General features: G+C 62.2%; 54 protein-coding genes (1 of these 54 only partly in view). 21 read left to right on the top strand and 33 right to left on the bottom strand.

What is annotated here, in order from left to right; genetic code table 11:
• From ASD50_RS13765 to ASD50_RS13730, 9 genes are all read right to left on the bottom strand, one after another.
• Positions 1-711, bottom strand: partial view of a tetratricopeptide repeat protein gene (locus ASD50_RS13765; RefSeq protein ID WP_162252023.1) — the 5' portion only. The gene continues 489 nt to the left of window position 1, outside the view; 711 of the gene's 1200 nt are visible here — the first part of the coding sequence; the start codon lies at positions 709-711; the stop codon falls past the left edge of the window.
• 320 nt (positions 712-1031) lie between these two features.
• A complete protein-coding gene (locus tag ASD50_RS13760) occupies positions 1032-1922 on the bottom strand; it encodes a DUF4328 domain-containing protein (protein ID WP_082549659.1) in 891 nt (296 codons plus the stop codon).
• Between the two features lie 1001 nt (positions 1923-2923).
• Complete coding sequence (locus tag ASD50_RS13755) at positions 2924-3403, bottom strand: NUDIX domain-containing protein (protein WP_056242250.1); 480 nt, start codon at positions 3401-3403, stop codon at positions 2924-2926.
• 55 nt (positions 3404-3458) lie between these two features.
• A complete protein-coding gene (locus ASD50_RS24100) occupies positions 3459-3677 on the bottom strand; it encodes a universal stress protein (RefSeq protein WP_274533326.1) in 219 nt (72 codons plus the stop codon).
• Positions 3678-3717: 40 nt separating this feature from the next.
• Entirely contained in the window at positions 3718-3909 is a 192-nt protein-coding gene (locus tag ASD50_RS24095) for a universal stress protein (RefSeq protein ID WP_274533325.1), read from the bottom strand.
• Between the two features lie 55 nt (positions 3910-3964).
• The gene (locus ASD50_RS13745) at positions 3965-4369 is read right to left on the bottom strand and encodes a host attachment family protein (RefSeq protein ID WP_056242247.1); all 405 of its coding nucleotides are present in this window, start codon (positions 4367-4369) and stop codon (positions 3965-3967) included.
• A gap of 232 nt (positions 4370-4601) precedes the next feature.
• Positions 4602-5216 carry a PDZ domain-containing protein gene (locus tag ASD50_RS13740; RefSeq protein WP_082549658.1) on the bottom strand — a complete coding sequence of 205 codons (615 nt, stop codon included), beginning with the start codon at positions 5214-5216 and terminating at the stop codon, positions 4602-4604.
• Between the two features lie 4 nt (positions 5217-5220).
• On the bottom strand, positions 5221-5754 hold the full coding sequence (locus ASD50_RS13735) for a cytochrome b (RefSeq protein WP_244484528.1): 534 nt from the start codon (positions 5752-5754) through the stop codon (positions 5221-5223).
• A 49-nt stretch (positions 5755-5803) separates the two neighbouring features.
• Positions 5804-6181 (bottom strand): PepSY domain-containing protein, encoded by a 378-nt coding sequence (locus ASD50_RS13730; protein ID WP_082549657.1) that lies wholly within the window; start codon positions 6179-6181, stop codon positions 5804-5806.
• A gap of 140 nt (positions 6182-6321) precedes the next feature.
• Between ASD50_RS13730 and ASD50_RS13725 the strand changes: the two genes are divergently transcribed.
• Positions 6322-6984, top strand: a complete 663-nt coding sequence (locus tag ASD50_RS13725; RefSeq protein WP_056242242.1) for a response regulator transcription factor — start codon at positions 6322-6324, stop codon at positions 6982-6984.
• The gene (locus ASD50_RS13720; RefSeq protein ID WP_056242240.1) at positions 6981-8336 is read left to right on the top strand and encodes a sensor histidine kinase; all 1356 of its coding nucleotides are present in this window, start codon (positions 6981-6983) and stop codon (positions 8334-8336) included. The genes ASD50_RS13725 and ASD50_RS13720 overlap by 4 nt, the downstream gene beginning before the upstream one ends.
• A 56-nt stretch (positions 8337-8392) precedes the next feature.
• On the opposite strand, the gene ASD50_RS13715 is transcribed toward ASD50_RS13720, so the two are convergent.
• The 7 genes from ASD50_RS13715 to ASD50_RS13685 form a co-directional block, all read right to left on the bottom strand.
• Positions 8393-9187, bottom strand: coding sequence for an endonuclease/exonuclease/phosphatase family protein (locus ASD50_RS13715; RefSeq protein WP_244484527.1), 795 nt, complete (start codon positions 9185-9187; stop codon positions 8393-8395).
• Between the two features lie 151 nt (positions 9188-9338).
• Positions 9339-10799 carry a phospholipase D-like domain-containing protein gene (locus ASD50_RS13710; protein ID WP_056242235.1) on the bottom strand — a complete coding sequence of 487 codons (1461 nt, stop codon included), beginning with the start codon at positions 10797-10799 and terminating at the stop codon, positions 9339-9341.
• Between the two features lie 82 nt (positions 10800-10881).
• Positions 10882-11424, bottom strand: coding sequence for a Spy/CpxP family protein refolding chaperone (locus tag ASD50_RS13705; protein ID WP_056242232.1), 543 nt, complete (start codon positions 11422-11424; stop codon positions 10882-10884).
• A gap of 204 nt (positions 11425-11628) precedes the next feature.
• Positions 11629-14868, bottom strand: a complete 3240-nt coding sequence (locus tag ASD50_RS13700; protein WP_056242229.1) for an efflux RND transporter permease subunit — start codon at positions 14866-14868, stop codon at positions 11629-11631.
• Entirely contained in the window at positions 14865-15869 is a 1005-nt protein-coding gene (locus ASD50_RS13695) for an efflux RND transporter periplasmic adaptor subunit (RefSeq protein ID WP_056242226.1), read from the bottom strand. Before ASD50_RS13695 ends, ASD50_RS13700 begins: the two co-directional genes overlap by 4 nt.
• Positions 15870-15937: 68 nt before the next feature.
• On the bottom strand, positions 15938-16141 hold the full coding sequence (locus tag ASD50_RS13690) for a DUF2892 domain-containing protein (RefSeq protein ID WP_056242222.1): 204 nt from the start codon (positions 16139-16141) through the stop codon (positions 15938-15940).
• A gap of 28 nt (positions 16142-16169) precedes the next feature.
• A complete protein-coding gene (locus tag ASD50_RS13685; protein WP_056242219.1) occupies positions 16170-17462 on the bottom strand; it encodes an NAD(P)/FAD-dependent oxidoreductase in 1293 nt (430 codons plus the stop codon).
• On the opposite strand from ASD50_RS13685, the gene ASD50_RS13680 reads away from it, so the two are divergent.
• Positions 17461-17910, top strand: a complete 450-nt coding sequence (locus ASD50_RS13680) for an ArsR/SmtB family transcription factor (RefSeq protein ID WP_244484526.1) — start codon at positions 17461-17463, stop codon at positions 17908-17910. The genes ASD50_RS13685 and ASD50_RS13680 overlap by 2 nt on opposite strands.
• A 13-nt stretch (positions 17911-17923) precedes the next feature.
• On the opposite strand, the gene ASD50_RS13675 is transcribed toward ASD50_RS13680, so the two are convergent.
• The 5 genes from ASD50_RS13675 to ASD50_RS13655 all read right to left on the bottom strand — a co-directional run bounded on the left by ASD50_RS13675 (position 17924) and on the right by ASD50_RS13655 (position 25152).
• A complete protein-coding gene (locus ASD50_RS13675) occupies positions 17924-18370 on the bottom strand; it encodes a thioredoxin domain-containing protein (RefSeq protein ID WP_056242214.1) in 447 nt (148 codons plus the stop codon).
• Between the two features lie 132 nt (positions 18371-18502).
• Positions 18503-20026 carry an AAA family ATPase gene (locus tag ASD50_RS13670; RefSeq protein ID WP_056242209.1) on the bottom strand — a complete coding sequence of 508 codons (1524 nt, stop codon included), beginning with the start codon at positions 20024-20026 and terminating at the stop codon, positions 18503-18505.
• Positions 20027-20225: 199 nt separating this feature from the next.
• Positions 20226-21338, bottom strand: coding sequence for an ABC transporter permease (locus tag ASD50_RS13665; RefSeq protein WP_056242207.1), 1113 nt, complete (start codon positions 21336-21338; stop codon positions 20226-20228).
• Entirely contained in the window at positions 21338-24085 is a 2748-nt protein-coding gene (gene rbbA / locus ASD50_RS13660; protein WP_056242203.1) for a ribosome-associated ATPase/putative transporter RbbA, read from the bottom strand. The genes ASD50_RS13665 and rbbA overlap by 1 nt, the downstream gene beginning before the upstream one ends.
• Positions 24082-25152 (bottom strand): HlyD family secretion protein, encoded by a 1071-nt coding sequence (locus ASD50_RS13655; protein WP_056242201.1) that lies wholly within the window; start codon positions 25150-25152, stop codon positions 24082-24084. The genes rbbA and ASD50_RS13655 overlap by 4 nt, the downstream gene beginning before the upstream one ends.
• A 620-nt stretch (positions 25153-25772) precedes the next feature.
• Here ASD50_RS13655 and ASD50_RS13650 point away from each other — a divergent pair.
• The 8 genes from ASD50_RS13650 (at position 25773) to ASD50_RS13615 (ending at position 32104) form a co-directional block, all read left to right on the top strand.
• Complete coding sequence (locus ASD50_RS13650; protein ID WP_056242199.1) at positions 25773-26297, top strand: Hsp20/alpha crystallin family protein; 525 nt, start codon at positions 25773-25775, stop codon at positions 26295-26297.
• 353 nt (positions 26298-26650) lie between these two features.
• Positions 26651-28156 carry a PAS domain S-box protein gene (locus tag ASD50_RS13645; RefSeq protein ID WP_056242195.1) on the top strand — a complete coding sequence of 502 codons (1506 nt, stop codon included), beginning with the start codon at positions 26651-26653 and terminating at the stop codon, positions 28154-28156.
• Entirely contained in the window at positions 28152-28763 is a 612-nt protein-coding gene (gene fixJ / locus ASD50_RS13640) for a response regulator FixJ (RefSeq protein WP_056242559.1), read from the top strand. Before ASD50_RS13645 ends, fixJ begins: the two co-directional genes overlap by 5 nt.
• A gap of 133 nt (positions 28764-28896) precedes the next feature.
• Positions 28897-29238 carry a hypothetical protein gene (locus tag ASD50_RS13635; protein ID WP_156465095.1) on the top strand — a complete coding sequence of 114 codons (342 nt, stop codon included), beginning with the start codon at positions 28897-28899 and terminating at the stop codon, positions 29236-29238.
• A gap of 92 nt (positions 29239-29330) precedes the next feature.
• Positions 29331-29978, top strand: coding sequence for a helix-turn-helix domain-containing protein (locus ASD50_RS13630; protein ID WP_082549655.1), 648 nt, complete (start codon positions 29331-29333; stop codon positions 29976-29978).
• Positions 29979-30495: 517 nt separating this feature from the next.
• Positions 30496-30924 (top strand): DUF2267 domain-containing protein, encoded by a 429-nt coding sequence (locus tag ASD50_RS13625; protein WP_056242189.1) that lies wholly within the window; start codon positions 30496-30498, stop codon positions 30922-30924.
• Positions 30925-30957: 33 nt separating this feature from the next.
• Positions 30958-31644, top strand: coding sequence for a phosphoribosyltransferase (locus tag ASD50_RS13620; protein WP_320410616.1), 687 nt, complete (start codon positions 30958-30960; stop codon positions 31642-31644).
• A gap of 13 nt (positions 31645-31657) precedes the next feature.
• Positions 31658-32104, top strand: coding sequence for a pyridoxamine 5'-phosphate oxidase family protein (locus ASD50_RS13615; protein ID WP_056242181.1), 447 nt, complete (start codon positions 31658-31660; stop codon positions 32102-32104).
• A 95-nt stretch (positions 32105-32199) separates the two neighbouring features.
• Here ASD50_RS13615 and ASD50_RS13610 read toward each other — a convergent pair whose 3' ends face one another.
• The gene (locus tag ASD50_RS13610; RefSeq protein WP_056242556.1) at positions 32200-33039 is read right to left on the bottom strand and encodes a universal stress protein; all 840 of its coding nucleotides are present in this window, start codon (positions 33037-33039) and stop codon (positions 32200-32202) included.
• A 177-nt stretch (positions 33040-33216) separates the two neighbouring features.
• Between ASD50_RS13610 and ASD50_RS13605 the strand changes: the two genes are divergently transcribed.
• Both ASD50_RS13605 and ASD50_RS13600 read left to right on the top strand, forming a co-directional pair.
• Positions 33217-34053 carry a universal stress protein gene (locus ASD50_RS13605; protein WP_056242178.1) on the top strand — a complete coding sequence of 279 codons (837 nt, stop codon included), beginning with the start codon at positions 33217-33219 and terminating at the stop codon, positions 34051-34053.
• Between the two features lie 15 nt (positions 34054-34068).
• Positions 34069-35952, top strand: a complete 1884-nt coding sequence (locus tag ASD50_RS13600) for a heavy metal translocating P-type ATPase (protein WP_056242175.1) — start codon at positions 34069-34071, stop codon at positions 35950-35952.
• Between the two features lie 47 nt (positions 35953-35999).
• On the opposite strand, the gene ASD50_RS13595 is transcribed toward ASD50_RS13600, so the two are convergent.
• The 8 genes from ASD50_RS13595 to arcD form a co-directional block, all read right to left on the bottom strand.
• Positions 36000-36593 (bottom strand): NAD(P)H-dependent oxidoreductase, encoded by a 594-nt coding sequence (locus ASD50_RS13595; RefSeq protein ID WP_056242172.1) that lies wholly within the window; start codon positions 36591-36593, stop codon positions 36000-36002.
• A gap of 61 nt (positions 36594-36654) precedes the next feature.
• Positions 36655-39177, bottom strand: coding sequence for a magnesium-translocating P-type ATPase (mgtA, locus tag ASD50_RS13590; RefSeq protein WP_056242169.1), 2523 nt, complete (start codon positions 39175-39177; stop codon positions 36655-36657).
• Between the two features lie 105 nt (positions 39178-39282).
• A complete protein-coding gene (locus ASD50_RS13585; protein WP_056242166.1) occupies positions 39283-40104 on the bottom strand; it encodes a universal stress protein in 822 nt (273 codons plus the stop codon).
• 258 nt (positions 40105-40362) lie between these two features.
• Entirely contained in the window at positions 40363-40746 is a 384-nt protein-coding gene (locus tag ASD50_RS22550) for a hypothetical protein (protein WP_244484525.1), read from the bottom strand.
• 61 nt (positions 40747-40807) lie between these two features.
• Positions 40808-41725 (bottom strand): carbamate kinase, encoded by a 918-nt coding sequence (gene arcC / locus ASD50_RS13575; protein ID WP_056242160.1) that lies wholly within the window; start codon positions 41723-41725, stop codon positions 40808-40810.
• Between the two features lie 2 nt (positions 41726-41727).
• Entirely contained in the window at positions 41728-42729 is a 1002-nt protein-coding gene (argF, locus tag ASD50_RS13570) for an ornithine carbamoyltransferase (RefSeq protein WP_056242156.1), read from the bottom strand.
• A gap of 16 nt (positions 42730-42745) precedes the next feature.
• Complete coding sequence (locus ASD50_RS13565; RefSeq protein ID WP_056242152.1) at positions 42746-43963, bottom strand: arginine deiminase; 1218 nt, start codon at positions 43961-43963, stop codon at positions 42746-42748.
• Between the two features lie 29 nt (positions 43964-43992).
• Complete coding sequence (gene arcD / locus ASD50_RS13560) at positions 43993-45462, bottom strand: arginine-ornithine antiporter (protein ID WP_056242149.1); 1470 nt, start codon at positions 45460-45462, stop codon at positions 43993-43995.
• A 136-nt stretch (positions 45463-45598) separates the two neighbouring features.
• On the opposite strand from arcD, the gene ASD50_RS13555 reads away from it, so the two are divergent.
• Together ASD50_RS13555 and ASD50_RS13550 are read left to right on the top strand one after the other, a co-directional pair.
• On the top strand, positions 45599-45973 hold the full coding sequence (locus tag ASD50_RS13555) for a c-type cytochrome (protein ID WP_244484524.1): 375 nt from the start codon (positions 45599-45601) through the stop codon (positions 45971-45973).
• Entirely contained in the window at positions 45970-46842 is an 873-nt protein-coding gene (locus tag ASD50_RS13550) for a universal stress protein (protein WP_244484523.1), read from the top strand. The genes ASD50_RS13555 and ASD50_RS13550 overlap by 4 nt, the downstream gene beginning before the upstream one ends.
• 59 nt (positions 46843-46901) lie before the next feature.
• Here ASD50_RS13550 and ASD50_RS13545 read toward each other — a convergent pair whose 3' ends face one another.
• On the bottom strand, positions 46902-49586 hold the full coding sequence (locus ASD50_RS13545) for a bifunctional acetate--CoA ligase family protein/GNAT family N-acetyltransferase (RefSeq protein ID WP_056242551.1): 2685 nt from the start codon (positions 49584-49586) through the stop codon (positions 46902-46904).
• A 653-nt stretch (positions 49587-50239) separates the two neighbouring features.
• Between ASD50_RS13545 and ASD50_RS13540 the strand changes: the two genes are divergently transcribed.
• From ASD50_RS13540 to ASD50_RS13520, 6 genes are all read left to right on the top strand, one after another.
• Positions 50240-51469, top strand: a complete 1230-nt coding sequence (locus ASD50_RS13540; protein ID WP_056242146.1) for a hypothetical protein — start codon at positions 50240-50242, stop codon at positions 51467-51469.
• A 70-nt stretch (positions 51470-51539) separates the two neighbouring features.
• Complete coding sequence (locus ASD50_RS13535; protein ID WP_056242143.1) at positions 51540-52991, top strand: ATP-binding protein; 1452 nt, start codon at positions 51540-51542, stop codon at positions 52989-52991.
• A gap of 205 nt (positions 52992-53196) precedes the next feature.
• Positions 53197-53499: a hypothetical protein gene (locus ASD50_RS13530; protein ID WP_156465094.1), complete on the top strand. Its 303-nt coding sequence runs from the start codon at positions 53197-53199 to the stop codon at positions 53497-53499.
• Positions 53500-53758: 259 nt separating this feature from the next.
• Positions 53759-53905, top strand: a complete 147-nt coding sequence (locus ASD50_RS23155; RefSeq protein WP_156465093.1) for a hypothetical protein — start codon at positions 53759-53761, stop codon at positions 53903-53905.
• 165 nt (positions 53906-54070) lie between these two features.
• Complete coding sequence (locus tag ASD50_RS13525; protein ID WP_056242136.1) at positions 54071-54565, top strand: hypothetical protein; 495 nt, start codon at positions 54071-54073, stop codon at positions 54563-54565.
• Positions 54565-55011, top strand: coding sequence for a hypothetical protein (locus tag ASD50_RS13520; RefSeq protein WP_056242132.1), 447 nt, complete (start codon positions 54565-54567; stop codon positions 55009-55011). Before ASD50_RS13525 ends, ASD50_RS13520 begins: the two co-directional genes overlap by 1 nt.
• 166 nt (positions 55012-55177) lie before the next feature.
• On the opposite strand, the gene istB is transcribed toward ASD50_RS13520, so the two are convergent.
• Entirely contained in the window at positions 55178-55978 is an 801-nt protein-coding gene (gene istB / locus ASD50_RS13515; protein WP_056242128.1) for an IS21-like element ISSme2 family helper ATPase IstB, read from the bottom strand.
• Entirely contained in the window at positions 55978-57267 is a 1290-nt protein-coding gene (gene istA / locus ASD50_RS13510; protein WP_056242124.1) for an IS21 family transposase, read from the bottom strand. Before istA ends, istB begins: the two co-directional genes overlap by 1 nt.
• Between the last annotated feature and the right edge of the window lie 81 nt (positions 57268-57348).

The following is a 57348-nucleotide window of genomic DNA, read 5'->3' as shown; positions in this document are numbered from 1 at the left end:
GGCCATGTATCGAGAATAGGCATTTCCCACTCCGGCACCCTTGTTCGCCCACTCCAGCGCCTTGGTGTAGTCCTGCGCGGTTCCCCTGGCGAAATAGTGGGCTTTCGCAACCTCAGGATAAGCTTCTTTCAGGTCGGCGTTTGCCGCCTTGAGCAGGTATTCCAGTCCTCGCGCTGGCGCATAAATCGCGGTGTTTTCTATCTGGTAGGTGGTGCCGAGGCGAAACGCTCCCATCGCGTTACCCGCGGCATCGGCCTTCTGGAACGCAACTGCGGCCTTGTAGACATTTTCCGACAGACTACGATCCGCGAGATAGTGGTCGCCAATCGTAATCAGCGCGTCAGGGTATTTTTCTCCAGCTTCTTCGAGAAGCGCTATACCCCTGGCGCGTGCAGCAGCATCCGGTCCGTTTTGAAGCAGCAGGGCTCCGGCGCTGAACTTTCCGGAGCTGGACCCGGCTTCGGCGGCCGCTAGCTGGAAGCGCAGGGCTTCGGCTTCGTCGCGCGGCACCCCGAGGCCCTGCTGATACATATGGCCCAAAGTAATGCCAGCGATTTTGTACCCGCCGTCGAAGGACTCTCTGGCGTTGACTACAGCCTTTTGAATTTCATCCGCCGTCGGGGTTCCTGCCAGCAAAGCCCGGGAGTAGCGGAATTTCAGCTTGGCATCGGCGCCGCCTGCCAAAGCACGCTCGCAGGCATCCACCGCCATGGCCTTGTTGATATCTGCAAAGGCTACGCCCGCACCTTCGCCCTCATCGGGGTGGACAGCGAAACGTGTACATTCTGCCACCCATTCCTCATGTGTGGTGCAGGCCGTTCCGGACAAAGCCACTACGCATAGTGCTGACGCCGCAAGCAGCCGACGGGCTGGCTCGGACTGGCCTCTCGTTGAGCGCAGCCTGAGGGCGCTGCGATCCCGAAGTTGGGGAGGTGCATTGCTCTGTAGCGGATAGGATCCGCCTGGCTTTCGGTCCCACATTGATGGCCCTTCGCCTCCCTTATCTCCGTTTTCCAGGTCGATCCCTTTCGTCAGGCTGGGCGAAGCGCTTTTTCTTCGGCTTGGGAGATCGAACTGACCAGCATGGCCGCGACATAGCTTCCAATCGCTTCCAGCGCATAGCTCGCAACATCCCACCACACGTAGGCTTGTGCCTGGGAAAGGGTTTGTGGAGTTTCGGGGAAAATCGCTCCGCTCAATACCGCGGCCAGATTCGAGGCCCAGAACAGCAGCCACCACAACGGCAGCACCAGCGATGTCGAAGCCTGGGCACCGTATCCTCGGTAGAGGTTTCGCATTGCCTCATAGGGTTTCCACAGGAAGGCAACGGGAACGAAGTACCAGTACACGGCACCTGCCGGTGTGATCGTCTGGGGACCGCGGAGGCGGAACAGGTTCTCGGTCGAACGGTATTTCCAGAACAGGAAGACAGCAGCCACGATCAGGAGGCCGATTCCTGCCATTGCGAGCAGGAAGCTGTCGTTTTCAAACGCTTTCGAGGTCGTGTATTTGCCGACGATGCCACCCGGCGCGCGCAGAATCCTTATACCGGTAAAGATCGAGACGGCTGCGTAGAACCATAACAGCCAGCAGAGGGCCTTGCTCAACACCCTGTTGTCGCGCAGGGGATAGACCTTGGCACCTTCGCTTGCGCCAGTCAGGGCGGGCTGCACATTCTCCTGCGCCTCCACGGGGGATTTTGACTCCTGTACCGGCAGGCTAGGCGGTATGACCGGGCCATCCCCCAGAAGCGGCCTCAAGGCGGTCAGGTAAAGCGACGTCCATTCGGCAAGATCGGCCGACCAGACTTTTGTGTGGGCGTCTATGCTGCCCGCTGCCAGAAGCCCTTGCACTTGCTCTCTAGTGAAGGGTCCTTTTTGCTCACCCCCGATGGCACAAAACCACGCTTCGCCTTCGCTCATGTTTCGCCCCAGTCATCCCCGACGGAGCATCTTATTTCCTTTCCTCTGTGGATGTCCTTCAATCAATTCGGATGACTGCATTCCCTGAAAGGATATATCGCAGGCGTGAAAACAGGCTTCTATTGCGAAGCGCGGGTTGTCGTCGGTGTGCTAGCCATTTAGGGCCGACATATCTATGACATGTCTGACCGCCACACCTGCACGCATCTACTTGTTCTAATCGGAGCGTAACAAAGCCGATGCGCTGAACGCGGCCACGGCTCGCAACGGTGCTTTTTGCCATCTGAGTAGTTGACTGGTCACCGGTTCGGTATGCCGGTTATTCGGCGAATTCCCCCGTGAGACCCACGGCGCCAGGTTGTTTTCCGGATCTGGCATCGAAGAGGCCAGCCTGCACATTGTCGAGCTTGGTCAGGGAGTGTTTACAGCTACCAAGTTTGAAGTAATCCATGCTCCCTCATCTATACAGATGAGTTGGGGTTTGTGACGATAAGCCGGACAAGCGGATTGAAACAGATACTGGAAGAGACGCGTGAGCGCTACAATACTATCGGGCGCAATTACTATGTAAATCATCTACATGGATGTCATACACGTCAGTTCCTATTTTTACCTAAGTGACTTATTTGTTTGATGAATGAGGCTTGGCTGGGGAACCTGGATTCGCAGCCAGTAAAACACCACCTCCCAGCTAGATCATTGATCCCGCTGCGAAATTCAGTTTGCCAGAGCGGCCTCGCCACAATTTGTGCATCACCTCTGTGCCCAGATCTGGAGGTGGCGTCAAGTCCCAGTCTCACTGTCCATAGACCTCTCCGAACACGACGCGAGACGATCTTGGGCAAACTTTGCCTAGATCGCCACGCCCCTATGCGACTGGCGCTCGCAGATTCGTATGTCATCTCAAGCACTCTAGTTCCGGACCGGCTTCGCCGACGGATATGCCAGCTTGGCCAGAAGAACGCCGGAGCAATGAGGGTCGAACATATTCTGTCTGATGCTTACCGACCTCGGTCGCACCCACCCGCGGGCCCGGCCACGAGCCTATCGAGAAAACCGACCTGACCAGGAATGATCTTCATGCCGGCCTCCGCCAATTCGAACCAAGCCGCACGGTCGATCTCGAGAAACGACTGCGCCCTTTTGCTACCCGGCGGCCATTCCATTTCGAATACATTGCTGCGCAGCGTCGCCGGGTCGAAATCCGCTTCGGCGGCATATGCGGTGACGATCTTCCCGCTGGGTTGCCTGATCTCGCCGAGCGACTCCAGCGGCACTGACAACGTCCATCCCGACTCCTCGGTGAACTCACGTCGCGCAGCCGATTCTGGATTTTCGCTTTCCTCGTACTCACCCTTCAGGATGGACCAGGCGCCTTGATCGCGTCGGCTCCAGAATGGCCCGCCCGGATGACCGAGAAGGACTTCCAGTCTCGGGCCTTTCCAGCGATATGCGAGGATTCCGGCGCTACGTCGGACCATGTGCTTGCCCGGCCTGCAGGATCGAATGCAACCTTTGGCCCCTGCATACTCGCTTTCAGCGAAACACAATGACAGGAATATCGGCCAGAGTCAGTACTTCCGCGGTATGGCTGCCCAGCATGACCCGGCTCATGCCGGTGCGACCGTGCGAGGCCATCACGGTGGCGTCGCAACCGCATTTGCGGGCAGTGTCGAGAATGCCTGGCGCTGCCCGGCGATCCGGCACGTGGATGGTCTCGATTTCCAGCCGCAGTCGCTCGGTGCTCGCCTTCACGGGGGCGAGGATCGCTTCGGCATCTCGGTATTAGTCTCGTTCATAAGCCGCCATTTCTGCCTCGCCGGGTGTCCACAGGGTCGCACGAATAGGCGAACTGCCCGCCGGGCGCTTCCGTCGCCGTCATCGCTGTGACCCGTGCACCATGCTCTTTGGCGAGCGACAGTCCGTGAATGACGCCAACTTGGGCAAGCTCTGAGCCGTCGGTGGGGATAAGGACGTGCGTGTACATGGGAGTGTCTCCGTACGAACTGCGTCGATGTCGTTTTTTGGGACGGCCGAACGAATCAAGCTCTGGCGAGCGCAGCCTCGATCGTCTCGATGCTGCCGCTGGTGAAATCCTTGGCTAGGTCACCGATCAGATTTTTCCTAGTCCTGTCATGGAAGTGGCTTCGCAATTCCCCCAGCGTCCGTGGATCGGCGATGACAAACAGCGAGACGATTTCCCCGTCCAGCATCAGTCGATTCAAGTATGCTGCCGCGCTCGCCGCGAAGTCGTCTTCCTCCAGTCGCCACCGGTCGGGATTGGCAGACGTGCTGCGATGCCGTGCGCCCGAGCCCTGATTGGCTGGCTGAACGCCAGCCACGGCTTCTTCGACCAACTGGATGCGCGGTTCGACGCCCTTGTTGCGGAACAGGCGCAACTTCTCGCCATCGACGACGGCAACTGTGGTGTCATTTGGCAGTATCATTTTCCCGTCCTGAGGTTTTGTGCGGCCTTTTCGTCCTTTTCCATTTATCGGCCACAGGCCGACACATCATTGATCCTGGTCAAGTCTGGTGAGGTGACCTTGACGCAAAGATTCCCAGCGCCACGGCATCGTCGCCTTTTCCCTCTGAGCGGTTTTTGAACCGTCCGTCGGGATGAGAATTTGCCGTCCGTGTATGCTTGGGCAGAAGCTGCACAGGATCTGTTGCGCGGTATCAACTGTTCCCGCGGCGAACCACGACGAAGTGCATCTGGTCATCTCGGTAGATTCCGAGGAGAAGCAGGCCCGCATGGTCGGCCGCGATGCGTACAGCCTGCTCAGGGCCGCCTATCGGCTTCCGGTCAATTGTCGCGATGACGTCAACTTCCATAAGCCCACTGCTCGCCGCAGCACTATCCGGGTCGACGGATACCACAGCGGCGCCTAGGACCTTGCCGTAGGCGGGTGATCCGGGCGTCACTTTGGCCAGCAAGACCGATTCGAGAAGTCCTCTGCCATGGTAGAGGGCCGGCTCGCTTATTTTCATTGATACGTCCGCGTCACGATCGATCCTTCTCCCGTCTCGAAGGGCGGTGATATGGACCTTCGCGTGCGGCGCGAGGTTGCCGATCAAGCGGCGCAGCTCGTCGGCGTCCGCCACGTCTTCGCCGTTGACGCACAGAATCACGTCGCCAGGCACCAAGCCTGCCGCATCCGCGCCGGAACCGGGAAGCACCTGGCTGACGACGGCGCCCTTCGAGGTGTTGGCGTGGAGCGCCGCCGCGAGTTCCGCAGCCAGGTCCTGTGCGACGACGCCGAGCTGCCCGCGCCGAACCTCTCCATGTGCAATCGGTTCAGCGCAGGCTCATGCGCTGGAGCGTGCCGTCGCGCAGGACGAACTGGTGCCAGATCGCCATCAGCGCGTGCAACCCGGCGAGATAGAGGATCACGGTGCCGGCGTTTTCATGGAGATCGGCGATCAGGCCGGGTGCGCCCTGCACATGGGCGGCGATGGCGGGAAGGTGCAGACCAAAGAAGGAGACCTGCACACCGAGGCGTGAGGCAGCGTACCAGCCTGTCAGCGGCAGGGCGATCAGAAACAGGTAGAGCACTGCATGACCGGCCTTGGCGGCCGCGCCGAGCCAACCGCCCTGCGGCTCCACATCGGGCGTTCCACCCGCGAGCCGCAGGATCAGGCGGGGCACGACCAGCACGAGCACCGCCAGCCCAAGCGAGAAATGCAGCAGCGGCGGATCTTCGGCTACTTGCCGGCCGCCTTCCGAGGTCAGCCACGCGCCGAGCACGGCCAGCGCGGTCACCCAGTGAATGACAATCATGGTTTTCGAATAGCGAGTGGAATTGGTGGGCATGGTCCGTTTTTCCTGCATCTTGTTCACCTTTGGACAGTCATCGTCACGATGGAAAGGAGGCTGCTTGTCATTTCACTTTTGCTTTCGGGGCACCCTTGTTGGTGAAGAGCCCGTTGGAAGGGGACGTGGGCGCAGCCCTTGGCTGGTCGGCGCCGTTTTCGTCATCGTCATTGAGACCGTCGCGCTTCATCTTGACGATCTCCAGCGAGCCGGGATCCACCTTGACCTTGATATCGCGACCGTTTTCGTCAGTACCTTTGATCTGGTAGCAGCCATCGTCGGCTCTGATCCTGCGTATGGTCCAGCCACGAGCCTCGGCCATCTTCTGCACTGCATCGCGCGGCTGCCACTGATTCATCGCAAGGTGGCAATCGTCGTCCGAAACTGCCGCGTCTGATCCTGCAAACACGAGAAACACAGCCGCCGTCAGTGCGCGTTTTCTCATATCGTTTGTCCTTGCTCCACTTGTCACTGTAGGGATGATGGCAGTCTTCGCTGACGAATGGCTGAAGCCGCGGAATGATTTCGTCAGCTTACTGACAGGATTCAGTGGCAATTGTGCAGTGAAGAAGAGGATGGCCCTTCATGAGAATCCTTCTGGTCGAAGACGACGCCATCCTGGGCGCGGCAGTGCGTGATCACATCGTCGCGTCCAGCCATTCGGTCGACTGGGTGACGCGGCTCGACGCGGCCGCGGACCATCACCTCAGCGCAACCTACGACCTCATTCTGTTGGACATGATGCTTCCGGACGGACATGGTATTGGCTTCCTGCGCAACCTGCGCATGAAGGGCTGCGCCACGCCTGTGATCATCCTGACGGCACTCGACCAGATCTCGGACCGTATCTTGGGCCTTAACGCCGGGGCGGATGATTACATGACCAAGCCGTTCGACCTTTCGGAGCTTTCGGCACGGTTGAACGCTGTGGCGCGGCGCTACAGCGGCAATCCGAACCCGCTCGTCGAGATCGGCGCCCTGCAGATCGACCTCGCGGCCAGGACGGTCATGCGCGGCGCCCGGTCGGTCGATCTGACCGCGCGCGAATGGGCGCTGTTAGAGGCATTCGTCCAGCGCCCAGGCCAGGTCATATCCAAGGCGCAGCTTGAGGAGCGGCTCTATGCCTTCGGCGCCGAGGTGGAAAGCAATACGATAGAAGTGCATGTCAGCCGCTTGCGCAAGAAGCTGGGGCATTCGGTCGTCGATACGGTGCGCGGTATCGGCTACCGGCTTGGAAAAGCCGGATGATGCGGCCAAGAAGTCTGCAATGGCGGCTTTCGCTGTGGCTCGGGTTGGGGGTGGCGCTGCTGTGGGCGGTCGCGGCAGCAGTAACGGCGCACAAGCTGCGCCATGAGATGAACGAAGTTTTCGACAGCGCGCTCGAAGAAACGGCGCAGCGCATTCTGCCGTTGGCTGTGCTCGACATCATCGGTCGTGATCATGATGGCGACGATGATGCGGGGCAGCGTGTGGCAACACTGCGCCAGCACGACGAATATTTCACCTATATCGTCCGGGATTCCGAGGGCAAGGTGCTGTTGCGGTCCCACAATGCCGACCTCGCGGTCTTTCCGCCTTTCGCCAGCATGGGCTTTGCCGAAACGGCGACCCACCGCATTTATTTCGATGCTGCTTTACGTGGTACGGTCACGATCGCCGTGGCCGAACCGCTCGCCCATCGGCGTGCGGTGGCCGAGGAGGTTCTGCTGGGGTTGGCACTCCCGCTCGGCCTGGTCATTCCTCTCAGCCTGTTCGGTGTCTGGATCGTCGTACGGGTTTCTATGGCGCCGATCAGGACGTTCCGTTCGGGTATAGAGGCGCGCGGCGGCGGCGATTTGACGACAGTCCCGGCCGATGGCCTGCCATCTGAAATTCGGCCGATCGCAATGGCGGTGAACCACCTGCTGGAGCGACTCAGGCGCACGCTGGAAGCAGAGCGAAGCTTCACGGCCAACTCCGCACACGAACTGCGGACGCCGGTGGCCGCGGCGCTGGCGCAGACGCAGCGGCTGATCGCCGAGGCGCCGAACGAGGCTATCCGCAAAAGGGCGCGACACATCGAGACGGCTTTGCGGCGGCTTTCCAGGTTGTCAGAGAAACTGATGCAGCTTGCAAAGGCCGAAGGAGGCCGGCTTCAGGCAGCCAATCCAGTGGATGTCGCAGCCGTGCTGAAAGTGCTGGTCGACGAAATGGCGATGGACGATCCCAAGCGTATCGAATTGTCCCTGCCTGACGCTATGGTGTTCTCCGGCATCGACGCCGACGCATTCGCGATCCTGGCGCGGAACCTGATCGAGAATGCGTTGAAGCACGGCTCGCGGCAGGAACCGGTGCGCGTCGCTTTGTCGGCGGATGGCGTGCTGCGGGTTCTGAACGCAGGAACCGCAGTTCCTTCGGCCGTGCTTTTCCGCCTGGCAGAGCCTTTCGAGCGAGGCTGCGCGCAGGGGGAGGGCGCCGGCCTCGGGCTCACCATCGCCAACACTATCGCTTCCGGCGTTGGCGGACGGATCGAATTGATCTCTCCGCGAGAAGGGCGCCAAGACGGCTTCGAGGCCAGATTCATGCTCCCAAATGAGCGGAACGGCCAAAATCCATCCTGATCCTGATCATTCTCCGGTTCGTCGCTCGCTACAGGGATCGGAGGGTCGAACCCTTCTCAAGCTGCCTCGAATTCGACCCCGGTGGACGTTCGGCGCGTGGATGCGAGCCTGACATATGCCTTGATCGGCAGGTGATCGGATGCCAGACGTGCCAGCGGCGTGTCGTGGGCCATGATGGGCGAGAGGATGTCCTTGCGGTTTGCGATCATTCGATCGAGTGCCAGGAGAGGCAATCGGGAGGGGAAACTGGGAACGGCCGCCGGCAGTGGACCGAATGCGGCGTCGAATGTGTGGAGCGCGGAACGTCCGTTGAGTCGCCATTCGTTGAGATCGCCCATCAGCAATGCTGGCACCTCGTCACGGGCGTTCATGATTTCCTGTATCAACCGCGCCTGATGGGTGCGAGAACGGCGAAGAAGCCCGAAATGCGCCGCGATGATCGTGACGGCGCCGCCGGCTTCCAGTTCGAGTTCAGCGACGATCGCGCCTCGCGGCTCCAGCCCCGGAAGGGAGATCTGATGAACGTCGCGGACGACGCCACGCCTGAAAAGCAGAACGTTCCCATGCCAGCCATGTGTTAGCATGTTTCCTGATACAGGCACGAGCGCGAGACCAGTTTCGCGCTCGATACGGGCGAGGTCGAGCAAGCCCTCCCGGTTACCGAAGCGCCTGTCGGCCTCCTGCAGGGCTATGACGTCGGCATCTATTTCGTGAATGACCCTGAAGGTTCGCTCAGGGTCGAACCTTCCGTCGGCGCCGACGCATTTGTGGACATTGTAGGACGCCACCAGCATGCCCGGCTCGCCCATGCCCGCCGCGGTCGGCGATTGTCCGGCGCGCTGCCGACGCATTCGAAGCTGTTCGAGGACCCTCGTGGGGCCGAACCTGTGCATAATCGTTTTCGCCTCCTTGTCGATCCTGCGCCTGAATCTCATAGCTTGCCTTTGTATCTGGGTATCGGCGAATTCCACTGCAATCGGTAGATGAAGCACGGCCTGTCCGTCAAAGGTAAGGCGATCCGAGCCACAATAAACGGTCGATCAGACGTTCCAGGAACGGTCTGGCGCGCAAACTTTCCAAAGTTACCTCTACAGCCGAGCCGATCGCGGCCTCGATCTGCCGTTCAATCCTGGCGGCGAAATCGGCGTCCAGCACTTCGAGATCGATTTCGAAGTTAAGCCTCAGCGAGCGCGGATCGAGGTTGGAAGAGCCGACGAAGGCCCAAACGGAATCGACGACAAGCAGCTTGGAATGGTCGAAAGGTCCCTGCGTGCGCCAGACCCGGCAATAGCTCCGAACGACCTGATCGAACTGGGCTGTCATCGCACGGTCGACGAGAAGGAGATTGTTTGCGGACGGCACCACGATGTCGATGTCTATCCCGCGCCGGGCAGCGGTCGTCAGCGCACTGATCAGTTCACGGTCGGGCAGGAAGTAGGGCGACATGATGCGGATGGAGCGGCGCGCGACGGAGAAGGCGCCCATAAGCATCTTGTGGTTGGCTTCGAGGCTCGCATCGGGGCCGGAAGGAAGGGTGCGAATGAAGACGGGGGAACCGGGCTCGCCGAAAGATTCGGAGGCGATACTCCAGGCATCGCCATGCAACCGTTCGCCGCTGGCGAAATACCAGTCCTCCGCCGCAACCGAGAAGATATCTGCGATCACGGGCCCTTCAATGCGGAAATGCGTGTCGTGCGCCATGTCAGCCCCGGCAAATTCCGCGGTGAAGCCTTGCCGGATGTTCATCCCGCCGACGAAGCCGATGGCGCCGTCCACCACAAGGATCTTCCGGTGTGTTCTCAGATTGGCGTAGGGCAGCCGAAGGCCGGTGATGATGCGGCCATTGAACACGCGGGTGGTGACGCCTCCCTCGCTCAGATGACCGACGATGCTGGGAACGGAATAGCGCGCACCGACCGCGTCGATCAGCACGCGCACCGCGACGCCACGCCGTGCTGCATCGATCAAGGCGTCTGCAATACGCAACCCGATCGGATCACGGTCGAAAATGTAGGTCTCCAGGACGACGCTGCGCCGTGCGGCGGAAATTGCCGCGATCATCGTGGCGTAGGCGTCGTCGCCGGTATCCAGCTTGGTGATGGCGTTCGCCGTCGTCAGCGCATGGTGGGTTATCCGGTCGCCTGCGATCTTCAGCGCGGCAAACCGCTTGCCGAAGCAGCTGGCGACGCCGTCGGAGGTTGCATCGAAGCGCGGATGTTCCAGCACCTCGTGACCGGCCGCGGACCGTTCCGCGGCAATCGAGACGCGCCTGATGCGGTTGATGCCGGCAACGGCATAGAGCAGCGCGCCGATCAGCGGCGACAGCAGAATGACGCCGACCCAGCCGATGGCAGCGCGCACTTCGTCTTTCGTCATTGCGGCATGCGCGGCGGCGACCGTTGCGATCAAGGTCGAAGCGACCGCGAGTATATGAGGCCAATGGGTGACGATCTGCGTCCACATGGCGGACAACTTATGCACTCATCGGCGCTGCCGTCCATGTAAGGCTATTCAAAGCCCGCTCTTGCGCTCACGCAGCCTTTCGCTACTGCATCATATACCGACCCTGGCCGCGGCCCATCCCAAGGCCCGTTAACGGAAGAACGACATCGTCAGCGACGGCCTTCTGCTCATCCGTGAGAACGGCGTAAAGCTCATCCACGGCTGCCTTGACGGATTTGATCTGCGCCAGGTGTGCCTCCATCCGCGTGATCCGGAATGCCAACTGTTCGGGCAGGGGCTTGTCGAACAACGCTCCGTCTTCGAATTCTTCGGCTCCCGAGCGCATCATGTCATTATGCGCCTTTACCGACGTTCGAACGACAGCGGCGAACGCATCCCATGCCGCTGTTTGTTCGGACGTTATCTTGAGTTCGGTCTTCATGTAGGCAAGCCGCCCGTCGACGCGTTCGACCACGCCGTCCGAACCCCACCACCATCCCATCATGCCCGGACCCCAATCGTCGCCCATCATGCGATCCCAGCCCCAGTGCGGCCACCAGCCGCGATCGTCGCCGGCGGCAGGACCGGTCATCAAGGTGACGACAGCCACGGTCGCGAGAGCTGCTCCAATCCATGATCTCGACATTTGAACCTCCAGTGAAATGCGTGCCCGACACGGGCCTGTTCATCACCCGAGCATGTTCTGTCCGGGCGAGCCTTGATCGACGTCAATTCACGGGGAGCCGGCGCAATCTGTCCTGCGGCCGATTTTGAATCGCCTCGCGATCAAAGCGAGGCGTCTCAGGCCGGGCAAGCAATGTCACGGGGTCGAACGGCACAAGCGTCGCATTCAGATGTTTTCAACCACGGATTTGAGCTTGGCTTGGTCGCGGCGCTCGCCCCGCAGTGCAATGTAGATGGCAGGGATGACGAGCACGGTAAGGGCGGTAGACGAGGCGAGGCCGAAAAGCAGCGAGATGGCCAAGCCCTGGAAGATGGGATCGGTAAGAATCACGGCCGCGCCGATCATTGCCGCGAGCGCGGTTAGCAGGATTGGCTTGAAGCGGATTGCGCCGGCCTCCAGCAGGACGTCGGCAAGGGGACGGTCGATACCGCCGGTGTGCCGAATAAAGTCGACCAACAGGATCGAATTGCGCACGATGATGCCGGCGAGCGCGATGAAGCCGATCATCGAGGTCGCCGTGAAAGGTGCGCCGAACAGCCAATGGCCGAGCATGATGCCGATGAAGGTGAGCGGGATCGGCGTCAGGATGACCAGCGGAAGCCTGAACGAACCGAACTGGGCCACCACCAGTATGTAGATGCCCAGGATAGCCACCATAAAGGCGCCGCCCATGTCGCGGAAGGTCACCCAGGTCACCTCCCATTCTCCGTCCCACAGCAGCGTCGCGCGGGTCTCGTCGTCGGGCTGGCCATGCAGTGCGACCGCCGGCATGGGCAGAGCGCCCCAGTCGATCTTGGCGATGGCCTTGTCGACTGCCAGCATGCCGTAGATCGGCGCTTCATAGGCACCGGCAAGTTCCGCCATCACCATTTCCGCGGCCCGGCCGTTGTGACGGAAGATCGGCCACGAAGCCGGCTCTCGCGACACCGAGACGACGTCGCCGAGTTCCACCACGTCACGCCCGCCGGGCAAGGCGTTGGCCGGCACCGGGGTCGTCAACATGCTTTCGTTGACCACGGAATCACTCTTGGCAAGGGTGACGCGGATCGGGATGGGCTGGCGCCCGCCGCCACGATGCGAGTAGCCGACAGTCTTGCCGGCATAGAGCGCATTCAGCGTTTCGTAGACGTCCGACTGCTCGACCCGGTAGAATTCCAGATTGTCCTGGTCGATGGAGACGCGCACGCGCTCGGATCGGTTGTGGTAGCTGTCGTCGACATCGACGATGAACGGCACGCTGGCGAACGCCTCGCGCACCTTTGCGGCGACGGCGCGGCGGGTTTCAGCGTCAGGACCATAGATTTCCGCTAGCAGCGTGCCGAGCACCGGCGGTCCCGGCGGCGGCTCCACCACCTTGACCACCGCGCCTTTCGGAAGGGCGAGCCCCTTTAGGCGCTCGCGGATGTCTAGGGCAATGGCATGGCTCGCGCGCTTGCGCTCGCCCTTGGCCAGGAGGTTGACGGCAATGTCGCCCTGCTCGGGGCCGGAACGCAGATAGTAATGGCGCACCAGTCCGTTGAAGTCGAACGGAGCGGAAGTGCCGGCGTAGGTCTGGAACGAGACGACCTCCGGCACGGTCTCAAGTCGCCCGACCATTTCCTGCAGCGTCCGATCGGTGTCCTCCACGGAGGAGCCCTTCTGCAGATCGAGCACGACCTGCAGGTTTGCCTTGTTGTCGAAAGGCAAAAGCTTCACCGCTACATTTTCGGTGTAGAACAGGGCCAGCGAGCCGAGCGTGGCCGTGCCGACGAGGAGCAGGAAAATCCATGCGCGTGCCCGGCTCTTGAGGATCGGTCCGGCAACCGCAACGTAAAGTCGCCCCAGTCGTCCGCCGTCCGCGTCTTGCGTGTGGCCGTGGCCAGCGGAAGCGTCTTTCCGCGCGATCTTGACCATAAGCCATGGCGTGAGGATGACGGCCACGAAGAAGGAGAACACCATCGCAGCCGAGGCGTTGGCCGGGATCGGGCTCATATAAGGCCCCATCATGCCCGACACGAACAGCATCGGCAGGAGTGCGGCTACCACCGTCAGCGTGGCCACGATCGTCGGATTGCCGACTTCGGCCACGGCGTCAATGGCCGCCTGCACGCGCGAACGGCCGTCGCGCATCGCCCAATGCCGGGCGATGTTCTCGATGACCACGATGGCATCGTCGACCAGGATGCCGATCGAAAAGATAAGCGCGAACAGGCTGACGCGATTGAGCGTGTAGCCCATGATCCACGAGGCGAAGAGCGTCAGCAGGATGGTCGTCGGGATCACGACAGCCACCACGAGCGCCTCGCGCCAGCCGATGGCGATCGCCACCAGCACAACGATCGAGACCGTGGCGAGGCCGAGATGGAAAAGAAGCTCGTTCGCCTTTTCGTTGGCGGTCTCGCCATAGTTGCGCGTAACCGTCATTTCGACATCTTTTGGGAAGATCTGGCCGCGCACCTGTTCGAGGCGCTTGGTAATCTCCTCGGCGATGACCACGGCGTTGGTTCCAGGCCGCTTGGCGATGGCGAGCGAGATCGCCGGCGTCCGGACGAAGCCGCTATCGGCTCGGCTGATGTCGGTGACACGGTTTTCTGCCGGCGACGTCGCCAGCACAACTTTAGCGACGTCGCGCACGTAGACGGGGCGGCCGTCCCGCGCCGTAAGAAGAAGATTGCTGATCTCAGGCAGATCGCGCAGGGTCTGGCCGGCCACGATCGCCCGCTGCTGGCCGTCTTCGCGCACTGTGCCTACTCGGAACGACCGGTTGGCGCCGTCTATCTTGGCGGCGAGCTGCTGCAGCGTGATGCCGTAAAGCGACAGTTTCTCGGGATCGGGTTCGACTTCGATCGCTTCCGGCTGTTCGCCGACGATGTAAGTGAGTCCGATATCGGGAAGTTTCGAGACCTCGACCTGTAACTCGCGGGCCAGCCGGGTCAAACCGTTGGCAGTCCATCGTGCCGCCGTTTCCGCAGTGGGGCGCAAGGTGACGACCACGATCGCCACGTCGTCGATGCCACGGCGGACGATCAGGGGCTCGGGTATGCCGACCGGAATCCGGTCCATGTTGGCGCCGATCTTCTCGCGCACCCTGAGCACTGCCGCATCGGCATCGGTGCCGACTTCGAAGCGGGCTGTGACCAGCGCACCGTCGTCCTCGGTCTGGGAATAGACATGCTCGACGTCGTCGATGCTTTTGACGATGGTCTCCAGCGGCTCGGTGACCAGCTTGACGGCATCTTCCGCCCTGAGGCCGTTGGCGGCGACGTGGATGTCCACCATCGGAACTGAGATCTGCGGCTCCTCCTCACGTGGCAGCGTGACCAGCGCGATCAGCCCGAGCGCAAGCGCTGCAAGCAGGAATAGCGGCGTCAGGGGGGAGGCGATGAAAGCGCGGGTCAGCCCGCCGGCGATGCCGAGGCCCTTCATGGCAGCACGATCCGGTCGCCGTCCTTCAGGCCGGTCAGGATCTCGACGAGCGTCTCGCCTTGGCTTTCGAAGGTCGCGCCGAGGATGACGGCGACGTCCACCGGCCCGGCCGCTGCCGCAAGCCGGACGTAGTCTATGCCGTGCAGCGAGGTCACCGCGTTCGGTGGCACGGCAAGAACGGAACGCTTGCCGACCGGGATCGAGACCAGGGTACGCTCGTTGACGAAATAGCTGCCGACGCCCGACACATCGACGTCGGCGATGACGCGCCCATCGGCTATTTCAGGATAGACCTTGACGATTCTGCCGCGGACAGTCGCTTCGGACGTCCCAGGAGCCCGCGTCCGGCCGCGCGTCTCCACTTCCACCGCCGCACCTTCGGCGATCTCGGCGGCATGCCGTTCCGGCAGCGACAGGCGAAGGTAATAGGGGCCGGTCGCGATGCGGGCGATCGCTTCGCCGGCAAGGAGAACCGAGCCTGCTGTAACGGGTACAGTAAGCACGCGCCCGGTGGCCGGGGCCAACACATCACCCTCGCGGGCCCCTTGGGCGATCACTGCCTTGTCGGCATCCGCCGCCACAACCTGATTGGTCGCTACCTCCAGCGCGGTTCGCGCCGCATCAAGCCGGCTCTGCGTGGCGACGCCTTGGGTAACGAGTTGCCGGGCGCGTTCCAGTTCGGTGCGCGCATTCGCAAGCTGCGACTTCAGCGCGGCGATTTTTGCGTCGGCGGCGGCAAGCTGGAGCGCGATCTTGTCGTCGACGACCACGCCGATGACGTCGCCCTCCTTGACCTCGCTGCCCTCGCTGATGCGGATTTCGCGGATGGTTCCGCCGATGCGGGCGCGCGCAGGCACGACGGTACGGCTCTCAACCTCGCCGAACACGGCCTTCATCTCGACGACGGTGGTGGCGCGCACCACGAAGTCGGCTGCGAAGGTCGCTTGCGAGACTGTGACGGCCGCAGCCGCCATGGCTGCCGGAAGAAAAGAACGGAACATAGGAAACCCGGAAAGCTGGAAAATCTTGAAGCGGTCAACCCGCGTGCCGGGGCACGCGGGTATGCACGTTACTTGAAAGCGATGCCCGACTTGCAGCCGAGCCTCTTGAACAGCATCGCCGCCGGGCAGAAGCCGGTCACCGACGCCTGCAGCATGTTGAAGCCGGCGAAGGCGGTGAGCAGATACCACCAAGGCGAAACGAAGTAGCCGAGCGCCAGCGAGGCCAGCACCATAAAGCCGGCGAACATCAAAACGGCACGATCGAGGGTCATATTTCTCTCCTTGCTTGCGGCCGGCGACTCATTGCGTCGGCTCCAGATGAATGTCCTTGAGCTTCCTTATGCCGAGCAGGTCCAGCGTCAGGTTCTCGTAGAAGGTCTCGCTCTTGCCGGTGCGCACTTTGTGCAGGAAGTATTTCTCGAAGCCGACCTTGGCTGCGTGCACCCACTTGCCCTGCGAGGACCAGTTGACGTTGCGCGGCGGAATCTGCGGCTGCGCCACGAAAGCGATGCCCTCGTCGCCGAAATCGGCCAGGCACACTGCGTTCCAGGTGGCGACGGCGCGCGGCGTCTCTCCTCGCAGCAGGGCGGCGACGTTGGCTGCCGTCGCGGTCACCATCGATTCGATCATGAAACCGGTCTTGGGAACGCCGACGGGCAGCGGGGTCTTGCCAACCGGCGGGATGGCCACGCCCACGCCGATGGCGAACACGTTCGGGAAGGCCACGTTGCGCTGGTGCTTGTCGATGGTGACGAAGCCGCGCGGGTTGGTCAGGCCTTCGATGCCGTGGACGGCCGCCACGCCGCGAAAGGCAGGCAGCATCATGGAGAACGTAAAGGGCAGGTCGTGAACGGTCTTCACCTTGCCGTTCTCATCGACTTCCTCGACATGTATCATGGTCTTGTCCACGGAAGTGACCCTGGCGTTGGTGATCCACTTGATATGGCGCTCGCGCATGGCACTCTCGAGCAGGCTCTTGGTGTCACCCACCCCATCCAGTCCGAGATGGCCGATATAGGGCTCCGGCGTCACGAAGGTCATCGGCACCCGGTCGCGCTTTTTTGCGTTGCGCAATGCCGTGTCGAGGATGAAGGCGAATTCGTAGGCCGGGCCGAAGCAGGAAGCGCCTTGAACGGCTCCCACCACTATCGGTCCCGGCGCCTCCAGCAGCGCCTCGAACGCGGTCCTGGCCTCGGCGGCATGGTCGGTCTGGCAGATGGACTGCGTATGGCCGGCAGGCCCCAGGCCCGGCACTTCGTCGAAGGCCAGTTCCGGTCCGGTGGCGACGATCAGGTAGTCGTAGTCGAGGAGGGAGCCGTCGTTGAGTTCGATGCGGTTCTCGGTCGGATGAACGCGGCGCGCGCCTTCGGGCCTGAAGCCGATGCCGCGCCGGGAGAATACCCCCGCAAGATCGATCGTGATGTCCTTGCGCTCGCGCCAACCGACCGCAACCCAGGGATTGGACGGCACGAAGGAATAGGTGCTGCCCTGGTTGACGACCGTCAGGCTATCTTCGGGCCGCATCTTTTCCTTCATCTCGAAAGCCATGATGGTGCCGCCGAGGCCGGCGCCGAGAACGACGATTTGTGCCATGGACCGATACCTCGCTGAGAATTTGCCCTACTATCGCTGCGTCGCGCGACCCTGCCTTGATCTGGCGCAAGTCGCATCGAACAAGTTGCATTTAACATTCAAAGGTTATAAATTCAAGAATATGAATGTTCAAGAAATGATCCCCGCTTCCGGCAAGGCTGCCGAACTGCTGCGCAGCCTGTCGCATCCGCAACGCCTGCTGGTCCTGTGTGCGCTCGGCGCCGAGGAGAAGTCCGTCGCACAACTCCGGCAAGAACTGGACATCGAACAGGTGCCGATGTCGCAGCAGCTTATGCGGCTCAGGGCCGACGGCCTGGTGGAATCGCGACGGGAAGGAACGACGGTTCATTACCGCATCGCGCGCCCGGAGGTGCTGACCGTGGTGGAGGCGATGCACAAGGCGTTTTGTCGAAATGCCCCTACAGAGGGGACGAAGCGCGTCCCATGAGCGTCAACCGGTCCTAGACTGGCGCAGCGGGCAGCCGTTCGCGAACCCAGCGAACTATTTGCGCAGAGGACATCGCTCCGGACGTCCGCGCAATCTCCTTGCCGCCGTGGAAGAGTATCATCGTCGGAATGCCTCGGATGCCGAGTTGCGCCGAGATAGCCCGCTCCCTGTCGGAGTCGAGCTTGATCAGGACCACAGCCGGTTCCAGCTCTCTTGCGGCTGCCCCATAGGCCGGTGCCATGACGCGGCACGGACCGCACCAGGGAGCCCACACATCCACCAGCAAAGGTATGGTCGTTCGCGCCATATGGCGCTCGAATGTTGTGCCGCTCACGTCCTGAGGAGATGCGGCAAACAGCTTGCGGCCGCATCTTCCGCCTTTCGCCTCCAATGCCGAACGCGCCTCGGACAAGCGGTTGATGCTGTCGCAATGGCTGCAGACGATCATCTTATCGCTCATGACGGCTCTTCCTCTTTGAAGCGGCGCAGGCCGCTTTCCAAGCTTCGTTGCTCTAGCGCGGCCCTGCCGACCCGGCATTCAGAAAGACGACATTATCCGAAATCTGCGTCAGACCGCGGCTGCGCTGGAACTTCAAATGATCGGCAGGGCCAGGATATCGGCGACGATCACGGCCGGCTGTCGCGTGGCGTCGAGGCGTTGCCATGTGATCTCTCCTGGGTCTCTTTCCAATTGACGCGACAGGACCTCGACGGCCGCGTCGGACGGGCCGCCGTGTCGCTGGTCGACACGCCGCCACAACACATCGGGAGCGACGTCCAGCCAGATGCCGAGAAAAGGCGCGTGCCGGTCCCCGGCTGCTCGTTCGATGCGCATACGATCCTTCTGTCGCTCGAATACCGCGTCCGCAACCACCGATCCGCCCTCGGCAAGGACAAGGCTCGAGCGCCACGCCATATCCCGATAGACCCGCTCGGAGATTCCCGGCCGATAGGCTTTTTCGGGCAAGCGTGTTCCCGGCGGCACGCCGTGCAACGCCTTGCGGATGCGATCGCTCTCCACGATACGCGCACCAGGCGGCGCCCCTACATGGGCAGCGAGCGCCTCTGCTATAGTCGTCTTCCCTGAACCACTCAGTCCACTGATGGCGATGAGCCGGGCAGGGCACTCCTTCAGAAGGTTCGTCGCGAGGTCGAAATAGGCGCGAGCCTCCCCCCGCAAATTGCCGGAAGGGTCGCCGTCCTCTTCCACCTGGGTGCCGGTAACATGCGCGCGGACTGCCGCCCTGACGGCCATCATGAAGGGCAAGAGCGCGAAGCCGTCCTCGTTGTCGGTCTCGTCGAGATAACGGTTCGCCACGAGATTCGCCAATTCCTGGAAATCACGGCGCCACAGATCCATCAGCAGGAACGCCAGATCGTAAAGCACGTCGACCGTTGCGATGCTGTCATTGAATTCGATGCAGTCGAATAGGGAGGGCTTGTCATCTAGTAGGCAGATGTTCCGCAAATGCAGGTCGCCGTGGCAGCGCCGTACTTTGCCGGCCAACTCACGCTGGTTCAACACTTCGCCATGACGCGACAGCGCTGTCCGGAACGCCGCATCGAGCGCTTCGACTTCCATCTCACTGAATACATGGCTGGTGGCGAAGCCGGCCCTGTTGATGTCCAGCACGCCTGCAAGGCTCGCAGTACCGTCTCCGGTATGGACTACCGGCGCCTGACGATGGAAATGTGCGATCATGAGTGCCGTCTGTGTCATCAGGTCGGGCGTGAGCGCACCGGCTTCCGCCATGCGGTCCAAAAGGGCGGACTGCCTGAAACGCTGCATCTCCACGACAGCCTCGACGAGTTCTCCCTCGCCACCGAATGCGAGCTTGCCGCCGGTCTCGCGCGTGATGCGCCTGACGCCCAGATAGAGGCCAGGGGCAGTCATGGAATTAAGCTCGACTTCCTTGCAGCACGCGGCGAAACGAAGTTCGGGTGTCGAGAAGTCTACATATGGCAGCTTGACTGCCCGCTTCATCTTGAAGGCGCGGTCGCTCGCCAGAAAGATCCGGGAGATGTGCGTCTCGATGGTCTCGACGGGCGTGATGATCCCAAGTGCCGCCGGGTCGGACAAGAAGGCGACCGCGTCAGTCTGGTCGAACTGGCTCAAAGACGCCTCCTGAAATGCCGTGCGGGCTTTGCTATCATTCTGCAAGCGGGCAGGGGCCTGCATGCTCCATCCAGCAGACTCATGTATGCGATGCATCATCGTCCGCGTTCACGGAACACGCTTTGCGCGGAATCAAAAGAAGCGCTTCGGCTTGCCGCTCGTCGGGACAATGTGTTTCTGCGGCCATGCCATCGATCGTTTATCGCAGGAATTGGCGAAAACGGTGCAGTGAAAATGCGAACAAAGTGGTGCCAATGGCTGCCAGCGCGAGAAGCTGCGGCCAGACCACGGCCAAGCCTGCGCCGCGAAACAGTACGGCTTGGGCCAGGATCACGAAATGCGTGTTGGGCGCCGCATACATGATGATCTGGATGATCTCGGGCATGTTCTCGCGCGGCGTGACGCCACCCGACAGCAACTGAAGCGGCATCAGCACCATCATCACCAGCAAGGCGAACTGAGGCATCGATCCGGCGACGGTCGCCAGAAACAGCCCAAGACAGGTCATGGCCACTATGTCGAGCCCCGCCCCGGCCATGAACAGAAGCCGCGACCCTTCTATCGGGACAGCGAGCAGGTTTTCCACGACAACGAAAAGACAGAACGCCGTTGCCACCAGAACGACGGCTCCCATGGACCAGATCTTGCCGACCATGATCTCGAAGGCGGTGACCGGCATGCCCAGCAGGTGTTCGATGGTGCCGTGCTCGCGCTCTCGGATCAGCGCGGCACCCGTGAGAATGACGGAAAGCATCGTGATGGCCTCGATCATCTCGTTGATGGCGCCGAACCATCCTTTGTTCAGCTCCGGGTTGAACCGTGCGCGCAGGTCGATTTCCACCGGCAAGCGCCTCTCTGTCCTGTGGCGGGAGAGAAATTCCTCGACCTCGCCTGTGACGATGGACTGGACATAGCCGCCGCCGGTGAACGCCTGCGACATGCGCGTGGCGTCTATGTTGAGCTGGATGGTGGGCGAGCGTCCTGCCAAAAGGTCGCGCTGGAAGTTCGGTGGAATGTCGAGGGCGAAGGTATCGAGGCCGGCGTCCATCCTGAGATCCATCTCAGACTGTGCAATAAGCCGGGGCGGCATGAAATAGGGAAGATAGAACGCGCTGGTGATGCGTGAGGATACGGCCGACTGATCCTCGTCCACGATGGCGATCGGCGCCCGGTTAAGGGTTTCGGGCATGGCCTGCGAGCCGACATAGATCGCCACTGAAAAGGCATACACGACCAGCACCAGCAACATGGTGTTACGGCCGAGCCCCCGCAGTTCCTTCACGCCCAGATGGAAGACGTTGGCGAGCCGCATCAGCGTTCCTGCTTCCTGAGGAAAGCGGCACTGAGGCCGATGAAAACGGGGATCGCGATGAGCAGCGGGACGAGTGCGCCCGACAGGTCACCGAAGCCGAGCCCCTTGGAGAAGACGCCGCGCGAGATAGTCATGAAGTAGGTTGCCGGATAGACCTGCCCGATGAAGGCGCCGACGCCTTGCAGCGACGACACGGGATCGATCATTCCCGAATATTGCGCGGCAGGGATCATGGTGATCAGCACGGTGCCGAAGATCGCGGCGATCTGGCTGCGCATGAAGGTGGAGAGGAATAGGCCCATCGCCGTTGCGACTACGACGTAGAGGAAGGCGGCCGCTGTCAGAGTTGCCAAGCTGCCCGTCAGCGGCACGCGGAATACAAAGACCGCAAAGGCCGTCAGCAACAGAAAGTTCAACATGGCGATCCCTACATAAGGGATCTGCTTGCCGAGCAGGAATTCCATGCGGGTCACCGGCGTGACGTAGAAATTGACGATCGAGCCGAGTTCCTTCTCTCGCACGACGCTCAGCACGGCGAGCATGGACGGGATCATCAGGAGCAGCATCGGGATCACCGCCGGCGCCATCGCGTCCAGGCTGCGCACATCCGGGTTGTAGCGGTAGCGGACCTCGAGCTGGAAGGCGCCTTGCGCGGCGACATCACCGTAGGGCTCGCGGGCCTTCTGCATGAGCCAGTTCGCGTGCATGCCCTCGACATAGCCGCGCACCGTCTCGGCCCGCGCCGGCATCGCGCCGTCGATCCAGGCACCGACCGAAATCTGGCGGCCGCGCGAAAGGTCGCGCGCGAAGCCCGGTGGGATTTCCAGCGCCAGCGCGATCTCGCCGCTTTCCATGCGCCTGTCCATGTCGGCGTATCCAGCGAACGGCGGTTTCTCGGTGAAGAAGCGGGAGCCCGACAGCTGCAGAGCGTAGTCGCGGCTGATGGCCGTGTCGTCATGGTCGAGGATGGCGAAGGTAAGGTTCTCGACATCCATGTTGATGCCGTAGCCGATCACGAACATTAGGATGAGGCTGCCCACGGTGGCGAGCGTCGCGCGGATCGGATCGCGCAGCAGTTCAAGCGTCTCCCTCCGCGTGTAGGCGTACATGCGACGGAAATCGAAAAGGCGGCGGGCGTCGCCTGCGGATGGGCGGGCGACTTTCGGGAGTGGTTCGGCCATGTCGGCGACTTGCTCGCCGTTCGCCGCATCTTCCAGATAATCGACGAAGGCCGCCTCCAGCGTCGGCGTGCCGCGGCTGCCAACGATGGCGGCCGGCGTGTCGCACACGAGGACCTTGCCTGCGTGCATTAGCGCAATCCGGTCGCAGCGTTCCGCCTCGTTCATGAAGTGGGTGGAGACGAAGACGGTCACGTTCAGGCACCGTGACAGATCGACGAGGATCGTCCAGAACCCGTCGCGGGCAACGGGATCGACGCCGGACGTCGGTTCGTCGAGGATGAGGACATCCGGCGCGTGGATCATGGCGACTGCCAGCGACAGGCGCTGGCGGTTGCCGAGCGGCAGCGCCTCCGGCCACGCGTCCAGAATTCCCGTCAGTTCGAATTGTCGCGCAACCTCGTTGACCCTCCCGTCGATGCCGCCGGCGGGAAGGCCGAACAGGCGAGCGTGGAGTTCGAGGTTCTGGCGCACCGTCAGTTCCGAATAGAGCGAGAATCCCTGCGACATGTAGCCGACGCGGCGCCTGACTTCGACGTTCCGCGGATCGACTTCGCGCCCAAGAAGCATGGCCCGGCCGTCGCTGGCGTCCAGAAGGCCGGTCAGCATCTTCATGGTGGTCGTCTTGCCGCAGCCGTTCGATCCGATGAAGCCGAAAATCTCGCCGCGATGGATACGGAAACTGGCGTCGTCGACGGCGATGAAATCGCCAAACCGCTTGGTCAGGTGATCGGCCTCGATCGCCGCTTCGTCGTCGGTGTCCGCCGGCCGTGGTGGAATGACGACCTCGCGGTAGCCTTCACGTTTAGCGGCCGGGAGCAGGGCGATGAAGGCCGCGTCGAGTTCGCTGGTTCCCGTGCGCTCCAGAAACTCGTCCGGCGTACCGGAAGCGAGCACGCGCCCGCCATCCATGGCGATGAGCCAGTCGAACCGGGCAGCCTCCTCCATGTAAGCCGTGGCCACTATGACGCTCATGCCTTCGCGGCTGCTCCGTATCCGCTCGATCAATTGCCAGAACTGCCGGCGCGAAAGTGGATCGATGCCGGTGGTCGGCTCGTCGAGTATCAGTAGGTCCGGATCATGGATGAGCGCGCAGCAAAGACCGAGTTTCTGTTTCATGCCTCCCGAAAGGTTGGCGACCGGGCGGCTGGCGAACAGGGCGAGCCCCGTGCTTTCCAGGAGGTCCCTGATGCGATGCTCGCGTTCACCTTTTTCGTGTCCGAAGAGGCGGCCGAAGAAATCGACATTGTCGAACACGGAAAGCGTCGGATAGAGGTTGCGCCCCAGTCCCTGGGGCATGTAGGCGATGCGCGGGTAGGCGCTGCGCCGATGTGCGGCGTTCGCCATGTCGCCGCCGAGGACTTCGACATGGCCGGTCTGGATGGTCCGGGCGCCTGCGATCAGCGCAAGCAGACTCGATTTGCCGACACCGTCGGGGCCGATCAGCCCCACCATGCAGCCGGACGGAAGGTCGAGGGTGACCGCGTCGAGAGCGCGCGTCTTTCCATAGGAAAGGCCGACGCCTTGCAGTCGTGCCACTATGTCCGCAGTCGCTGCGCCATGGTTCATTGCAGCAACGTTTTCTGCAGGGTGGCAGGCCATTCGACATTGGGATCAATCCGGACATAGGCGACGCCGGGTAGGCCGGTCTTCACCTGTTGGATATATTTTCGCAGCAGTTCGGGAGAAATTTGCGCCTTTATGCGGAACATCAGTTTCTGGCGCTCCTCCTCGGTCTCGACTGTCTTCGGTGTGAACTGTGCGACATCGGCGACGAACGTCGCTTTCGCAGGGATGACGTATTGGGGCGCGGCGTCGAGGACGAGCCGGATTTCGGCGCCGATCGCCACGCGCCCAGCCTGCGCGGTCGGCAGGAAGAAAGTCATGTAGACGTCGCCCAGATCGACAAGGTTCAGCACCCTGCCACCGCTGCCCAGCACTTCGCCTGGCTCGGCCACCCGGTACTGCACGCGTCCGTCGCGTGGCGAACGCAGCGTCGCGTCGTCTATTTCGGCAACGATGCTCTCGATCGCCGCCTGTGCCGAATCCACCGCCGCTTTCGCATCCACTACCTGCGCTTTGGCGGCATTGATGGCCGCCGCGCTGGCAGCAAGCTGGGCTTCGGCCGCCGCTACTGCCGCCGCCGAGCTACGCTCTGCTGCGCGATCGTTGTCGAGCACCTGCTGCGAGATCGTGTTGGTGGCCGCCAGTTGCTCCGAGCGCTCCAATGTGCGCTCGGCGGCGTCGAGCTCGGCTTGGCGCTGTGTGACAACGGCTGCCGCCGCGGTCCTTTCGGCCTCCCGCTGTAGGATCAGCGTGTTGGTTGTATCGACGCCGATCTGGGCGCGCTGAAGCTGCGCCTCCGCTTGCCGGCGCTGGGCTGCGAGCTGTGTTGTGTCCATCCGGGCAAGCACATCGCCCGTCTTCACGAAATCGCCTTCGCCGACAAGGATCTCCTTGATACGTCCCGGCGATTTAGCCGAAATGTCGATCTCGACCGCCTCGATGCGGCCGTTGCCGCTCGCCAGGCCTTCCGGCAGCACGCCGTTGTGGGATTGCTGCCAAACATAATATCCAACGGCGGCGAGCGCTGCCAACACGCCAACCGTGAGCCAGATGCGCCGATCTATCGTCATCGCCGTGCCCAGTCGCGGTTGCCTAGCGGCCGGCTGGGCTGCCTGGTGCCGGGAAAGACGCCGTCAGCACTGCTGTGTCGGAGCGGGAGAGCGATCTCACGGCCAGGCCAACCATGCACGGCTGATGGATCGATCTGTCGAGGGTTTATGGCAACATCGCCCATGGCGCAACTCCGCTGCTTGCGATCTGCGCCATCAAAACCAGAGCCAGGTACGGCTACCTTGATCGGCGTCAATCGGCGGCGGCGGACGGTGACGAAGATGTGTCGAAGGCGCACCTTGAGAAGGTTCAAGGGCGTTTTCGACTGTTCACTACCTCTTGCGTTGAGCACGACACGTACGCCGAAAGAATGCATGGCTCTTGGAGTTTTGATCCGCGTCAAGGAGGGAAGCTGGAAAAGGCCGTTTGCTGAAATCCTTGCTGGATCGAGTTGGATCGGGCGAAGCGAGGCGAACAAGGCGTTAGCAAACGCCATCGACCGAGCGATGGACCGATCGGTGATGACATCCCGCAAGCGGATCCGCCGTCCTCCGGCCCTAGCGTCTCCAGGGAGACCCAAAGGTGGAAGAGCGGCGGCGGCGGCATCTGAACGATCCGTCAACTCTAAAGGAGAGTCCCCATGGCCGAGGCTGCCACCAAACTGCCAGTCAAGAAATCCACCGCGCCCGCGAGGTCCGAGGATAGGGCGCCGTTCGAGAGCCTGCGCCGGGAGATCGACCGGCTGCTCGATGATTTCCAACCGTTCGACTGGCGCCTGCCGTCGAGGGTTCTGGGCTTCGAAGTGCCGCGCATCTCCGCCGCCGAATGGCAGGTCACGCCGGCAATGGATCTCGTCGAGAAGGACGACGTTTACGAGATCACGGCGGAACTGCCGGGCTTGGACGAGAAGAACGTCGAAATCAAGCTTTCCAACCATACCCTGACGATCCAGGGCGAGAAGAGCGAGGAAAATGAAGACAAGCGCAAGGACTACTATCTGTCCGAGCGCCGCTACGGGTCTTTCCAGCGCAGCTTTCAGCTTCCCGAGGGCGTCGACGCCGACAAGATCGAGGCTCGTTTCGCCAACGGCGTGCTAAGCGTAAAACTGCCCAAGACTGCCGAGGCGAAAAAGGCCGAGAAGACGATTGCCGTCAAGGCGGCTTGACCGTTTACGCGATCACCGGCGTGCTCCTGGAACCGCGCCGGTGATATCGTGTCCTGCCTTTCCATTGGCCCGTGTGCACGTTCAATGAGCGCACCAGCCTGGTGTGGAGCAGTAGCGCTAGATCACGCCACCTCTCCAAAGCCACAATAGGCAAGCGAAATCTGAGTCGGCATCGAACGTGCACTAGCCGTTCATCAATTCCCGCATCAAACATGGGTCAGTTTCCTCCCTTCCTCTCCTAAGTGCGCGCATATATTCTTGGTTGGGTTCACCCATCTCAGGGGCGGCACCGTTCCGTCGAGCCAAGACCTTATGATAGCCTTCTTTCGAGACGATGTGGCGAGGAGCGTCCGGTGCCGGCGAGAGACATTCCAGGGCTGCAAGGCCGTTTCCTGCAGGCGGTCTTCTCCTCCCGTTTCGAAGGTAATGTCGGCTATTTGCTCGCCGCGTGTGCCGTGGCTGCAATGTTTGTTGTCCGTTTGGCTCTGCAGAGCGTCCTGGGCAGTGCCATAACCTTCATTTTCTTTGTTCCTGCAATTCTACTTGCGGCTATTGCGAGTGGTATCGGTCCAGGGCTTTTTGCCCTTGTCCTGTCCCTTCTGGGCGCGCTTTACCTTGCGGGTGCCGATGCCTCGTCATGGGTGCAAAGCTCAGTCTTTGCAATGGTTGGGCTCGTAATCGCCTGGATGGGCGAAATGCTCCATCATGCACGTCGAGCTCTCGACAAGACGGAAGAAACGCTCAGGGCCCAGCAGAATCACTTGCGATCGATCCTCGATACGGTGCCTGACGCGACCGTGGTGATCGACGAACAGGGACGTATCACGTCCTTCAGCGCGGCAGCTGTTCGCCAATTCGGCTATACGGAGGCCGAGGTGCGAGGCAGCAACGTGAAGATCCTCATGCCCGAGCCTTATGGCAGCGAGCATGATGGCTACATCCAGCGCTACATCGGAACCGGCGAGAAGCGCATCATAGGCATTGACCGCGTCGTGGTCGGTCGCAGGAAGGATGGCTCCACCTTTCCCATGAAACTGGCAGTCGGCGAAATGCGATCTTCAAGCGGGCGGTTCTTCACCGGATTCATCCGGGATCTTACCGAGCGCGAGGAATCCGCCGCCCGGCTGCAGGAGGTACAGAGTGAGCTTGCAAGGCTCGCTCGTCTTAACGAGCTTGGCGAAATGGCTTCGACGCTGGCGCACGAATTGAACCAACCGCTGGCCGCCATTGCAAACTACGCGCAAGGCTGTGTCCGTTTCCTTAGCAGTCTGGATGACGCCGCTGCTGACCGCATCCGGGGCGCTCTCGAGGAGACGGCGAAGCAGTCGCTGCGCGCGGGCGGGATAATCCGGCATCTGAGGGAATTCGTCACGCGTGGTGAAACGGATGTCACGCGCGAGACAATGCGCAAGCTTATCGAAGAGGCCGGCGCTCTTGCCCTGGTTGGTTCGCGCGAGCAGGGAGTCCGCTCGCTCTTCGATTTTGCGCCGAAAGGAGCGGATGTCATGGTCGACCGTGTTCAGATCCAGCAGGTGCTGATCAATCTCATGCGCAATGCGATGGAAGCCATGCGCGAAAGCGAGAAACGCGAACTGGTCGTGCGCACGGCTATCGAAGGGGGGCATGTCGTGGTGGAGGTGGCGGACACGGGTCCGGGTATTTCCGAGGAGGTGGCTACGCGCCTTTTCCAACCTTTCGTCACCAGCAAGGCGAGCGGCATGGGGATCGGGCTTTCCATCTCCAGACGAATCGTCGAAGCGCATGGAGGCGAGATTTCGGCTAGTCGAAACGACAGTGGCGGGGCAACGTTCAGGTTCACGCTCCCCTTGGCGGAAAGGGAAGTGTCGGATGCTGATTGACAACTACGTGGTTCACATCGTCGACGACGAAGAGTCCGTCCGCAAATCGCTTGCTTTTCTCCTGACCATGACGGGCTTTACGGTTCGAGTCCACGATTCCGCAAGCAACTTCCTTACCGCGGCAAAGGGCATTGGCAAGGCGTGCCTCATCACCGATTTGAGAATGCCGGACATGAGCGGTGTGGAATTGCTGGAGAAGCTAAAAGAAACAGGCACCTCGATTCCCGCGGTGGTCATCACGGGCCATGGGGACGTTCCGATGGCGGTTGCGGCGATGAAGGCGGGCGCCGTCGACTTCATCGAGAAGCCATTCGAGGATGAGGTTTTGCTCGAAGCGATCAAGCGAGCCGCAAGCCAGTTGGAAGGAACCCCGGCCCCCATGGAAGACGCGGCAACGCTCCGTGCGAGGCTCGACAGCCTTTCGGAGCGCGAGCGCCAGGTGTTGTCTGCTGTCGTGGCGGGCCTGCCCAACAAGACCATCGGCTTCGACCTGGGAATCAGCCCTCGCACCGTTGAGGTTCATCGCGCCAACATCATGTCAAAGATGCAAGCGAGGAATCTGCCCGAACTGGTTCGCATGAGCCTGGCTATGGACCTGTTCTCATAGGCTGTCGGAAGCCCAAATCTGACTGTCGATGGTCCCGGGACAACATCCGTTTGATCCATCGCAATGCGCCGATCACAGGCGACGTGGTCCAGTACGCATGATCTGCAGAGGGGGCATCGGTGGGTGCGGGAGGATGGATCAGATAATCGTCGTGACACCAGACGTTTCTTTCATGCACTCGCTTACTTTCGTTCTTGAAAGTGGCGGCGTTGGTGTGTTGTCTTACGATGCCCTCGATCCAGCTTTCGGGTCGTTGCAAGCTCGTCATGTGGCTTGTGCGGTCGTCGACGACGAAGCCATCTCTGACTGGCAGTACGCGGAGGACCTTTTCAGGAGCTTCAGACATCCCGTTATCCTACTTATGGACCAATATTGTCCGCCACGGGATATGCCTTACGCGAGATGTCTGGCAAAACCGTTTCTCGGTGAACCACTCCTTGAGGCCGTTCACGACGCGATCAGCGGCAAAATTTGATCCCGGTACGTAGAAACCCGTACGGATACAACCGAATTTCGATCGATCGAAATTGGGTGGATTGTTGCGCGATCGGTATCGAGGAAAGACCCATGACGAGCTTCGAGCAATCGCACTATTCCAATCAGCTTGGCGGCATCCTGCTCAAGCACCAAACACCCAACACGCCGTTGGCAAGCGGTCAGCCCGCCACATTCTTCCCGGCGGGCTCGGAAATTTACGCCCAGGGCGAGAAGTGCGGGAACCTTTACCAGGTGGAGTTCGGCGCCGTCCGCATCTACCGTCTCTTGTCGGACGGCCGACGTCAGATATCGGCATTTCACCTGGCCGGCGAGATGTTCGGGTTCGAAGCCGACAAGAGCCATCACTTCTTCGCCGAGGCAATCTGCGGCACCGGCATTCGCGTCCTGCGTCCTTCGGCCTCCCATGTCGTAGCCGAACTTCTGCCGATGGCGCTTCAAAGCCTGGTGCGGGCTCAGGAGCAGCTTCTGGTGCTTGGCCGCCAGAATGCCGTAGAACGCGTCGCCGCATTCTTTCTTGAGATGTCGGAGCGTCAAGGCGGACTGCGTCAGGTCGAGTTTCCGATGTCACGGTTGGATATTGCGGATTATCTCGGCCTTACAATTGAAACCGTCTCGCGGGTCTTTTCCAAACTCAAAAGCAAGGGAATCATCCGGCTGCCAAGTCTGAGGTGCGTGGAAATCGTCAAGTTGCGGACACTTCAGGACATGGCTGCATGACCACTCTGCATCAGCAGGCGCAGATAGGCTCTACCGGACATCCGGGAACCCTCTGGTAAATGCATGTGGTATCCAGTAGCGACCGCTCCTTTTAGTCGCGATCTCGAGTTGGCGGTTCGGGACCGGGAAGGCACCCATGCGCTGGTGTTTCCCTGTCGACGTATTCTAACCGGATGGATTGCCTCAAGGACGCGCGAAAGACTTGACGTATCCCCGACGCATTGGCGTGCGTGGAAGGATATCGACCCGGAGGTAAGCTAGCAGGCAATCCCAGGAGGCGAGGCGCTTCAACATTTCCGGCAACTTCAGGGTGGACTTCGACCTGCTGCCGGGCGGCCGGTTTCGGTCGAGACCGCTTGATTATGTGGCTCATCATGAGTCGACATGAGAAAATCCGGGCCTTTGATCAGGATCAACGCGACGGCTCGGTAAAGTTGCCCTTCTTTATCTACCTGCCGCTACCTCGGTTGGAACGACCGGACGAGCGGCAAATCGATCCCACGGAGGAGCCGCAGCCGTGACCAGAACGACGATCCTGAATTTTTCGCAGGCAGCGCAACAGGCGCAACACTGGGTCAATGAAGTCGCCAGCGAGTTGAACTGGGACGTCCCGCGCGCCTATCGACTGCTAAGGGCTGTCTTGCACACGCTCAGGGACTGGTTGCCGCCGGAAGAAATGAGCGATCTGGCGGCGCAATTGCCTGTCGTGGTCCGTGGCGTCTTCTTCGAAGGCTGGCGTCCCCTCGACGGCCTTGGCCACAGCCGTCGCAAGGGCGATTTTATCATAGCCGTGAGAAGGGAATTCGGCTTCGAGGCGGAGGTTGATTTCGATCGTGCCATCGGAGCGGTCTTTCATCTCCTTGATAGCCACATCTCGGCGGGCGAGATCGATCAGGTCCGCAACTCCATGAGAAAGGCGCTCCGGCAGCTTTGGCCGGCGGACTGAACCATGTTTTCTGATCGACAAGAAGCAGGACGAATGCTCGCGAACGAACTCGCCGGACTATCGCTTCACGCACCTGTTATCCTTGCCCTGCCGCGTGGGGGCGTACCCGTAGCTGCCGAGATCGCAAAAATGCTGAAAGCGCCTCTCGACCTGATCATCGTTCGCAAGGTAGGCGCTCCGGGCAATCCTGAACTTGCGGTTGCGGCGATAGTCGATGGCGATCCGCCGGATGTCGTCCTCAACCGCGAAATCGTGGAAACCTACAATCTCGACGACGCGGCCCTTGCTACGCTGGTGAAACGTGAGCGCCCGGAACTGCAACGTCGCCGGACCCTCTATCGGGGCAGTCGGTCGCCGCTTTCGATCACCGGAAAAACCGCAGTGCTCATTGACGATGGCGCGGCGACCGGCACCACGATGAAGGTGGCCATACGCGCCCTCAAAAGGCGCTCGCCGCTGGCGATCGTCGTAGCCCTGCCCGTTGCTCCGCCTGAGACAGTAGCCGAACTCAGCCATGAGGCGGATCGTGTCGTGTGCCTGGCGCAGCCGCTGCATTTTCGGGCGCTTAGCTACTACTATCGCAATTTCGAACAGCTCGAAGACAACGACGTCCTCGTCGCATTGGACCACAGCCAGGCGGGCAGGGACATCGCGACGAACGAAAGCCGGAAAGCGGCTACAGGAAGTTCTGTCACGGGCTACGTTAAAAAGAAGCGATAGAAAGGAGGCGCCCATGTTGATCAGAACCATGACGACCCTTGAATGCACGAAGCTGCTCGATGGCAACCGGTTGTGCAGGATCGCTTGCGCTAAAGACAATCAACCGTATGTCGTGCCCGCCTATTACGCGCATGCCGAGAACCACCTCTTCATGTTCTCTATGATCGGCAAGAAGATCGAATTCATGCGGGCGAATCCGCGCGTGTCGGTACTTGTCGACGAGCACGGTAAACACCGGCAGTGGAAGAGCGTCATTGTCGATGGCAGATATGAAGAACTGCCCGATGAGATAGGCCACAAGCGCGACAGGGACCGTGCCTGGTCGATATTGAGCAAGTACAACGATTGGTGGGAGCCGGGCGCGCTGAAGCCGCTTCTGCCGCCGATGTCAAACGAAATGTCGCATATGTTTTTCCGTGTCTCGATCGAACAGATTTCCGGGCGTGAGGCGAAGGAATAGCCGTGCGGTGCATGACGATTTAGGCGTGGCGGGAGACGCCTGCGACCTGCTGATCATCGCCCCCCGCGTGTCGGCAGTCATTTCCGGGTAGCTTGTCAGCGCGCCAGGAAAACCGGGATCGGAGAGTTTTCCAGCATGGAGCGGGTCACGCCGCCGAAAATGCGCTCGCGCAGTCGGGAGTGACCGTAGGCCCCCATGACCAGCATCTGCGCGTCCGTGTCAACTGCGTGTCGGCGAAGGACATCCGCCACGGAATGGGTTTCGCTCGGAAGGCGGTCGACGATGACCTTGGCGCCATGGCGCGCCAGGAAGGTCGCCACGTCGGCTCCCGGTTCCTCGCCATGGGAACGCGTGCCTTCGACAGGATCGACAATGGCCAGTCGCACCTCGTCCGCTGCGGCAAGCAATTCCAGCGCTTCCCGAACGGCCCGTGTCGCCTCGATCTTCGTATCCCAGGCGACCAGAACCCTTTTGGGTCCGAGTGTAGGCCGAGCGCCTTCAGGGACAAGCAAGAGCGGCTTGCCGGACCAGAACAATGCGCCTTCGATGACCTTTTCCTTCAGCGTTTCGGTTTTCAGCAATTCCGGTCCGGCGAGCGTCAGGTCGGCATAGCGGGCCCGCCTCCCTACCATCTCTTCGGCCCACCCAGCCTCGGGATATTCGCTCACGACGTTGCCCGAAACGGCGCTGCCGGCCACGAACGTCGATATTTCCGCCTTTCGGGCATTCAAATGCTTCAGGTCTGCTTCCCGCTCCTGTAGCCAGCTATCCGATACGACGGCGGCATACTCACCGATCGGCGGAGGAGCGGCCAAAGTCATGACAAGAACCGATAGGTGCGCTTCGGCTTGTTCGCAAAGATCCGCCGCCAGCTTGAGATCTCCTTCGCAAGAGCTCTCTGGCCCAGCGACTGTAAGGATTGTCTTGAACGTCACGACTGCGATCCTCGCCATTTGGAAAGTTGCGCAGAAGGAATATTCATTCTCGATGCCGCATTCATTGCGATGAATCAAATCGGCTATCCGTTCGCGATTGATCCCGGTCAAGGAAAGCTGGGCGTCCATCGAGGAATCTGCATATTCGTCGTTCGCCGCCCTTAAGAGGAACGTGACATGAAACTTCAGGTTTTACTTCCGCTCGTTACGTATCCCGGCCCGGTTTCGCCGCATGTCGGATCGAATGCCGCTGTCGTGTCGGCGCAACTCGAAGCGGAGCTGCATGCCCTTGCGGTGAATGTCGACATACCGCCTGTGTCGAATGCCCTTTCCACTTTCTTTTTGAAAACGCCGGAATTGATAAGGCAGGCGAATGCGCGCAGCCGCAAGTACGGCGAGGACATCCTTCGCGTCGTGACGGAGCAAGCCAAGCTCGCGAACGTCAAGCTTGTTACCGACCGCGCGGCAACGTCGTTGCCGCTGCTGGCCGATCTAGCGGCGAATCGGGCACGCTACTTCGACTTTGTCCTGATCGGTTGGGAGGCCGCGAACGAAAGCACGCACACGCTGGCAGAGGATGTGATCTTCGGCGCTGGCCGCCCGGCCATCCTGCTTCCCGAACTGGTCAAGCCGGCTGCTTTCGGTCACGTGGCGATCGCATGGGATGGAAGCCGCGTCGCGGCAAGAGCCGTCGCCGACTCGATGCCGCTGTTGCGGAAAGCGTCGAAGATCACGGTTTTGACAGTGACCGACGAGAAGGACCTGCCGAAAGACGATCCCGGCGTCCGGCTCGCAACGGGGTTGCAGGCGCGCGGACTTTCCGCCGAGGCCCATGCCGTGCTGAGCGGTGGCAGCGACATTGCGGTAACCTTGCAGGAAAATGCCATCCAACTCGGCGCCGCCTTGCTGGTGATGGGCGGTTACGGCCATATGCGGTTACGCGAATTCATCCTCGGCGGAGCGACCGATGGGGTTTTGCGCGACCTGCGCATGCCGATCCTGATATCGCATTGATCTGCGTCGTCATTGATGACGAGTGAGAAAGCCCGCGCCGGTTTCAACGTAGTCCTGCTGGTCATCGCCCTGGCCGGCCTCGCGGCCGGACTCGGCCTGAGCTTGGCCGGGAAACCTGATTTTGCCCGAGCTGCATGGATGGCGGGCGTTGTTCCTGTTCTCCTCGCGCTTGCCGTGGAGATTCTCCGCAGCCTGTGGCGGGGCGAGGTCGGCCTCGACGTCGTGGCGGCGCTGTCCATGTCGGCGGCGCTCGCTTTCGGCGAAACCCTCGCGGCGGCCGTCGTTGCGTTGATGTATTCCGGCGGGACCTTTCTGGAGAGCTTCGCCGAGGGACGTGCCAGGCGCGAAATGCATGACCTTCTTTCGCGTGTCCCGCGGACCGCGACGCGGCATCGCGACGGGAGGTTGGACGAAGTTCCTCTTGATGAAATCGCACCCGGCGACCTTCTCTTGATCCGGCAAGGAGACGTCGCTCCGGTCGATGGGGTTATCGAGAGCGAGCGAGCCGTGCTCGACCAGTCTGCGATGACCGGCGAATCGATGCCAGTCAGGCTTATATGCGGCCAGGAGGTGATGAGCGGCTCGACCAATGCGGGCGAGGCCTTCGACCTGCGCGCCAGCCGCCGCGCGGCGGAAAGCACATATGCCGGCATCGTGCGTCTGGTCGAGGATGCGCAGCGTTCGAAGGCGCCGATGTCGCGGCTGGCGGACCGCTATTCGATCCTGTTCCTCTTCGTCACGGTCACGCTTGCCGTCGCTGCGTGGTGGACGACGGGTGATCCCATCCGTGCCGTCGCGGTTCTGGTCGTCGCAACGCCATGCCCGCTTATTCTCGCGGTACCCGTTGCGCTGGTCGCGGGCCTGTCGCGCGCCGCGCATTTCGGCGTGCTGATCAAGGGCGCAAAGCCCCTTGAGGCGCTCACGCGGGCGCGGACGCTCATCCTCGACAAGACCGGCACGCTAACGGACGGGCGTCCGCAGATCGTCTCCATCGAAGCATATACCGCCTTGCCGTCGACGGAGGTGCTGCGTCTGGCCGCTGCAGCCGACCAGGCGTCGAAACACCCGATGGCCCAGGCGATCGTTGCCGCGGCGCGTGCGAAAAACATGCTTCTGCCCGTGCCGACCGATATCGGCGAATTGGCGGGGGAGGGGGTCACGGCAGTGGTCGATGGACATTCCGTGATCGTTGGCGGAATGGACTTCGTCATGCGCCGGATTGTGACACCCGCCGTCCTGAAGAAGCCACCGAAAGCGGGCACGGCTCTGGTTGCCGTTGCCGTGGACGGGCAGCTTGCCGGCTTGCTGGTTCTTGCCGACAGGCTACGTCTTGAGGCAAAGGATTTTCTGTCCGGCATCCGTCGCAACGGCGTCAGCCGGATATTGCTTGCCACGGGCGACCGCCGGGTCGTCGCGGATGCGGTGACCGAAGGCCTCGGTCTCGACGGAGCCCGTGCTGAACTGACGCCGGACCAGAAAGTGCTTCTGGTTCTGAGCGAGCGTAAGAACGGACCCGTGATGATGGTGGGAGACGGGGTCAACGACGCTCCGGCGCTTGCAGCGGCCGATGTTGGCGTGGCCATGGGGGCAAGGGGGGCGGCCGCTTCCGCGGAGGCGGCCGACGTTGTCCTGCTGGTCGATGATCTTGGCAGGCTCCTTGCCGGGCTCGAAGTGGCGGTCAGGTCTCGACATATCGCGCTTCAGAGCGTGGCGGCAGGCATAGGCCTTTCGGTGGCTGGCATGGTCGCCGCGGCCTTCGGCTATCTCACCCCGGTCCAGGGCTCTCTGCTCCAGGAGGCGATCGACGTGGCGGTGATCCTGAACGCGCTGCGGGCGTTGCGGATTTCACCGGATTGGCCGCAGCGGATAACCGACCCGCCGCAGGCGGCGGCGATTTGAGCGTGTCTCTCCATCTTGCCGGAAGGGAGCCTCGGCGATGAAAGGCTTCACCCAGCTTTCTTTCCGAGCGCGTGCATGGCGGAAATCCACTTCCTGCGCTTGACCTCGCTTGCACCTTCCACCATCCCGAACAAGGTTTCCCGGACCGGACTGATGCCGACGAAGTTCAGGATGTTGCGGCGCAGTCCCGCGATGCCGTGGCCAAGATACCAGAAGCGATAGAACGAGGCCGGCATTCCCATGGTCACCACCACGCGCGCCGAGCGGCCCTTGAGCAGCGTCTTGGCGAAGCCACTTTTGCCCGCTTCGGGATAAGCGAAGGCGACACCCGGCCGCATCACTTGCTCCAGAAAGGCTTTTAACAAAGCGGGCATGGTGCCAAGCCAAAGCGGAAAGACGAAGACGAGATGCTCGGCATCCTTCAGCGCCTGAGCGGCGTCCTCCAGCGTGATGGGCAGGGGTCGATCCGCGAATTCCGCCATGGTGCGAAGGATCGGGAAATCGAGCGTCGCGATGTCGATGAGCCGGACTTCATGACCGGCCGAGCGTGCGCCATCGGCATAGGCTTCGGCAAGCGCCCGGCACAGGCGCTTGGGGTTGCTGTCAGGATGGCCGACGATGATCAGTATGCGGCGCGGCATGGCGGCTCTCCGGATAATCGAGCTAGGTTACGCAGCCCACGAACCGACGCCTTGATCGCAATCAAGGCAGGTGCCGCTTGGAGCGCCGCCGTTCACGCGAGAAAAACCAGCTCTTGATCGCCTCGGACGCTGCCAGATAAGCCAGCGTGATCACGACTAGACCTGCCATTATCTGCACCGGCAGCGGCACAAATCCGAACCGCGCCGCACCCGGCAGATAAGGAATTGCGACCGCCAGCACGGCGATCGCCAGCGTCAACCACGAAAGCAGCGCGCTGGGGCGGCTTTTCCAGAATGCTTTACGGGTGCGCACGATCAGCACGATGGCCAGTTCCGTGATGAGCGACTCGACGAACCAGGCCGTCTGGAAGATTTGCGCGGTTGCCCCGGCGATGAGAACGAGGAAACCGAAGGTGACGAAATCGAAAGCCGAGCTGACGAGGCCGAAGGCGACCATGAAGCGGCATACATAGCCGATGTCCCAGCGTCGCGGCGTGTGCACCTGATCAGCATCGACATTGTCGGAGGCAATCGCCAGCGACGGCACATCGGAGAGGAAATTGTTCAGCAGGATCTGCGGCGCTAGAAGCGGCAGGAAGGGCAAGGCCAGCGAGGCGAATGCCATGGAGACCATGTTGCCGAAATTGGCGCTGGTGGTAATGGCGATGTACTTCATCGTATTGGCGAAGGTGCGTCGACCGTCGTCGATGCCGCGCAACAGGACGCCGAGGTCGCGCTGGAGCAGGATCATGTCCGCGGCCTCGCGCGCGACATCTACAGCGCCGTCGACGGAAATGCCGATGTCGGCCTCGTGGAGCGCCGGCGCGTCGTTGATGCCGTCGCCGAGATAGCCGACGACATGGCCGCGCCGCCTGAGCGCGGCGATGATGCGCTCCTTCTGGTTGGGGTTGATCTCGGCGAAGATGTCGGTGCGCGCGGTGCGGGCGAACAGCGCTTCCTTGGTCAGCTTCGCCAGTTCGGCTCCGGTGAGGATATGACGGTGCGGCAGGCCGATGGTCTGCGCCAGATGCGCTGCGACATAGCGGCTGTCTCCAGAGATCACCTTCACCTTGATGCCGCGCGCCGCGAGCGCCTTCAGCGTCTCGGCCATGCCGGGCTTCGGCGGATCCTGGAACAGAAGGAAGCCGGCGAAGGCAAGCTCGGCTTCATCCTCGCGGCCGTAGCTCGCGCGCGACGGAAAACGCCGCGTCGCAAGGCCCAGCACGCGAAAGCCCTGCATGCACCAGCCTTGCACCTTCTCGTCGACCGCCTTCGCCTGCCGCTCGTCCAGCGAACAGGCTTCGGCGATGTTCTGGACGGCGCCCTTGCAAATCAACAGGTCCTCGTCAGCGTCCTTCTGCCGCACAATCACCGACAGCCGCTTGCGGATGAAATCGTAGGGAATCTCGTCGACCTTGGCGTAGGCGGCGAGATCGTCGTCCGAGCTCCTGCTGCCCGCTATCCCCTCATCCAGCGGATTTGCCATGCCAGATTGCAGCGTCGCATTGAGCAGCGCCCACAGCCGCACCTGCGGTGAACCCGCTCCATCGGCATCCAGGCAGCCGTCGAGGCGGATCGTTCCCTCGGTCAGCGTTCCGGTCTTGTCGGTGCACAGAAGGTCCATGCTGCCGAGGTTCTCGATGGCGTCGAGCCGGCGCACGATGACGCCGCTGCCCGCCATGGTCCGCGCGCCGCGCGCCAGCGTGACACTGATGATGGCCGGCAGCAGTTCGGGCGTCAGGCCGACGGCGAGCGCCAGCGAAAACAAAAGGGAATCGACGGCCGGGCGATGCAGCAACAGATTGGCGAAGAAGACGAGAATGACGATGACCAGCATAATCTCGGTCATTAGATAGCCGAAGCGGCGGATGCCCCTGGCAAAGTCCGTCTCCGGCACGGCGCGCGCGATGGCGCCGGCAATGGCCGCGAACTCCGTCCGCTCACCTGTGCGCACGGCAAGCATCGTGGCGGTGCCGCTGCGTACGGATGTCCCGGTGAAGACGGCATTGCTGCGCTGGCCGATCTGGGCATCCGGAGCCGAGCGGCCTGGCTCCTTCACCACCGGAAAGGTCTCGCCGGTGAGCGCCGCTTCGCTGACGTTGAAGTCGCGCGTCTCCAGAAGCACGCCGTCCGCCGGAATAAGGTTGCCGGCCGAAAGACGGATGACGTCGCCCGGTACGATGTCACCGACGGCGGTGGATGTCTCCTGGCCGTCGCGCAACACGGAAGCCTTGCGGGCGATGCGCGCCGTCAGCGCCTCCATCGCCCTGGAGGCCCCATATTCCTGTGTAAAGGATAGTACGCAGCTTGCCAGCACGATGATGCCGATGATGAGCGCCTCGCTACCTTCGCCGACGAAGGCGGAGACGACCGCCGCGAAGATGAGGATCAGCACTAGCGGGCTGCGGAACTGCCGCGCGAAGGCGGCGAGTGCGGAGGCATGCCCAATTCGACTGACCGCGTTCGGGCCGGCTTCACGGAGCCTGCTTTGAGATTCGTCGAAAGAAAGGCCCGACGGGCTAGAACGCAAACTGGTAAGCAGCGTCTGCACCGGCACCGACCAATACGCTTCGGCCGTCGACATCTCATTGTGTTCCACGAAAGAGCACTCCGCGGCAGCGCTATCGGCCGGGCCGCTAACCGCGAACGGTGGTGCGCGCCGCACGGGACAGCATATAGCGTTTTCCTGTCAGCTCGCCATGAAGCGGTTTCGGCCCGTTTCGTCGAGGAGCGAGCGGGTTACGCCGCCGAACGCCCATTCCCGTAAGCGGCTATGGCCATACGCGCCTGAAACGATCAGGTCGGCGCCGCTCTCGTCCAGTGCCTGGAACAGTTCAAGATGTTCATCGGAGCCTTCAACTGGTTTCGACCGGGCTTTGATGCCATGTCCCCCCAGAAAGGCCATGACATCTGCGAGGCTTTGGCGGATCCGTTGATCGACTTCGCTGGCGACCGTCACAACTGTCACGGTCTCGGCCGATTTCAATAGCGGCAGCGAATCGGCGAGTGCGCGTCGCGCCTCGCGCGTATCCTTCCAGGCGACAGCGATGTTCCTCGCCTGCACCTGTTCGGTGTCGCGAGCGATAACGAGCACGGGCCGTCCGGCTTGAAGAGCGATGCTTGCGGGATCCGCCTGCCGGTAAGCGTCGCCTGTTGCCGCGCCTTCGACCGCGCCCATCACGATCAGGTCAGCCGCTCGCGCGGCTTCTGCCAAAGCGCGCGTCGGATTGTCGAGGGCCTCACGCCATTCGGCCACCACCTTGCCAGCGACCCGTTCGACAAACCTTTCGTGTAGATCCTTGACACGGGTCTGTATGTCGTCGCGCATCCGCATCCATGTTTCAGCGGCCAGGCCTGCGCTTTCCGGTCCGGCAAAGGGAAGCGGCGCATCGGCAGCGCAAAAGCCGATCAGCCTCGCCTGGAAGCGTCCTGCGAGCTCGGCGGCAGCCTTCACGACGGGAGCGATAGGCCCGTCTATGTCGAGGTTCACGATTATGGTTTTATAGCTCATTGGTTCGCCTTCCGCTGTCGCCGAACTGGTGATTTCTCGATGAAACGAAATCTATAGTCCGCCTGGGATAGTACCTTGATGCCGATCAAGAACGGCGATGTCTTTCGCTGTGGGCGTTAAACGACCCAGGAGATCGGGCCAGAACTGGAACGTCGGTGCTGGTCGTAGAGAATGATTGGATTATCGATCCAGGTGGCGGGTGCCACATTGCGGTAGGCGCCTCTGGGCGCCAGCCCGTGTCCAACGGGAATTCACCGATCAGGGTTTCTCCACCCGAGAGACCTGATAGGTGTGCGTCTTTCCTTTATTCCCGATCGATACATATTCCCCGGTTACAAAACGCTCTTCGCCCAGGCGAAAACCGATCTCGTCATCGTCCTCGCCTTCCGCATAGTCGAAATACCATTGGCCACCCGGCTTGCGCCGCAGGCGTCCGATTCCGACTTCCGCGTCGCCGGCGAAACGTCTGACCCGGCATGCCGCCTGGTTGGCCTTCCATATCGCAGGATCAAGCCTGCCGCTCTCGTCCAGCGGGACGAGGAGATCGTAGCCTTCGCTTCGTTCTCCTTGAGGATGTTCCCGCTCACGGGCAAGCAGAAGCCTGACATGGCGAAAATTCGGCGGAAGGTCTTTTGCCAGCATGGTGATTTTCCCTTTCTGCATCCAGGATGCATGGCGATACGCGTCGCCGCTTTGATCGACGTCAAGTAAGAAGAGTGCCGGACTTGATGTGGGTTCCTCGCCGACCGGCGACGATTTCGGTAGCGTCTTCCAAGCGGCCGATCGCGGCCGGCTTTCCGGTCTCGACGGCGAACGCGACGGCTGCCTCGACCTTCGGCCCCATCGATCCGGTGGCAAACACTGTGGCGGAGATGTCGCCTGCCTGAACCCAGCCGAGGGGACGGGCCTGCGGTGTCCCCCAGTCCAAATACACGGCATCGACGTCCGTCAGCATAAGCAGCATGTCCGCGCCGAGTTGTCGTGCTAGCAGGGAGGAGGCGAGATCCTTGTCGATGACGGCTTCGATACCGATGATGCCGCCGCTGTCGAGGCTAATGACGGGAATACCGCCGCCGCCTGCGCAGATGACAATGACACCACGCTCGACAAGGAACACTAGCACTTCGGCTTCCAGGATTTCCAGCGGCTTCGGTGATGGCACTACACGGCGCCATTTGCCGTTGTCGGGCGCGATCGTCCAGCCGCGCTCGGCAGCGAGCCGCCGCGCCGTGTCTTCATCGTAGACCGGGCCGATCGGTTTGGTCGGCGTGGCGAAGGCGGGATCGTGCGGATCAACCCGTACTTGCGTCAGGAGCGTCGCGACGGGCCGGTCCTTCACTACATTTCCCAGCTCCTGCTGGATGACATAGCCGATCATGCCGGCTGTCTCGGCATCAAGTACGTCGAGCGGAAAGGGCGTGTCGGGCGTAGCCGCCGCCTGTAGCGCGAGTAGGCCTACCTGAGGCCCGTTGCCGTGCGTTATCACCAGCGAATGACCGGCCCTCACCAGATCGGCAAGCTCCGCGGCCGCTCGACGGACATTGGCGCGCTGGTTTTCGGCTGTCATTGGCTCGCCGCGCTTCAACAGCGCATTGCCACCCAGTGCGACGACGATGCGCATCCTCAACCACCGATCGTGGCGACGAGGATCGCCTTGATCGTGTGCATGCGGTTCTCGGCCTGGTCGAAGACGATGGAAGCTTCCGACTCGAAAACCGCGTCCTCAACCTCCATGCAGTCGATCCCGTATTCGCTGGCGACATGCTGGCCGACTTCCGTTTCGGTATCGTGGAAAGCCGGCAGGCAATGCATGAATTTGGTGTATGGATTGCCGGTGGCGGCCATCAGCTTGCGCGTGACCCGGTAAGGCGTGAGAAGTTCGATGCGCTTGCCCCAGGCGCTTTCGTCCTCGCCCATGGAAAGCCAGACGTCGGTGTAGATGAAGTCGGCGCCTTCGACGCATGCGCCGATGTCCTCGTCCAGTCGGAACTGGCCGCCGCCTCGCTCCGCCAGTCCCCGGACATGCGTGCAGAAATCGCTGTCGGGCCAAAGTTCGCGGGGCGAGGCGATGCGCATGTCCATGCCCACCTTGGCGGCGCCAACGGCCAACGAAAGGGCGACGTTGTCCCGTCCCTCGCCGACGAAAGCGATCGTCATGTCGGACAAGTGCTTATGGGTAAATTCGCGCATGGTCATGAAGTCGGCCAGGACCTGCGTAGGATGCGCTTCGTCGGTCAGGCCGTTATAGACGGGCACGCCGGCATAGGCGGCAAGCAGTTCGACCTGATGTTGGGAGAAACCGCGATATTCGATGGCGTCGTACATGCGTCCGAGCACGCGCGCCGTGTCCTTCATCGATTCCTTATGACCTATGTGGCTGCCGGACGGCCCGATATAGGTGACATGCGCACCCTGGTCGTACGCGGCCACCTCGAAACCGGAACGGGTGCGGGTTGAATCCTTCTCGAAGATCAACGCGATGGTCTTGCGTGTCAGGCGCGGAACTTCGATGCCCGTTTGCTTGGCGGCCTTGAGATCTGCTGCCAGCCTCAGGAGATAGCGGATTTCTGCGCCGGAAAAATCATCCAGCGTCAAGACGTTGCGGCCACGCAGGTTGACGGGCATCGGGTTTACTCCTCGGTCAGATCGGATCTCGTGCGATCGGGCAGGTCATGCAGTGGCCGCCACCCCGGCCGCGGCTCAGCTCCGCGCCCTCCACGGTGATCACCTCGACGCCGGCTCGACGCAGCAGCGTGTTTGTGTAGACGTTCCGGTCGTAGCCGATGACTACTCCCGGCTCGACAGCAACGACGTTGTTGCCGTCGTCCCACTGCTCACGCTCCGACTGGTAACTATCCCCGCCGGTGGCGACTATTCTGAGAGCCTTCAGGCCAAGTGCTTCCCTGACCACCTCGGTGAAGGGTTTCTCCTCCTCGACGACGTCGACGGCCGCCTCGCCATCGCCGGGACGCAGCGAGAAGGTGCGCAGCCGCTCGACTACCGGCGGGTACATGGTGGCTAGGTCGTGGTCGCAGAATGTGAACACGGTGTCGAGATGCATGAAGGAGCGGTCGCGTGGCATCAGCGCGGCGATGACGCGGGTCGCTTCGCCGGCGGCGAACAGGCTGCGGGCCAGCCCTCCAACGGCCTGCGGTGTGGTGCGTTCGCCCATGCCGACCAGCACGATGCCGCCGCCGACCGGCATCACGTCACCGCCTTCCAGACTGACGCCAGGGCCGGGATTGTCGGGTGACACGAAGGGCAGGCCGGCGTCGCGAAAGCGCGAATGAAAACGATAGACGACTTCGACATTGGCCGCCTCCGGCTTTCGCGCCGGCCAGTTCATCGCGTTCACGGAGATAGACCGGTAGATCCAGCACGAACTGTCGCGGGTAAATAGCTGGTTGGGCAGTGGCGGCAGCACGAAATCCTGTGGCAGCAGCGTCTTGCCAGTGAGGCCGGTTGGCCGGAACGGCAGTTCGGCCCGCGCGATGCCGCCGACCAGCAAAGAGGCAAGCTGGTCCGCTGGCATTTCGTCCAGCCAGCCGCGCAGTTCGTCCACCATGTCGTAGCCGACGACCGAAGCGTCGAGCCGACGATCGAGCAGCCAGTCGCGCGCCTCGGCGTCAGCCATTGTCTCGGCCAGCAATTCGTTGAAGGAGTGCACGGTCACGTGACGCTCGCGCAGCGCATCGACGAAGACGTCATGCTCCTGCCGCGCCCGCTTGACCCACAGCACGTCATCGAACAGCAGCGCTTTGCAGTTGTCTGGGGTGAGCCGACGCAGGCTGAGGTCGGGCCGGTGCACGATCACCTCGCGCAACCGGCCGGTTTCGGAGTGGACGCCGAGATCTGTCATGTCTCATCCTTTTGGAAAGTCGGACTGCGTCAGAGCGCGCTGACGGCGCCGGTCCACATTTCGTAGGCGGCATAGAGGCCGACGGCGACGAGTGCGACCGCGAGGACAGCCTCGACCGGATGGAAGATACGCTCCTGGTTCTCGCGCCGCGCCCAGATATAGAAGATGATGCCGGGCGCGTAGAGGACAGCACACATGAAGAGGTATGAGAGCCCGGCGGCGTAGACGAGCCAGAGACCGTAGATTGTGGCCACGAGACCCATAAGCAGCGCGCCGTTGCGGCTCTCGCCAGCGCCGTAGCTCTCGCCCGTAATGGCGAGCTTGGCCGCATAGGCACCGGAGAAGATGTAGGGCACCAGGATGGCGGCAGAGGCGATGTAGAACAATGCCTGGTAGGTGCTTTGCGCGAACAGCGTGATGATGAGGAACGCCTGCACAAGGAGATTGGTGACCAGCAGGGATGTGGAGGGCACGCCGCGGTCACTTTCATGCGCGAAGAATTTCGGCATGGTGCCGTCCTTGCCGGCCACGTGGGGCACCTCTGCAGCCAGCAGCGTCCAACTAAGGAAGGCCCCGGCGACCGAGACGACCAGCGCCAGGTTGATAAGAATGGCGCCCCAAGGGCCTACGACCGCTTCCAGAACACCGGCCATGGACGGGTTTTTCAGCGCTGCAAGCTCGGGTTGGTTGATAATGCCGAGAGACAGCAGCGACACCAGCGCATAGAGGGCAAGGCAGGTGAGAAAGCCGAGCACGGTCGCGGTTGCGATGTCCTTGCGCCGTTCCGCGCGCGCCGAGAAGACGCTGGCGCCCTCGATGCCGATGAACACCCACAGCGTCACCAGCATGGTGCTCTTGACCTGACTCATGACCGAGCCGAGGCTGGCATTGCCGAGGCCGGAGAAGTCGGCGTTGAAGACGTCCACCTTGAAGGCGACGGCGATGATGCCGATGAACAAGACGATGGGCGCGATCTTCGCGATGGTGACCACGAGATTGACGATCGCAGCCTGGCGTACGCCGGCCAGGACAAGCATGTGGATGAGCCACAGCAGGACCGAGGCGCCGAGCACGGCTTGCCATGTATTTCCGTCACCGAAGGCTGGATAGAAATAGGACAGCGCGGAAAAGACGATCACCGCATAGGAGACGTTGCCGATCCAGGCGCTGATCCAGTAGCCCCAGGCGCTGTTGAAACCGATGAACGGCCCGAAACCGGCCTTGGCGTAGGCGTACGGGCCGGCGTCCAGTCTCGGCTTGCGCACGGCGAGCGACTGATAGACGAAGACGAGCGCCAGCATACCGACGGCGGTGATGCCCCAACCGATCAGGATGGCAAGCGGCCCGGCCCCGGAAGCCATGTTCTGCGGCAGGCTGAACACGCCCGAGCCGACCATCGAGCCGATGACCAGCGCGGTCAGCGCGCCGAGGCGAAGCTTCGTCTGGCTTGGGGACGTGGCAGAAGCTGCGGAAGCAGCAGAGATATCGGTTGCGGCCATAGCGGATCTCCCAGAGTTCGGGCCATTTTGCCGGGAGACTGTGCCGTTGCGGACAGTTCCGCTTTGACGCGCGTCAAATGCTGCCTTGCACAATTTCCACCCGCAACCGGCCGGGTTGGAGATTTGCGGCAGGTCAATGCGCGTCCGTCTTGGTGCGATAAAAGCCTCCGAAGACTTCATGGGGTTTCGCACGATGCTCAGGTTCTTGCTGGTCGCTGCTATATTGCTCCCCGGCGCGTTGGCGAGGGCGGACGACTTTGGGCAAACCGACTACGGGCGAAAGCTGGTCGAGCGGAATTGCTCACGCTGCCATGCTGTGACGCCGACCGACAAGAGCAGCCATCCGGACGCGCCGCCGTTCCGGACGCTTTCCAAGCGCTATCCCATCGAGGACCTAGCCGAAGCGCTGGCCGAAGGCATTTCGACGGGGCATCCGGAGATGCCGGAGTTCGTCGCTACGCCAGAGCAGGTCGGCGCCATCATCGCTTACATCAGGAGCATCAATCCGTGACCCGCGGTGACGTGAGCCGTTCGGCGGCCTGTTGCGAGCCATTCCGGAGCATACTCGTCGGCATTGCTTCGGATGGCGAGGGGACACAGTCACAAGCCTTGGCACAGGCCGTTGCGCTCGCCCAGGCGACTGACAGCGCCGTTTCGCTCTACGTCTTCGCGCCGCACCTCGGTGCACCACTTCGCATGTCCGCAGCGACGGCGTCCATGTGGCTCGCACAGGAGGCGGAACGTCTCGAAAAATCTACATCGTCCGTAACGCACAAGGCCAGCCAGGCAATCTCCGACGCTGGACTGCAGGTCGTCGCCGAACATGCGGGCTCGCCTTTTGACTCGCGATCCGGGCGTTTCGTCCAACTGGCGCGCTTGCATGACCTTGCAATCCTCGATGCCGCCGACATTTCCGATGCTTCGCAGCATACGGTGATCGAGGACGTTCTCTTCGACAGCGGCTGCCCCCTGCTTCTGTTTCCGCGCAACGCCGGGACGGTCAAACCAGAGCGGGTCGCCATAGCCTGGGATGGCAGCGCCCGCTCGGCGCGCGCCGTCAAGGACGCCCTGCCTTTTCTTGTTCGTGCGGAAACGGTAGTGGCGGTTACCGTCGAGGGTGAAAAGGATCTATCCAGGATGGCGCCGGGCGCCGATCTCGCCACGTTCCTTGCCCGGCACGGCGTTGAATGCAGCCTCGCCACGCTGGCGGTAGAGGCGGGTGACGTTGCCGGACGCCTTCGTTTTTTTGTAACCTTGGAGGGCATGGAAATGATCGTCATGGGCGCATTCGTCCACTCACGCTTCCGGCAGGCGATTTTGGGAGGGGTCACCCAATCGCTGCTAGAGCATTCCCCGGTGCCTCTGTTCCTGTCTCACTAGGACCTGCCTGAATCCGAAGATGCACTTATGGCTCTTCGCGGTGCGCAAGCGGCCACAACCTAGGCTGTACGCCAAAGATCCAGCGATACCTTGACGATACCGGGATCGTTCATATCGACAGCAAGCTGAAAGCCGAACTCTCGACACATTTTCAACATGCCCGAGTTCTCACTCAGGACCGTGCCGTCGATCCGTTTCAGGTTGTCTGCCTTGGCATAGTCGAGTAGATGCCGCAGCATCTTCCAGCCCAGACCCTGTCCCTTGAGGTCGCTGCGCACCAGCAACGCGTATTCGGCCGTCTCATGGTCGGGATCGGCGAAAATTCTTGCGACCCCGCATAGATTGCCGTCCCGATCCAAAGCCACGAACGCCATTTCACGATCATAGTCGAGTTGCGTCAGGCGGATCAGCAGTTTGTCGGAGAAGTGCTTGCCCAGGCTGAAAAAGCGGAGCCGCATGTCCTCCTTGTCCATCTGCTCGAAGAAACCCGGATAAAGGGCCACGTCGGCGGGCCGGATCGGCCGCACGTGGTAGGTCCGGTACCGGACCGTCATGTCCCTTGCCCATTCCGCAGGATAGGGGCGAATGATCAGCGCAGGATTGGGGCCAGGCCGTTCGACGGATTCCGGGTCCATCTCGAAGCGCGCATCGAGTGCGATCACGCCGTCGCCGTCGGAAAGCAGGGGGTTGATGTCGGCGGCGACGATGCACGGGAAATCGACGATCAATTGCGACAGCGCCTTAAGGGCATGGATGAGCGAAGCGCGATCCGCTGGCTTGCGATCCCGGAATCCGGCAAGCAGACGACCGATCCGCGTTCGGTCGATCAGGCCGCCGGCCAGGACGTCGTCCAGCGGCGGCAGCGCGATCGCCGTGTCATCGATAACCTCCGCGGCGACGCCACCCGTCCCGAACAGGATGATCGGGCCGAATATGGCATCGTGGCCGATACCCAAGATGAGTTCCTCCGCCTGTTTGCGCTCGATCATCGGCTGGATGGCGAACCCGTCGATGGAAGCATCGGGCGCGTGCCGGCGCAGGTTCCGTTCGATGCTGCGGGCGGCATCGCGAGCGCCTTCGGCGGTCTCGATGTTCAGGACCACGCCACCGACGTCGGATTTGTGCGAAACCGACTTTGAGAGCAGCTTTGTGACGATCTTCCGGGAATCCCGCAGAAGACGTTGCGTCGCTTTACCGACGTCCCCTGCAGACCGGGCTACGATGGTTTCCGACACCGGAATACCGTAGGCTTTCACTACGGCCTTGGCCTCTGGCTCGGTCAGCACGCGGCGTTTTTCCGACGCTGCCTGCCGGAAGACGGCAAGAGCGGCAGCACGGTCGGTCGACGCCTCCGCGGCAGCCGCTGGAACGCGTTGCAGCACTTTCTGGACGCGTGACCATCTGGTCAAGTAGTCGACCGCAGCGGCTGCCGCGGCGGGCGTTTCGTAGCTTGGTATACCTGATGACTGGAGCAGCTGGCGGCCTTCGCGCGCGGTGATTCCGCCCAGCCAGCAGGAGAGGACGGGCTTGCCGCCGATGGTGCCGTCTTTCGCCAGCGAGGCGACGGCGGCGGCAGCGTCTGCCGAGGACGCGATGCCGGTGGGGCAGTTCATGACCAGGATCACGTCGACCGAAGGATCAGCCGCGACAGCAGCGATGGCCGTTCGATAGCGATCGGGCGTGGCGTCTCCGACGATGTCGACCGGATTTGCGCGCGACCAGTTTGCCGGCAGCGTCCCGTCGAGCGTCGCCAATGTATCGGCCGAAAGCTCGGCCAGCATGGCACCGAAATCTGCCAATCGATCGACGGCCAACACGCCTGCTCCACCGCCATTGGTGACGATGCCGACCTGCGCCCGCTCCAGCGGGGCAAAACGAGCGATCGTCTCGGTGGCGTCGAACAATTCGGAAAGGTCGGTGATCCGCAGGATTCCGGCTCGCCGCAGCGCTGCGTCCACCACGCGGTCCGCGCCCGAGAGCGCGCCCGTATGCGTGGCTGCCGCCTTCGCCGCTTCGGCGTGACGCCCCGGCTTGATGGCGATGACGGGTTTGGCCCGCGCGGCTGCGCGCGCCGCCGACATGAACTTCCTGGGACTGAGAATGGATTCGAGATAGAGGATGATGGCGCTGGTCTTGGCATCCCCCGCGAGCAGGTCCAGACAGTCGGCAACGTCGACATCGGCCATGTCGCCGAGCGAGACGACCTGCGAGAACCCCACTCCATTATCGGCCGCCCAGTCGATCAGAGAGGCCGCGATTGCGCCCGATTGAGACAGAAGCGCAATATCGCCCGGCGCTGCCGCTATGTGGAAAAAGCCGGCGTTGAGATTGGCGTGCGGCAGCATGAGCCCGATGCCGTTCGGCCCGATGATGCGCAGGAGATGGGGCCGGGCGGCATCGAGCATCTTCTGCCTCAAGCCGTTCTGTTCAGTCAAGCCGGACGAGAGAACCACCGCGGCGCGCGTTCCTTTGGCGCCAAGATCGCCGATGAGGCCGGGCACGGTGACGGCCGGTGTCATGATCACGGCAAGATCTGGCACCGCAGGAAGATCCTTCACGGCCGCGTAGCAGGGGCGGCCATTCAGCTCAATGTATTTCGGATTCACAGCCCAGATGTCGCCTGCAAAACCGCCCTTGAGGATATTGTCGAGTACGACCGTTCCGACCGATCCCGGCCGGCACGATGCCCCGATGACGGCGATCGATTGCGGGACGAAGGCATGATGTAGATTTCGGACCGTCACCTTCCAACTCTCCGTGTGGATGAGATACCCTTTATCCTGTTCGACCGGATAGTTGTTGACGTCTATCAAGGAGTTGGATGCGGCCCAAACCGATCACATAGGTTCAATATGTACATCGGATGCATGATTGGCGCAGCCTTGATCCTGTCGAGGATCAACAGGCCGGCCTTGGCAGTCCTAGGCTCTGTTGGACTTACGCCGGCGGAGCACTACGTGGAATTCGCTGCTCTAGAAGCGCATGCAGGAGGGAAGCTGACGCGATGCGGGTGCAGCGATCCGGCATGCTTTAGGCAAAGTTTGCCTGGTGGTTTACTTGACGGGTTTGGCGGCTGGCCGAATATTCTTCTCCAAGGCGCCGTGGGCGGGCGTTCTGGCCGCTGCCTAATTTTTCTTGCGGGTGATCGACTTGCGAGATCTTGGTGTCGTGGAAATGGTAAGTAACATAGTTCGATTTATCTACGGTTGAAAAGAAACATAGTTTCTATTGTATAGTTCAACGTGATTTTCAGCATCGTTATCATAGATTAAATCTATTGTGTGCTATAGTTAAATGTATAGCGTAATTGGACCCCTTCTTCTCCTTGAGTTATACTAGATTTGAACTTGAGTTTCCTCTTGTTCACAGGTCGAACGCCAGCAAAAGGAGAATTTCCATGGCGAAGCATACCTCTTCCAACGAACTCGACGGAGCAGCGCCCGTCCCGTCGCCAATCACCAGCCCCGAGCTCGTGGCGGAACAGGCACGTGCGCGTAAGGCGCAGCCGAACGCGGGTGCCGTAATCGCTTCGGCCGAAACGCCGCCGGACTATGCGGTGCTCGGGCTCAACGGTGAGAAAGCGCGGCAGGCGGAGACCCTGCGCCGCGAGAGCCTTGAGCTCGGGCGCAAGTCGACCGACAGCGTCTTCGAGTGGGGGCGCATCGTCGGATCCCTGCATGCGATTTCGGACGACCAGAAGCACTTCGAGAAGCTGGCGAGGGGTGTCCTCAACCTGTCGCGGACAGGGGCGGAGAACTACGAGCGTGTCCACCAGCGCCTTTCACCCCACCGGGAGCGGCTGGTGCGGGTTGGCATGATCGCGAGCGGCCTCTACAACCTGGCAACGGCCGAGCCGGAGAGGATCGAAGAGGTTATGGCGGCGTGCGAGGCCGGCCAGAAGCTCAACGGCGCCCGGATCAAGGCGGTCGTCGGCAAGGGCGGGACACCAGCCGCTTCGCCTGACGAGGGCGGTTCCGGAGGAATGAAGGTGGCGATCGCCGGGAAGACGGCATTCGCCACGAAGCTGTTCTTCGACACCGTCCACCAAATGCTGCGCGATGTCCACGTGGCACTTGAGCCGCTGAGCCGCGGCGGGCCGGTGAACAAGAGTAAGGCGGAGACGGCGCTCATGCATCCGGCGCGGCTTGCCGGCGGGCTTGTCGAGTCACTGGTTTATGCCGCGCAGATCCCGGGCGGGCGCGTTCCGGCCGGCGTCATCCACGTGCTGCCGGTCGAAGACAGCCGCTGGGTGGCCTTGCGCCGGATCCTCTTCACCATGGGGTCGGCAGAGACCTGGCCAAAGTCGGACCAGGTCGGCGCCTGGCTGTCCGAAACGGTCGTGCCCCAGTTCGAGTGGGCGCTGGGTAGCGAACGCGCCGGGAAGGCGAGGGCGGTGCTCGATGAACGTGCCGTCGCAGCGGAAGCCGAGCGTGTCAAGGCCGAGAAGGCCAGGGAGCGCGCCAGGGCTGAGCAGAAGAAGACCCGCGACAAGACCAGGCGCGGGCAGGCGACAGCGCGCAAGCGTTCCCCGCAGGACGTGGGGGTCGCCGCCGACCTCCCGGCCGCCATGGCTTCGACTCAGGAAGACCCGGTGCCGTCCACCCTTGCGACCACGAGCGACGCCTAGTCGGAACGCCCATCGGCCCGGGCTGACGCGGCCCGGGCACCATCCCATCTTAACTTTTTGAGGAACTGACATGAAGGAATTTCTCTCCACCGTTTGCCCGGACAGCATCCTGGCGGACACCCCTGCCGGCGAACCGGTCGGCATCGACTTCGAGAAGCTGATCGGCGAGCACACGCTCCTGGCGGCCATGACCGGCTTCGGCAAAACCGTCGCCATGCGCAAGTTCGAGGAACTGGCGCTGGCCGCCGGCTATCCGATGATCGCGCTGGACTCCGAAGGCGACTTCGCCAGCTTGCGTGAGGTCGCGCCCAACGGCCTCCTCGTTGTCGGCGGCGAACATGGCGATCCGGGCGTCACCATCGATGGGACGATCCGGCTGTTGCCGCAGATCATTGCCGCGCGGACTTCTGTGGTCATCGACATCCACGACCTCGACGATGAAGGGCAGGCCGCGGTCGTCGCGCGGGTTCTGACGGTGATGATGAGGCTGCCGCACGATTTGCGGCAGCCCTACCTCGTCGTCATCGACGAGGTGCAGCGGTTTGCCTCCCAGCGCGGCTGGGGGCCGGCCGGCAACGCCATCGTCAAGGCCGCCAAGGAAGGCCGCAGGCGGGGCATCACGCTGCTGGTCGCCACCCAGCGCGTCGCGGACGTCTCGAAAAGCCTGACCTCGCAGACAAGGAACCGCCTGTTCGGCCATGTCTCCGACCTGGCCGACCGCAAGCGGATCGGCGAGGAGATCGGGATCAGCTCGCGCGAGACGATGGTCTTCGCCGAGTTCGAAAAGGGCGACTTCCTGATCCGTGGCGAAGCCTTCGGCGGCCCGCTCGAGCGGGTGCGCATCCGCAAGCCGATGACCGGCAAGCTAGGCAAGGATGAGATGATCGAGAAGCTGAAGCTGCCGATTGTGCCGATCGACGAAGTGCGCGCCCTGTTCGGGACAGTGGCGAGTGGGCGAGCCTCGCCGACGGCCGCGACGGAAGGCCTGCCGCCGGTACGGGTGCGGCCGCTCGCACTCCGGCCGCTGACGACCGTGATGGCTGTCGAGGAAGAGGGGAGCTTGGAACTTTCGCTGCTCACGCTCCTCGCTGCGTTCGGGCGCGGCGGGGTGGAGAAGGACTCGCTAGCGCTGCTTGCGGCAACGACGGAACGCCGCGCGCCCTTCCAGGAGGCGATCTCGAGCCTGCTTGCTGGCAAGCTGGTCAGCATTGGAACCGGCGCGAAGGTCAGGATCACGCCGCAAGGGTTGGCGGCGCTCGGGAACGAACGGCGATCGACCTCGACGGTCGAGGTGCTGGCCAGATTGCGCGCCAGCCGTGATCCCGTCGACGAGAGGGTTGTGGCCTGCCTTTCGGCGGCCGGCCATGCGCCGTTGACCGCCCCCGAAATCCAGACACGGACTGGCCTCGGGCCGCGCGTGCTGAAGGCTGCCCTCAAACGTCTCAAGCGCGACTGCTGGGTCTGCGAACGCGGCGGCAGCTTCGCCACCTCTTCCGGCCTGGCGCGGCTGATCGGGCGTTAGCATCGGACGACCGGCATTCCATCATCTTGCCGCCAAGGCTCCGCGCACCCCCGCGCGGAGCCTTCTTCTTTGGTCTTGGGCGTGCCGGAACGCGGTGAGATTGCCCGGTCCGCTGAGGGCGTTTTTGTCGCTTGCAAAGCCCGCAGCGATCCTTGTCGCAGGCGGCCCGATGGTCGGATCGCCGCGAACTGACGAGGAGAGTGTGGTGAGTTCAACGGATTTTTATGAGGACGTGGCGCGGTTCGCGAACTTGAATGTGCGTTTCCGCGCGGCGATCGACAGGGTGCTCGAACTCGACGACGAGTTCGGACTGGGGCGCGGGCCGGAGCTCGGCTTCGCGCGGCGGCTCTTCGGCGCCTGGGATGCGCTGAAGAAGCCGGACCATGCGGCGAACCCGCGGGCCTTGTGGCGGGCGCTGGCCCGGTTCGAGACGGAAGTCGAGCTTGCCGAATGCGCACTGGACTGCCTCGAGGCCGATCTCCACGCCATGGCTCCGGCCTTTGGATAAGATGAGACAGCGGCGGTGGAGGCGCATCGCGGATGCTTCTTCATCGCCGGCGGGATAGATCCGACCGATCGCGCGAGCCCGCCGTTAACCTTGCGATCGCTGATTTTGCCGTCCCGGCATTTTGCGGGCTCAGATCCGATCCGGATCCCTGTATGCAGTCTCCGTTCCCGTCGCCGTCCGGCCGGGAATGACGGCCTCCGCCGGTGTTGGAAGCACCAGACGAAGGCCTGACCCGCAACCTGCAAGGAGGTCTTGGGCTATGGCGAGCACTATCGCACTCGTTCCCCTCGGGGAAGCTTCTTTTATCCCTGGAATGATGACACATGCCGGCGGCGAGACGCCGGGCGGAATGCCGGCTGCCGGCCAGGCGGGCCTGACGGCCTTTGCCACCGCCGCGGCAAACTGACTGGCTTCATCGTCATCATCATCATCGAGACGAGCGGCAGCGCGGCGGCCTGAGGCCGCGCGCCAACCGAACGCGCGTCGTCGCGTGTGGCGATGGCGGAACTTCCCGTCCATGCCCGCGCGTCGCGCCCGGTTGCCGATCGTGTCGTCACCCAGGGAGAACTCCATGTCCATTCATTCCGTCCCGCCGGCGCCGTTGGCCGCGGCCTATCCTCACCGGGCCGTCATCGCCGATCTCGAAGAGGATTTTGCCCGCATCGTCGACAAGGCCATCGGCGCGATCGTCGCCGGCGATCCGAAACCCGATGCCGTGTTCGGTGTGTTCGCGCCGTTCATCGCCATGGCGCGTTCGGTTTCCTATCACGAAGGCATGCTGCTGGAGGCCGGCATCATCCGCATCGCTGCCTGCAATCCGGATCTCATGGTGATGCCGCAGGACAGGCCGATGCCGATCGTGCCGGCAGCACTTGCCTTTCTCGAGCGCAACGACTGGTCATCGTTGGAAGGGATCAGGCTGCGCTCGGATGTCCATTACCGCGCGACCTACACGCCGGATCTGGTCGTGGTGAACCGGAAGCGTCATTCGGCGCTCATCAGGACGTCAAGCGGTCGCTCGCCTCCTACCAAGAGAGACGGCTCAACGCGCTGCGCAACCGGATGATGGCGGCGGCGCTGATCGGAGCCGACTGGCTCTATGTCGAATGCAAAGCGCCGCCCGTCTCCGACGTCGGCATCGCCATCGTCGACGGCGCGGACGAGGCCAGCGATCCCGACCGCGGCGCGTTCGGTCTTGCCGGCATCGGCGAGTTGCTGGAGGTGACGGGAGCCGGCGAGGCGCTGGGGTGTCTCAGGACGATGTTTGCCGTGCGCGTGCGTGCGGAACTCGAACGTCAGTGCCGCGAGGCGCTCGCACGAACGGAAGGGGTGCGCCGGCCGGAGTATACCGGGACCGACAGTGGCCAAGTCCGCTCGGACGACGCCGGAAGCGGGGAGGGCGGTGCGGTCGATCCCGTGGCTATTGGCTTCGACAGCCCGGGAACCGCAAGGCCGGCGCAGTTGACCGCGCGGGTCAGGGTTGGGTTTGCCCGTTCACGCGCCGGACCCTGACGGCGGCGCCTCTGTCAAGCGAATCCAGGAACTGACCCCTTTCTCGAATTGAAGAACTAACCCCCCTTTCATTGGTTCGTGGTTTCGTTGGTCTCTGGCGCCGATCCGGATGTCAAGCGAATCCAGGAACTGACCCCTTTCTCGAATTGAAGAACTAACCCCCCTTTCATTGGTTCGTGGTTTCGTTGGTCTCTGGCGCCGATCCGGTTTTCTGCAGAAGGCCGGACCGGCGTTTTTCGCGCAGGCGATAGCTGTCGCCCCGGATGGTGATCACCGTCGAATGGTGCAGCAGGCGGTCCAGAATGGCGGTGGCGACCACAGGATCACCGAAGACATTGCCCCATTCTCCCACCGAACGGTTGGAGGTGATCAGAATCGAGCCCTTCTCGTAGCGCCGCGACACCAGTTGGAAGAACAGATGGGCGGCATTGGCCTCGAAGGGCAGATAGCCCAGTTCGTCGATGATCAGCAGCTTCGGTCGCGACAGGATCGTCAACTGTTTGTCGAGCGTGCCGTCGCTGTGTGCCTTGGCCAGCATTGCGACCAGCGTGGCGGCCGTGACGAACTGCACGTTGTAATTCTGGCGGATCGCCTCGCGGCCGAGACTGACAGCCAGATGGGTCTTGCCCGTGCCTGGAGGTCCGAGGAACAGGACTGTGTCGCCGTGCGCGATCCAGCGACAGGTAGCCAGTTCCCTGATCTGACCCTGATCCAGCGATGGCTGAGCATCGAAGTCGAAGCTGTCCAGTTCGCGTACGAACGGGAACTGCGCCAGCTTGCTCGACATGGAGATGCGCCGCTCGTCGCGGCGAGCGATCTCGCGCGACACCAAGAAGGCCAGCGCCTCGCGCAAGGTCATCTTCGAGCGCGCCGCCTCGTCCAGCAGCGTGTCAAGTTGGTCGCGGATCGCTGTCAGCTTCAGCCGGTCGAGCGTTGCGATCAGGAGGTCGTGATCCACAGTCGTCATCACCAGCCCCCTCCGACAACCGCCTCGTATTCTGCAAGCGGACGCAACAGGGTGGGAGGGAGAATGTCGATGGGCGCGGCGGCCCGCACCACACCATCGGCACCGGCGACACCGACAAAATGCGCCCGGTCCACGATGCGTTGTCGCCTTCCCCGGCACAGAGCATGATCGGCAACGACCTGGCCCGCATGCCGGATGATCACACGGCCCGCCAGCACGACAACCTGAACGGTCTCGCCGATCAGACGCCAAGGCACCGAGTAGCTGTTCGTGTCGAGGTCGATCGCACAGTCGGCCTGGACCTTGCGCACCAGATCCCGCAATTGCCCGAACGGCGCACGGCCAGCCAAGGGGCGCAGCGCACCAGCTTCAGCAGCAAACCGCTCTGATGGCGCAATGCCGGTCGTGCCGTGCTCCCGCTGGTCGGCGACCTCGCGTATCCACCGGTCCMGATGGGCCTCGAACGCAGCCCAGTTCTCGAACCGGCGGCCGGCGATCGCGTTCTTCTTGACGTAGCCAACCCCGCGCTCATCTTTGCCTTTCGTCCGCGCCCGATATGGCGCACAGGCTCGCGGCGTGAAGCCCCAGTATCGGGCAAAGGCATGCAGGCGGGCATTGAACTTCACCTCGCGCGTCACCGCGTCATGATGCTCAACCAGGGCTTTGGCATTATCCAGAAGAACTTCCGCCGGAACCCCGCCGAAACGCAGGAAGGAGCCTTCCATCCCCTCAAACCAGTCCGCCTGACGCTCACGCAGCGAAGGCCGGATATGCATCCGCCGCGAATAGCCCAGTGTTCCCACGAACAGGTGCACTCGAACCCGCTCACCCCCGATCCAAACGCGAGTGTCACCAAAATCGATCTGCATCTGATGGCCCGGCGCTGTCTCGAAGCGGATCGTCGCGCGCTTCTGCGCCTTCAATTCCCGCCGCCAGCGCTGCACTCGTAACTCCACCGAGCGGAGACCGATCACGATCCCATGTTCGCTCGCCAGTTCCTGGCGGATAACGTCGGCATTGCCGCCATGGCGGAAAAACCGCTCGCGAAGCCAATCATCCAATCCGTCGAAGGCTGTTCGACGACGAGGTTGCCGATAGGCAATCACACCGCCTTCGCGAAGATATCGCCGAACCGTGTTTCGCGCGCAGCCAAACTCCTGTGCAATCCGCTTCGCTCCCCAGCCTCGTTCATGAAGGCGCAGCATCGCCACAACTTCTTCCGCTTGAAGCATCGCCTCTCCCTGCATTGTCCCCGAGAATGCAGGTGTCGCCGAAAGCTCTGTCGTCATCTATCCGTCCTCTCAAAAGAGAGGGGGTCAGTTCTTCCTTTCGTCCGGGGGGCAATTTCTCATTTCGCCTGACACCTGACA

Source organism: Mesorhizobium sp. Root552 (genome assembly GCF_001427285.1).
In the GTDB taxonomy this organism is placed as follows: domain Bacteria; phylum Pseudomonadota; class Alphaproteobacteria; order Rhizobiales; family Rhizobiaceae; genus Mesorhizobium.
This window is presented reverse-complemented; position numbering and strand designations above follow the sequence as displayed.

What these genes read in the sequence shown, in the direction of transcription:
- ASD50_RS13760 (WP_082549659.1), bottom strand. Translation starts at nt 1,922, where the DNA reads ATGAGCGAAGGCGAAGCGTGGTTTTGTGCCATCGGGGGTGAGCAAAAA.
- ASD50_RS13755 (WP_056242250.1), bottom strand. Translation starts at nt 3,403, where the DNA reads ATGGTCCGACGTAGCGCCGGAATCCTCGCATATCGCTGGAAAGGCCCG.
- ASD50_RS24095 (WP_274533325.1), bottom strand. Translation starts at nt 3,909, where the DNA reads ATGTACACGCACGTCCTTATCCCCACCGACGGCTCAGAGCTTGCCCAA.
- ASD50_RS13745 (WP_056242247.1), bottom strand. Translation starts at nt 4,369, where the DNA reads ATGATACTGCCAAATGACACCACAGTTGCCGTCGTCGATGGCGAGAAG.
- ASD50_RS13735 (WP_244484528.1), bottom strand. Translation starts at nt 5,754, where the DNA reads ATGCAGGAAAAACGGACCATGCCCACCAATTCCACTCGCTATTCGAAA.
- ASD50_RS13730 (WP_082549657.1), bottom strand. Translation starts at nt 6,181, where the DNA reads ATGAGAAAACGCGCACTGACGGCGGCTGTGTTTCTCGTGTTTGCAGGA.
- ASD50_RS13725 (WP_056242242.1), top strand. Translation starts at nt 6,322, where the DNA reads ATGAGAATCCTTCTGGTCGAAGACGACGCCATCCTGGGCGCGGCAGTG.
- ASD50_RS13720 (WP_056242240.1), top strand. Translation starts at nt 6,981, where the DNA reads ATGATGCGGCCAAGAAGTCTGCAATGGCGGCTTTCGCTGTGGCTCGGG.
- ASD50_RS13715 (WP_244484527.1), bottom strand. Translation starts at nt 9,187, where the DNA reads ATGCGTCGGCAGCGCGCCGGACAATCGCCGACCGCGGCGGGCATGGGC.
- ASD50_RS13710 (WP_056242235.1), bottom strand. Translation starts at nt 10,799, where the DNA reads ATGTGGACGCAGATCGTCACCCATTGGCCTCATATACTCGCGGTCGCT.
- ASD50_RS13705 (WP_056242232.1), bottom strand. Translation starts at nt 11,424, where the DNA reads ATGTCGAGATCATGGATTGGAGCAGCTCTCGCGACCGTGGCTGTCGTC.
- ASD50_RS13700 (WP_056242229.1), bottom strand. Translation starts at nt 14,868, where the DNA reads ATGAAGGGCCTCGGCATCGCCGGCGGGCTGACCCGCGCTTTCATCGCC.
- ASD50_RS13695 (WP_056242226.1), bottom strand. Translation starts at nt 15,869, where the DNA reads ATGTTCCGTTCTTTTCTTCCGGCAGCCATGGCGGCTGCGGCCGTCACA.
- ASD50_RS13690 (WP_056242222.1), bottom strand. Translation starts at nt 16,141, where the DNA reads ATGACCCTCGATCGTGCCGTTTTGATGTTCGCCGGCTTTATGGTGCTG.
- ASD50_RS13680 (WP_244484526.1), top strand. Translation starts at nt 17,461, where the DNA reads ATGGACCGATACCTCGCTGAGAATTTGCCCTACTATCGCTGCGTCGCG.
- ASD50_RS13685 (WP_056242219.1), bottom strand. Translation starts at nt 17,462, where the DNA reads ATGGCACAAATCGTCGTTCTCGGCGCCGGCCTCGGCGGCACCATCATG.
- ASD50_RS13675 (WP_056242214.1), bottom strand. Translation starts at nt 18,370, where the DNA reads ATGAGCGATAAGATGATCGTCTGCAGCCATTGCGACAGCATCAACCGC.
- ASD50_RS13665 (WP_056242207.1), bottom strand. Translation starts at nt 21,338, where the DNA reads ATGCGGCTCGCCAACGTCTTCCATCTGGGCGTGAAGGAACTGCGGGGG.
- rbbA (WP_056242203.1), bottom strand. Translation starts at nt 24,085, where the DNA reads ATGAACCATGGCGCAGCGACTGCGGACATAGTGGCACGACTGCAAGGC.
- ASD50_RS13655 (WP_056242201.1), bottom strand. Translation starts at nt 25,152, where the DNA reads ATGACGATAGATCGGCGCATCTGGCTCACGGTTGGCGTGTTGGCAGCG.
- ASD50_RS13650 (WP_056242199.1), top strand. Translation starts at nt 25,773, where the DNA reads ATGGCCGAGGCTGCCACCAAACTGCCAGTCAAGAAATCCACCGCGCCC.
- ASD50_RS13635 (WP_156465095.1), top strand. Translation starts at nt 28,897, where the DNA reads ATGGATCAGATAATCGTCGTGACACCAGACGTTTCTTTCATGCACTCG.
- ASD50_RS13630 (WP_082549655.1), top strand. Translation starts at nt 29,331, where the DNA reads ATGACGAGCTTCGAGCAATCGCACTATTCCAATCAGCTTGGCGGCATC.
- ASD50_RS13620 (WP_320410616.1), top strand. Translation starts at nt 30,958, where the DNA reads ATGCTCGCGAACGAACTCGCCGGACTATCGCTTCACGCACCTGTTATC.
- ASD50_RS13615 (WP_056242181.1), top strand. Translation starts at nt 31,658, where the DNA reads ATGTTGATCAGAACCATGACGACCCTTGAATGCACGAAGCTGCTCGAT.
- ASD50_RS13605 (WP_056242178.1), top strand. Translation starts at nt 33,217, where the DNA reads ATGAAACTTCAGGTTTTACTTCCGCTCGTTACGTATCCCGGCCCGGTT.
- ASD50_RS13600 (WP_056242175.1), top strand. Translation starts at nt 34,069, where the DNA reads ATGACGAGTGAGAAAGCCCGCGCCGGTTTCAACGTAGTCCTGCTGGTC.
- ASD50_RS13595 (WP_056242172.1), bottom strand. Translation starts at nt 36,593, where the DNA reads ATGCCGCGCCGCATACTGATCATCGTCGGCCATCCTGACAGCAACCCC.
- mgtA (WP_056242169.1), bottom strand. Translation starts at nt 39,177, where the DNA reads ATGTCGACGGCCGAAGCGTATTGGTCGGTGCCGGTGCAGACGCTGCTT.
- ASD50_RS13585 (WP_056242166.1), bottom strand. Translation starts at nt 40,104, where the DNA reads ATGAGCTATAAAACCATAATCGTGAACCTCGACATAGACGGGCCTATC.
- ASD50_RS22550 (WP_244484525.1), bottom strand. Translation starts at nt 40,746, where the DNA reads ATGCTGGCAAAAGACCTTCCGCCGAATTTTCGCCATGTCAGGCTTCTG.
- arcC (WP_056242160.1), bottom strand. Translation starts at nt 41,725, where the DNA reads ATGCGCATCGTCGTCGCACTGGGTGGCAATGCGCTGTTGAAGCGCGGC.
- argF (WP_056242156.1), bottom strand. Translation starts at nt 42,729, where the DNA reads ATGCCCGTCAACCTGCGTGGCCGCAACGTCTTGACGCTGGATGATTTT.
- ASD50_RS13565 (WP_056242152.1), bottom strand. Translation starts at nt 43,963, where the DNA reads ATGACAGATCTCGGCGTCCACTCCGAAACCGGCCGGTTGCGCGAGGTG.
- arcD (WP_056242149.1), bottom strand. Translation starts at nt 45,462, where the DNA reads ATGGCCGCAACCGATATCTCTGCTGCTTCCGCAGCTTCTGCCACGTCC.
- ASD50_RS13555 (WP_244484524.1), top strand. Translation starts at nt 45,599, where the DNA reads ATGCGCGTCCGTCTTGGTGCGATAAAAGCCTCCGAAGACTTCATGGGG.
- ASD50_RS13540 (WP_056242146.1), top strand. Translation starts at nt 50,240, where the DNA reads ATGGCGAAGCATACCTCTTCCAACGAACTCGACGGAGCAGCGCCCGTC.
- ASD50_RS13535 (WP_056242143.1), top strand. Translation starts at nt 51,540, where the DNA reads ATGAAGGAATTTCTCTCCACCGTTTGCCCGGACAGCATCCTGGCGGAC.
- ASD50_RS23155 (WP_156465093.1), top strand. Translation starts at nt 53,759, where the DNA reads ATGGCGAGCACTATCGCACTCGTTCCCCTCGGGGAAGCTTCTTTTATC.
- ASD50_RS13525 (WP_056242136.1), top strand. Translation starts at nt 54,071, where the DNA reads ATGTCCATTCATTCCGTCCCGCCGGCGCCGTTGGCCGCGGCCTATCCT.
- ASD50_RS13520 (WP_056242132.1), top strand. Translation starts at nt 54,565, where the DNA reads ATGGCGGCGGCGCTGATCGGAGCCGACTGGCTCTATGTCGAATGCAAA.
- istB (WP_056242128.1), bottom strand. Translation starts at nt 55,978, where the DNA reads ATGACGACTGTGGATCACGACCTCCTGATCGCAACGCTCGACCGGCTG.